Here is a 56,356-nt window from a genome sequence, read left to right as displayed (position 1 = left end):
GTCCGGGATCGGCAAAAGCGAAACGGCGCATACGCTCATCAGACGGGGCCACCGGTTCGTGGCCGATGATATTGTGGTGCTCAAGAAGCTGGGACCGGCGACGCTGCTCGGGACACATAATGAGACGACCCGTGAGTTCCTGGCGCTGCGCAGCATCGGCCTGATCAATGTCGTGCGCCAGTACGGGCGCAGGGCCTTTCAGGATGAGACGCGGATTGTACTGGATATCGAGCTGGCACCGTGGCAGGAGAATTCACTCAATAATGAGCTGGAGCTGGTTCCCCAGTTCACGGAATATCTCGGCGTTCAAATCCCGCATATCGAGGTTCAGCTTCAGCCGGGGCGTGATGTGGCCGGACTGATCGAAGCTGCGGCGAACAACTGGTATCTCAAGCAGCTCGGTTATAGCGCGGTGGAAGACTTCATGAAGCGGATTGAAGACGGGATGCAGTCTTAAGGCGGGATAATCACATACACTCCGGGGCAACTTAGAATAAAGACAGCAGAGGGAGTGTAGCGGAAATGGCGAGAAGAAACAGGAAATACGCGGTGCCCGGGTCAGCTCAGAGCATGCAGACCTTCAAAGCAGAGGTCATGAGACAAGAAGGATATCAAGTAGATCCGAATCATCCGGACGATGTGAAATACGAGGTGGCGAAGGAGCTCGGTATCCCGCTGCAGGCGGGGAACAACGGTAAGCTGACTACGGAATCGGCAGGGCAGATTGGCGGCAGAATCGGCGGCTCCATGGTCCGCGAGATGGTCCGTCTGGCACAGGAGCAGTTAGCGGACAAGGGGAAGTCCTAGAATACGCGATCAATCGAAATGGCCCAAGGCAGCGGCAGCTTTTGGGCTATTTGCAGTTCCTAACGCTGATAATATTCAGAAGCTGTAGACATACACCTTCGTGCGCAGCCGGTCCGGGCAGGTGATGATGCGGACAGGCTGCTTGTCCGGCAGCGCGAAGCAGACACTGATCACAGCTGCACCTGGCGGCAGCTCCTGCCTGAGCTTGGGAGCAAGCCGTTCCATGGCTCCGGGGAACAAGTAACAGAGCACAATATCGGCATCGCCGAAGCTGCTCTTATACATATCGCCCCGCCTGAAAATAATCTTGCCCCGCAGCCGCTCCCGTTCGCCCTTCACTGGCAGAAATCGTGTGCATACTACCGCAAATAGCTGTGAGAACCACAAGGGGATACTTGAGTTCTCTATGCCGGTCAGCCGTTTGCCGGGGCAGCGGCGGATGACTTCCAGGCCCAGCGTTCCCCAGCCCGACCCCGCCTCCAGAATATTGGCGTATCCCGGGATACGGTTCACCTCCCCGGCTACTGCCGCCCTTACTGTCCTGGAGGCGGGCATCGGCGATATTCCGTTCTTCCAGCTTACGAGCACAATCCAGACTGCCGACAGCAGAATGAGAAGGGCTATGGTCCAGGGAATACTCTCAGTAATGGGCATATACAGCTCCTTCTTAATCCGTGTTCACGCCAGGCTGCCGCTGTAATATTTATACTCTGAATTAATCTTAAATCCGGCGCCGAGGTAAAGATCCAAAGCCCGTTTATTCTCGGTGACAACCCCTAGACGGATAGAAGAATAGTTCTTCTGCAACAGGAAATCAACAGTCTGCCGGAGCACCTTCCCGCCGTATCCTTGGCCCTGACAGGCGGGCAGTATGCAGAAATTATGGATAAACGCTGTTGCCTCATTCACGTAATTCACCCGGATCAGGCCGATCCGCTGGCCGCCCGCCCAGGCAATATAGGTTATACGCTCCGGTTCATTCGTTTGCAGGAAATACTCGCGGGTGGAGTCTTCGGAGTCTCCGAAGGCCTGGGACGAGCAGGAGACCATGAATTCGAAGTCCTCCGGCAAGGAAGGGAGCAGATGTACATCTGCCGGAACCGGGCCTCTGGACTCCGTATGGGCGTACAACATCGAGTATTCTGACCGTTCAAAATCAGCACCGGTAGCCTGTGCCGCACGGAGTCCTGCCTGCGAGCTGCTGGGAACTCTGTAGCTGAGCCTGTGTACGGCGAGAGGTGCGATATCTTCCTTGGCGCGCTGCACAAGACTGCGGAATACACCCTCACGGCGGTAATCCGGATGGACCATGGCATTAATCTGTGCATAATCGCCTTCGGATGCAAACCAGCTTAGCAAACCTATGAGCTGATTTCCGCGATAGCAGAGCAGGGCATGGTCGCCATCTTCTTTGACGAGATGTTCAAGGTCCGCACTTAATTGGGCCGAATCGGCATCGCTGCACAGCTGCTCCAGTGCAGTAATGTCCGCCGCCTGCTGCCTGGAGTTGAAAGTCATTGGAATGATGTTATTTAACCGGAGAAGCTGCCGGAACTCATCAACACTCTCAAACACGCCATCCGGCGAAACATCGTAGGCCTGGCTTTGGAAGGTAGACAGCCAGCGGACACCGTAGGTCGGCAGTCCGGCAGCCTTGCCCGCGAGAATATCGGCATTACTGTCCCCTACGAATACAGCATGGGATGAATCAATGCCAAGTGTACGCAGCGCGGAGAGAATGCCTTCGGGATCAGGCTTGGGCTTAACGACATCATCTCCGGTAATGGAGATATCGAAGAAGCGATCCAGATCCAGCGCCCCGGCCGATATCTGATAGGCCCGTCTGCTTTTGCCGGTAATGACTCCAAGCTTCATGCCTTGCGACTTCAACGCTTGAAGTAATTCTACAATGTGCCCATCATTCTGAAATTCCTCGAAATGTCCCTGCTTATATAACGCATAATAATCTTCTATAGCTTGCGGAACCGAAGACGGGTCGGCGAAATTGCCCCCAATGATGTCTTCCTCGGTGGGGCCAAACATGGCGATAAGTTCATCGCGGGTGACTTCTCTATGATCGTATTGCTGAAATACGGCCTGGAACGCATGGAAGGATAACGGCAGCGTATCTGCGAGTGTTCCGTCGAAATCAAATAATACAGCTTGAATAGACATACGGATGGCCCGTCCTTTAGATGAATTTAGGTTGGATGGAGCATTGCCTCAAGTGGCGTCAGAATCAGGAGGTAGGTGCAGCCTGAAACAGGCTGTTCTTGTAATTCATGAGCGGTGCCAGCCAGACCATACCGGTTCCCCGGTATACATTGACCAGGCCTTCGCCGGAAACGGCAGAGCCCATGCGGGTTTTCCCGGATTTCTCTACGGTAAAATCAAGCGAGTTCGACCACATCAACGCGAAATTACCATCTACCTTAAGCACATCATTCTGCAGCTCGACCACCACGGCTTCCTCCGATGGAATCGGAGCTTCGAGGGCGATAATCCCTTTACCCCGTGCGCTCAGGTTAAACAGTCCTTCTCCGCCGAGTACGGCAGAGGATACATTCTTACGTGCAGCGACGGCAATTTCCAGCGTGGACTCGCAGGCCAGGAACATGCCGTCATCAATCACGATATGGTCATTGTCGACGTCAATCAGCCAGAGATACTTGTAGGTGGTTTCGAGCATAATCGTCCCGGTGCCTTTATAGAGCGGTTTGATAGCACTCGTGCCTGTTGCTGCACTGGATATAATATTGCGCATCAGGCCGCCGACACCTTTGACACCCGACGTCATTTCGATATTGCCGATCATATACTGCATAGCGCCTGCGCTCAGCATAACCTCGCTATTATGAAGCTCAATCATCAGCTGCTTGTTGCGCATATTGCTCTTGCTCATGAAGAAGTTGGCCTGGGCTTCCAGCATGGAGGTGCTGCTCAGATCCTCCTTATATTCAATGACCGAGAATCCGCCAAGCTGTTCTTTGATTACAACATTAGGGTTGTCCTTCAGATTATTAATGGTAAAAGCCATAATGATTCCTCCCCTGAAATGCGGTTATGTGGCATGTGAATTGATTATATCAGAGTTAATAACATGTGGTAATCTATTGGAAAAATTGCAGAAGCTTATTATAGTAATCCGGTTTAGCTTTACTTATAATATTAGTTTAGCGTAATGTTCTAAATATAGTGCACAGAGCACAAACGCGTAGACCATACTAGTATTAAAGCCGAAAGGAAGTTAACTTTGCTTGAGACGTTACTTCTCAATTTCCTGTTTATGCTGTTTCCGGTACTGATCTTCCTGATCTTCTTCGAGAATAGGCCGCATGCCTATAACCGGAAGATTCTTGTGCTGCTCACAGCTATAACTATGATCCTGTGTATCGCCAAGCCGATCACGCTGGAGACAGGATTCATCTTTGACCTGCGTTATGTTCCGTTTATAATCGCAGCTTTGTATGGAGGATACAAAAATGTTCTTCCGCTCTATCTCATACTAAACGTATACCGTTTCTACATAGGCGGAGAGGGAACGATCCACTCGTTTCTTTTTTCAACAGCTGTGCTGATCATTGTCCCATCATTAAGCGCAAGTTTTATCCGTTCGAAGCCCAAGACACGGATCAGCTGGGCAACCGTAATTGCCGTACTTACGATGGGCTGTTATCTGATTGTGCTGAGCGTGGTTATGGAGTCACTGGATATGCAGTTCTGGATGCTAACCTTCTATGCTTTAACCACTCATGCAGCCGTGATGGCCGTCTTAATGATTCTGCTGGAGCAGATCATTACCAATCTCAAGAATCGTGACCGGATTATGCAGTCGGAGCGGCTTAATGTGGTTAGCGAGCTGGCGGCCAGCGTCTCCCATGAGATGCGGAATCCGTTAACGGTGACGAGCGGGTTCCTCCAGCTGCTGAACAAATCGAAGACGCTTACGCCCGAAGAGAAGGGGTATATTGAACTGTCGCTGCTGGAGCTGAACCGGGCGGAGAAGATCATCAGCGATTATCTCTCTTTTGCCAAGCCGCAGGCGGAGAATATGGTCTATTCCAACCTGCAGGCCGAGTGTGAGTATACCAAGAATGTCATCATGCCGTATGCCACAATCCATAAGGTAGCGGTCGAGTTCAGCTTCAACAACTCACTCAGCACCCATTATGACCGGAATCTGATGCAGCAATGTCTGATTAATCTGTACAAAAACGGGATCGAAGCGATGAAGGGAATGGAAGACGGCGTTCTGTCCATTGATATCTCCGAAAGAAAGCAGAATATTATTATCAGCATCCGGGACACCGGCATCGGGATGACGAAGGATGAAATCTCACGGCTGGGCAAACCGTACTACTCCACCAAAGAAGAAGGCACAGGTCTGGGGATGCTTATGGCCTACAGCGCGATCAACAAAGTTAAGGGAGTTATCGAGGTCAGAAGTGAAAAAGGAAAGGGAACCACCTTCGAGATTGCCATCCCGACATGAAGCAGGCAGGGCAACAGTGGGAAACTCTCTGTGAAAATGATAAAGTAATTGTTAGAGGAATGGATATATTAACCGGGAGGCTATTTGTAATGAGACAAGAATTAATTGATCAACTGAACGCTTGGCATGAGGAAGACGAGTTCGAACAAATCGTATCCCGCATCAAAGAGGTGCCGACACCGCTGATTGATGATGAGTTGGCGGTTCATCTGGGCCGGGCGCTCAATAATCTGGGGCGTTATAAAGAAGCGCTTAAATGGTTCAACAAGACCGCCGATAAAGGCAAAAAAGATCCGCTGTGGCATTTCCGTGTCGGTTACGCCCATTATTATCTGGACCAGTACGATGAGGCGATCAAGGCCTTCGAGAAGGCTCATAAGCTGGACCCTGAAGATGAGGACATCATTGAGTTCCTGGAGTGGAGCCGGAATGAAGCGGGCGTGCAGGACGGTTCTGATGAGCCGGAGGATTCGGATGAAGAATCGGACTCTGAAGTTGAACCGGAGGATGCAGAGGATACTAAGCGCTAGGCTGAGAGGGGCTGGAGAGCTTGAAGCTGTCGGTTTTTTACAATCATATTGTGAAGGCAAGCGAGCAGAGCGGCGTGCCGCTTACGGATGTACTGGACAAAGTGCATGCCTATGGCATTGATGGGGTAGAGCTTGATCTGGAAGAGGCGCTGACCGGTACTGAGGCGATGAAAAAAAGGCTGGATGCAGCGGGGATCTCCGTGGCGTCGATGTATGCTTTTTTTGACTTCGGCAATCAGCCTGCCCCCGAGCCGGGGTATGCATTCATTGATACGGCGGCCTACTTGGAAGCCGGTAAAGTGCTGGTCATTCCGGGTTTCATCGAAGAAACGGCCAGCCCGGAGGCGCGGGGCCAGGCTCTTCAGAGCATGGCTGCGGCGCTGAATGCCATTTGTGATTACGCGGAGCGTAAGGGCATCCGTGTGACGATGGAGGACTTCGACGATATCCGGGCGCCGTTCTCGTCGGCGGACGAGCTGCTCTGGTTCCTGGAGCAGGTGCCTAAGCTGTCGATTACCTTCGACACCGGGAACTTCATCTACCGCGGCGAGGATGAACTGGAAGCGTTCGCGAAGCTGAAGGACCGGACAATCCATATCCACTGCAAGGACCGGTCGCTGGAGGACCGCGGCGGAGAGCCCAGAATCAGCGCAAGCGGAATTCCGCTGTATCCTTCCCCTGTAGGATCAGGCTGTATCAAGATTGCCGAGGTGCTCCGGCTGCTGAAGGCAGAGGGATACGCAGATACGCTGGCTATCGAGCATTTCGATGCTGTGGATCAGCTGGGGTATATGGAACAATCGGTGGCCTGGCTGCGCCGGGTGTTGGAGTAGAGGCTTCTCTGCGGGTTGACCGCAGGGCAGGCTGGAGCTTACAATAAAATACAATCTTACAATCGGGGTGAAATGGATGCCATACCGTACTGTCGCAAGGAAGTAGTTATCGGGCTGGGTTGAACGCGTACCAGCCATCAAGGGGGCAGTCTGCCTTTTTGATCACATGATAACTATAACCTTGGACGGTGCCTGGGCATTCATTTTTAGAGCCGGGACACTGCGTTATTCAACGTACAGACCACACCGCATATGCAGGTGGTTCATTCGCGTTGGGTGGCGAAGCGTGTCCCGGCTTTTTTTATACTCATTTCAAGATTGGGGATTGTAAATATGCTGCGGAAATGTCTTGTCCACCTCAAAGGGTGGGTTGCTCTGTATATCATTCTTGGCTTCGCCATTCAGTTCTTAAGCAGTCTGGGCATAGTGGTCTTTCAGAAGATTCTCGATCAGGCAGTGGACGGGACGGGAATCCGCGAAATCACACATTGGATTATCATCTACGGGGCGCTGCTGGGTGCGAATGTAATTCTGAATTATGCGGATGAATATCCGGGCGCCCATCTGTCGAACAGCATCACGGAAAGACTAAAGATCCTGGCCTTGTCCAAAATCTCCAGAATGGATTATACCGCCTATCAGAATATGGGCACAGGCCAGATGATCAAGGTAATTGAGAACGGCGCCGCGGCCGGGAACAGCATTCTGTTTACTTTTATTCTGGGGACACTGCACGAGCTGCTGCCTACCATCCTCTTCAGCTTGTTCTTCATCAGCTATTATGACCTCAGAATCATGCTGGTGATTGCGGGCGGGTATGTGGTGATCTTCGTGATCACGAATGTGCTGCTGAAATATCTCTACCGGATTAAAGCGTCTGTGCTCAAGGAGCAGGAGGCCATGTCCCGCTATTCGATCCGCGGATTCATGGAGCTGGTTGTGTTCCGGACCAATAAGAAGTATGCGCAGGAAATCAGCAGATTGAATGATACTGCACGGCAGATTATTCGCAAAAGCGCTCAGCTGCAGATGATCCATGAGGCTTTTTTTGCCTTATTCGAATTGTTCATTACGGTCATTAAAGTGATTGTCCTGCTCTATGGAGTGAAGAATGTGATCTCCGGGCAGGCCTCGGTCGGGGTTATGGTTGCCTTGTTCATGTTCATTGAGAAAATCTACGCGCCGATTGCCATCTTCAACGTGTTATTCGTCGGCTACAAGCTGAACAGGGTGACCTATCAGCGGTTTGAGGAATTCCTGAATGCCCGGGAGGACGCCAATCTGGAGAAGGGGAAGGCGGTGGCCCGGCTGCAGGGCGATCTTGAATTCAGGGAGGTGTCCTTCGGCTACGGGGAGGTTCAGGTGCTGGACCGGCTGTCCTTCTCTATCGCGCGCGGAACCTCGGTCGCACTGGTTGGCTTAAGCGGAAGCGGAAAATCGACGGTCATTAAGCTGATTACGGGCCTGCTGAAGAAAAGCGGCGGCAAGCTGCTGGTGGACGGCACGGATATCGATGAGCTGAGTCTGAACAGCTACTATGATCATATCTCTTATCTGTCGCAGGATAGTCCGATATTCGATACCACGATCAGGGGAAATATGGTGTTTGACCAGGAGGTGCCGGATGACGAGCTGTATGCGATTCTGGACAAGGTGAATCTGAAGGATAAGGTGCTGGAGCTGCCGGAGAAGCTGGAGACAATGGTGGGTGAGCGCGGCCTGAAGCTGTCAGGCGGTGAGCGGCAACGGCTGGCTTTTGCCCGGGCGGTCCTCCAGAAGCGGAATCTGATCATCCTCGATGAACCGGTCTCGGCGCTGGATAATATTACGGAGAAAAGCCTGATGGGAACGGTGTTTACGGAGTTCAGGAACAAGACGGTCATTATTATCGCGCACCGGCTGAATTTCATCAGCAGAGTAGACCACATTCTGGTGATGGAGCAGGGGAAGCTGGTAGGGGAGGGGGATTTCGATTCCCTGATCCAAGGCTGCGATGCCTTCAGAACGCTGTGGAATAGCGGCAGGGGGCAAACGGATTAAATTATCTTTTACCTTGTGAACCTTCTTCGGCCTGTACTATGCTGGGGTACATCCAGGAGTTGAAAGTGAGGCTAACCGTAATGAATCCGACGTTATCCAGGATGAGGCTCGAAACAGAGCGTTTAATCATCCGTCCCTATATTGAAACTGATCTGAGTGCTTCGTTCGCGCTGATGCAGAATCCTGAGGTGCTGACCTTCATGCATATGGAGGTCATGCCGCTGCATGAGTATGAGGGCTTGTTCCGCTGGCTGATGTTCAGCTATCATACGCCGTTTGAGCTGCCGTTCAAATATTCGTTCGCGGTTTGCAGCAAGGCAACCGGACAGCTGATCGGCTGGTGCGGCCTCGGTGTGCTGGATTTCAGCGCACCGGATACCGAGCTGTATTATCTGATCGGGCGTGAGCATTGGGGCCTGGGGTATGCTACCGAGGCCGCCCGGGCGCTCACGGCTTATGCCTTCAATGTAATCGGGCTGGACCGGTTATATGCCAAGGCAGATCCGCGGAACACAGCGTCACTCGGGGTGTTCCGGAAGCTGGACTTCCGGTTTGAACGTGAGCTGGCCGGGCTAACCGGCGATTATGAGGACTGCAACGGTGAGCTGCTGCATGTGCTGACTAAGGAGCGGTTTGCTGGGCGGCTTTGCAGTTGAAGATAACCCTAGGATGAGCGGGAGATGTACGGAAGACGAGTAGAAGATGAGCGGCCGTGCGGGGGAAGATGAGTGGAAGAAGTTAGGGTTCAAGAATAACGGCTTTGCCGTCCTGTAAAAGGACGGCAAAGCCGTTTCCACTTAATAGATAAGAATGTATATGCTTCGGACTAGAGAGAACGAACGGGACAAGCTCGGATGCTATAAGGACCGGAAATAGTTGGATATTGTCCACTTGCTGATGAACGATAGAACCCTGCTCAAATAACAGTTGGAAAAACAGCACTTAAATCCTCACTTTTCACCCAAAGTAGCTAAACCTAACAATAGTAGATGTTGTTTTTCCACTTGCTTCGGTCCATCCCTCAGAAATAGGTAAATTAAGATACCTTTTTCCACTTGCTTCAAAGCAATATTACGTACGCGGATTTACCCGCACCTGTGCGCCTTTGCCGCTGGTCTGAATTCCGGTGGTTTTGCTTCCGGCCTCCTTCAGATCTGCCAGCAGCCGCTCCAGGACTGCCTTCGCGGCCGCCGCTTCCTTCGCACCGGAGGACTTCACGACCAGCTGCACCGGCTTGCCGGAGCGCAGATGCTTGTCCGCCTGGCGCACCTTCGTGTCGTAGTCATGCTCTTCAATATGGGCGGTGAAGCGCAGCTCCTTCACCTTCTCATTGCCGCCTCCGCCGCTTTGCGGGCGGCTGGTATCACCCTTGCGGGCCGCTTGCGCAGCTGCTTTGCCTTTGCCCTTGGCGACCAGGCTGCAGGGCGGCGGGCTGCTCATCAGCGAGGTGCAGACCAGATCGGCTCCTGCGGATCTGGCCATAGCCAGTGCTTCGTTTCTGGATACGGTGCCGAGCTTCTGGCCCTTCAGCCCGGTGAGCTCGACCTCGGCGGCTTTGATCTGTTCATTAATAAGTACGGCCACGGAAATGAATCCTCCCTTTGCGGATATGATATAGCTATCATATATGGAAGCCGGGCCGGCTTCAATTCCGGAGTGCATGATCTTTCATTCAAAGTTGAGCCGCTTGTGCAAAGCGGTTATACTCAGTGAAACGCAGGAAGTCCAGCGCTGGAGCGCCGGGGTCCTGAATTTTTGTTGAATGGGGGATGGCAATTGAATGACACAGCTGACGATAAGCAGTTAATTCTGCTTATTGCACAGAAAGACTCGAATGCCCTCGAACTGCTCTATGACCGATATGAACGGGTAATCTATAGTTTTGCTTACCAGATCGTGAAGGATTCGATGGCCGCCGAAGAAGTAATGCAGGAACTGTTCCTGAGGGTATGGAAGAATGCGGATCAGATTGATTTCGGCAGGGGCAAGCTGCTCACCTGGATGTTCGCGGTTACCCGCAACCTGGCGATTGATCATCTCCGCAAACGCAGCTCCAGGCTGCCGCAGCACTCCGCAGACTCCGGGAATCTGGATATGATTCAGGACCATACAGCGCTCACCGAGGATCTCGTTGAGCTGCAGATGGCCGGGGAACAGATCCGGGACGCGCTGCTGGGGCTCAGTCGGGATCAGCAGCAGGTGATGGATATGATTTATTATCAGGGCTATACCCAGCAGGAAGTAGCGAACCTTGCGGCAATTCCGCTGGGGACGGTCAAAGGAAGGGTCCGATTGGCAATGAAGCAGCTGCACAAATCATTACGGCACTGGGGAAGGAGGGATCATGCGCATGAGTGAACATAAGGATGATCTCTGTGAACTGGCCGAATTATATGTTCTGGGCGCACTGACGGCAGAAGAGACAGCGCAGTTCGCTGCCCATGCAGAAGCCTGCAGTGAATGCAGGGAGCTGGTAAGTGAATACCGGCAGGTACTGGACCATCTTCCTCTCGCTTCAGAGCCTGCAGAGCCGCCTTCCGGAATGAAGGAACGCATATTATCACGGGTATTAGAGTCGGAAAAGTTGAGTACACCGGCTGCTCCGCCGAAGGCCAGCCCTTATATTCAGCCTGCGGCAGAACGCACCATTGAGCGCGAGTCCGTTAAGGTGGCACCTATAGAACAGGGCCTGCCCAAGGCGAGAATTCCTAAGCCTAGAAAAACCCGCTTCTGGGGTTACTTAAGCCTCGGGCTGGCTGTGGCCGTGCTGCTGCTGATTGTCTATACCGGCCAGCTGCGCGGGGATGTAGACCAGCTGCAGCGGCAGATTGCCTCCGGCACCGGGCCCCTGCAGGGGCTTAAGGTGAATGAGACGGTGGCGCTTAGCCCGGCGGGAGAGGCTGTTTCGGCCAAGGGTGTAGCGACCATTGTCACTGACACATCCGGGACCCACCTCGTAATCCAGGCAGAGGATCTGCCGGAGCTTACAGGCACAGAGGTCTATCAGGTATGGCTGATCAAAGGGGATACGCCGCAGAATGCGGGCACCTTCATCTCACAGGACGGAAACGGGGCACTGTATTATTCGTTTGATCCGAAGGCCTACGATACCGTGGCAATTACGCTGGAGCCGGATGACGGGGGAGATGCCCCGCGGGGACAGATCATTCTGGCAGCGCCGATTAAGCAGGGGTAGCAGCTGAATTCCGCAATGCCGATATTGGCGGGAACCTAATGTATTTCGAAGAACAGCCGGGAGGGTTCCCGGCTGTTTTTTTCTCATCAAACTCTAATCTCCCTGCAAAGTCTTTCTCATCAAGGATGGTTTACCCTAAGGGTAATCACATGAACTGGAGGAGAGAGATTATGAGAATGACGTGGAAACAGGCAATCACAAGCGCTTCACTGGCGGCGGTATTAGTGTACACAGGCATAGCAAATGAAGGGACTGCCGGTGCGCGGCCGTTGTCCGAGGCGGACTTTGAATCTGCGCCAGCACAGGCTTCGGTGTCAGCTCCGGCGGCTGCAGTCTCTCTGCAGACAGCGGGGAAGAAGACGGGGGCGGGATATTCTTTTGACAAAGGCATTACCCGCGTCAGCTTGCCGGCCGGCACGCAAAGTGTCTCTATTGCCAACACGAACGGAACCATCGAAATTAAGCAGGGCAATGTCAAGGAGATTGAGGTCCATATGACCGTGACCGTCCATCAGGCAACCGCGGATGAGGCGAAGGCCGTAGCAGACAAGGCGGGGATGAAGGTAAGCAAAGGGGCTGATCTGGAGATTAGAACCTACAGCGAGTCTTATGGCAATTGGCGATATCCAAGCCTTGAGCTGACGGTTACACTGCCGCAGGGCATGAAGGCCGGGCTTCAGGCAGAGACGGAGAACGGCAATCTTTCTTTGTCAAAAGTTTCTAGTACAGGTAGAATTGAGTTAGCGGCTGTGAACGGAAATATATCTGCTTCCGGCATAGGCAATGCGCTCAAATTACATACGGTGAATGGCAATGTGCAGGTCTCTGAAGCGAAGGACCGCGTAGAGGTCACACTTACCAACGGCAACGTGAAGGCAGAGCAGATTGCGGGAGCCTTGACCCTGAAGGCCACAAACGGAAATTTGTCGGTGAAGGATGCGCTCGCTGCTGTAGAAGCGGTTACCGTAGCCGGGAACATTCATGTGAAGAGCCGGAAGGTCGGCGGAGACTGGAAGGTAACTACAGCGGTAGGGAACGTAGAGCTGGCCTGGCCGGGGAATGCGGGAGTCGTGGTCGATGCGGAATCCGCTTTTGAAGAGATCGAAACGGACTTCCCGCTGACAGTGAAGAATCACCGGGCCAGCGGGAAGCTGGGCGCAGGTACGTATCAGATCCGTGCCAAATCTATGGCCGGGTTATCGCTAATGCAGAACTGATCTTGTGAAGAGGTGGACGAGAGGTTGAAGGAACGCGTATTGGTGATTGAGGATGAGCCTGCCATGATCCGCCTGCTGGAGCTGGAGCTGTCCTATGAAGGTTATGACATTACGGTTGCGTGCGATGGCCTTACGGGTGCCGAGCAAGCGCTGGGGGAGCATTTTGACATCATTCTGCTTGATTTGAATCTGCCGGGCATGAGCGGAATTGAAGTATGCAAGCGGGTACGGGCGGTCAAGCAGACCCCGATAATTATGCTGACTGCCAGAGATACGGTGAGTGACCGGGTCCGGGGACTGGACACCGGGGCGGATGATTATGTGCCGAAGCCCTTCGCCATCGAAGAGCTGCTGGCCCGCATGCGTTCCCTGCAGCGCAGGCTGCATGCCGCAGAAGCCGGGGATGAAGTCCTGCACGCTAAGGATTTGATACTGGACAGGGCTGCGCACCGGGTCAGCCGCGCCGGGCGCGAGATTGAATGCTCACAGCGTGAATTCGAGCTGCTGCACTGCCTGCTGGTCCATAAGAACCGGCTGATGAACCGTGAGGCACTGCTGAACCTGGTCTGGGGCTACTCGTATGAAGGGGAGACGAATGTGGTGGATGTCTATATCCGGTATGTGCGCATGAAGGTGGATGAAGGCTACTGCGAAAAGCTGATCCATACGGTCCGTGGCAGCGGCTATATTCTGAGAGACTGAGGTGAGCGAATGAAGCCATGGACGTTCTCCCGTAAAGTCAGTGCTTCGATTGCGCTCACTGCCTTGGCCGTTGCGGCGGTAGTCAGCGGATTTGTCTATATTACCTTCAAACATTGGACCGACAGCCAGGAGACCCGGCTGCTGGATGCCAAGCTTAGACAGTTTGAGCTGCGGGTCGGTGAGGTGGAATTCCTGCCGTCCCTGCTTCAGCCTGGTTTGGGCAAAGGAAGCGGTGCAGCTGCTTTTTTGAAGCCGGATTTCTCAGTGTTTGCCCCTGAGCTGGATAAAGGCCAGGTTCTGCAAATGCTGGATGCACGCGGGCGTGTGCTCGCAGAAGCGGGCGAAGGCGAACCGGCGCCCGGCTCTGATGTCTACAGCGCAGAGAAGGAGCTGTCCTTGCCCGTATATGGCCTTGTCCGGCTGCAGCTTACGGACAGCGGGCAATCACGCAGCGCCACCGCCGAGAAGGAGGTGGGCAGACTGCTGCTGCTGGGGCTGCTGCTGGCTGCCGGAATGGCTGTGCTTGCAGGGGGAATCGTCTCCCGTTCGGCGCTGAAGCCGATCCGCAGCATGATTGGCGAGGTGCGCAGCATCGGAACGAACAGCTTGTCCCGGCGGCTGCATGTCCCTGCCGCCCAGGATGAGCTGCAGCAGTTGGGAGAGACCTTCAACGGATTCCTTCATAAGCTGGAGGTTTCCTTCGACCAGCAGCGCCGCTTCATTGCCGATGCCTCCCATGAGCTCAAGACACCGCTGGCCATTATTGAAGGCCACACGCATATGATCCAGCGCTGGGGCAAGCAGTCACCTGAGGTGCTGGATGAGTCGCTGGCGTTCATGATGGATGAGACGCGGAGGATGAAGCAGCTGATCTCCCAGCTGCTTCTGCTTGCGGAAGCAGAGGCAGAGGCGCTGGCCCAGGAGGGCGGAGAAGAAGCCTGCAATCTGAAGTCTGTGCTGAACGAACTGCTGCCTCAGACTATTCATGTCAATCCGGGAGTGGAGCTTGTTTATGACGGCGGCTCCGGTGAACAGGCGCTGCCCATCCGGATGCCTGGCAGCGCCTGCTATCAGGTGCTCCGCAACATCGTAGAGAATGCACTGAAGTATACGCCTGAAGGCGGAGCGGTAACGATCGGGCATTCCCGTTCGGATGACGGTAAGGTGATCCTGACCGTAGCCGATACTGGAATCGGAATATCCGCTGAGCAGCTGCCGCATATCTTCGAGCGCTTCTACCGTACGGAGGCTTCACGCAACCGCTCGCAGGGGGGATCGGGCCTGGGACTGGCCATTGCCAAGGCAATCATGGAGCGTTATGGCGGCACCATCTCCATCCACAGCGCGCCGGGACAAGGTACAACTGTGACACTGGGATTCATAGGGTCATAAGCTGACTTTAACCGGCGTAACTTACGGTATCGGTATGGATTGAAGAGCTGAGGGGGAAGTTATGTATGAAGAGGAAAGTGCTGATTTTCACCATACTGCTGCTAATCGGAGGCATTCTTTTTTGCGCTATGTATAGCTTCCCCAAAGTGATTGACACCAGCTATCCGGCGGTTGAATTCAGAACCGGCGACGCATCATCCGCGCAAAGAACTACGGTACATATTAAAGGCAGCCTTCACCGGCCTTTATTCCGCAATCAGGTGTTCCATGGGCGTATCACAGTTGAGAAATATGATTACAGCAAGTATGAGATGTCCGATATCGTGTTCTATCCTGAGATAAGAAATGGCTGGGGAAACATTACCTATTATGATTGGAAGCCCAGCGGGTTTGCTTTCGGCTCCATTTGGAAAAAAGGCAGCTTTGACAGTGTTAAGATTCTTCTCTACGAGCCCACCGGTCCGGAAGCGGGCGGCGGTATGAGTAAGAATCTGCAAATTATTGCGCCGGCGGAGGATTATGAATCTGCAGCAGAGCTGAGTGCTAAGGTCTATTCAACGAATCAATAAAACTGATTTAGCAGAATGAATTATAATATTCCTTGACGAGAATATTCCTTTTCGGGTATATTGTAAGTGTACAACACCAATAAATAATACAAGCTTTACTAAAGGAACATCGGAATGATGGACACAACGACATTTAGCGCACTTGCCGAGCCCACCCGCCTGCGGATGGTAGAGATTCTGAAGGACGGGCCGCTGAGCGTAGGCGATATTGCTGAGCGTCTGGAGCTGCGGCAGCCTCAGGCTTCGAAGCATTTGCGCGTACTGCTGGAAGCCGGACTGGTTGAGGTAGAGGCGGCGGCGAACCGCCGGAATTACAGGCTGCGTACAGAGCCGCTGGAGGCATTGGATACTTGGCTGGAAGCCTACCGTAAGCTGTGGAGTGAACGCTTCGACAATCTGGATGACTATCTCCAGAAGCTGCAATCCAAAGACAATTCATGATTATCGGGAGGGATTAGCAATGTCCAGCAAAATGATTTCGAGAGTAGAAGGTCTTGAACTGGTTCTTGAACGTGTATTCGATGCACCGCGTGAGCTTGTATTCAAAGTATTCTCCGAGGCTGAGCATCTGAAGCAGTGGTGGGGCCCGCGCGGCTGGATTGTTCCCTTCTGCAGCGTTGATTTTCGTCCGGGCGGCGTCTGGCATTACTGTATGAAATGTGTGGATGAGAAGCAGGGCGATTTCTTCGGCATGGAATCCTGGGGCAAAGCGGTCTACCATGAGATCACCGACGGTGAGAGTTTTGTCTATACCGATTACTTCTCGGATGCCGAAGGTAATGAAACCGAAGGCATGCCGTCCACGCTGGTTACGATGCTCTTCGAAGATTACGATGGTGGCCGTACGAAGCTGGTAAGCCGGTCGAAATACGATTCCGCAGAAGCGCTCAAGACGGTCATGGATATGGGGATGGAGCAGGGAATTACCGAAACCTGGGACCGTCTCGAGGAGCATCTGCAAGCGATTCAGTAACCGGACAGGCAGCGGAGCAGATAAGTGTACTGAGAGTGATAATACGAAGAGGCTGTTCCTTGCCGGATGTTGGCGGGGGATGGCCTCTTTTTTGAAAATACGCATTTATATATTTGGGGTATATCCCAAACCTATGTTTAGACCTGTCCATTCAGGGTGAATGGGTAATAGCGATTTAACTGACTGCAAGCAGTCCGGCAGCGATCGGGTACGGGCTTATTTGCAGTGTCACAATGGGGAGGCAGAGGCATGGATGAGGAGTTGCTGGCACAGCTGAAACGCTGGCATGAAGAAAATGAGTATCAGCAGATTGTGGACCGCATTCAGGAGATTCCGCCGGATGAAAGAGATTATGAGACTATTAGCCAGTTGGCCAGAGCCTACAACAACCTGGAACATTACGGGGAGGCATTGGAGCAGCTGCTCAGTATTGCGGGGGATGGCGGGAATGATCCGCTGTGGCATTTTCGCATAGGGTATTCCTATTACTATTTGAAGCAGTATCAACAGGCAATCCATGCGTTTGAGCGTGCTGATGAATTAGAGCCCGGAGACGGGGATACCGTAATGCTGCTGAAGTGGAGCCGGAGCGGCGCGCACCGGGAGAAGCGGGAGCAGGCAAGGCGCGCCGCAGCTCTGCGTGCCTCTACTGCACAGGGGGATGCGGGCGGAAGAGATCTTGGCGCTTTTATCGAATATTGTTCGGATTTCTGGGAGGACAGCGACTATGCCCGGAAGGAGTATGTATCGGCGCCGCCCGATGACGATTTGATTGCTTCTGTGGAGCAGGAGCTGGGCTATAAGCTGCCGTCCTCTTACATCGCAATGATGAAGCAGCAGAACGGCGGGATTCCCCGCAATACCTGCTTCCCGGTGGAGGAATCCACCTCCTGGGCTGAAGATCATATCGCAATCTCGGGAATTGCCGGTATCGGCCGGGACAAAAGCTACGCCCTCTGCGGTGATCTGGGCAGCCCGTTCATGATCGAGGAGTGGGGGTATCCGGATATTGGAGTGGTCATTGGGGACTGTCCTTCTGCAGGCCACGATGTGGTGATGCTGGATTACCGCTACTGCGGCCCGGAGGGAGAACCCGAGGTTATTCATGTGGACCAGGAGAACAACTATGAGATCACATTCCTGGCCAAGGATTATGAGGCCTTCATCCGCGGTCTGGTGAGCGAGGAGGTCTATGATACATCTGAGGAAGATAAGCAGGACGATCTGCGGAAGGTGGCCACCGGAGAGTTCTCTCCGCTGCTTCAGGAGCTGTGCGATAAGGCTGCCGGAGTGAATAACATAGAGGGGATCATCCGCAGCATCTGCACCGCCATTGTTGAGGAGAAGGGCCACTTCTCTCTTCATGCGGACGAACGCTCGACCCTGATGTATGATCTGGAGTTCTGGCTGTACACCAGCGCCTATCCGCAGACCAGCCGTGACCAATATCTTGAGGACTATTCGAAAATAATCGCGTTCGGCGGAGAATTCAGCACAGGCGGATACGCCTCGGGCTTCATCTCCGACTGGCTGGATGAACGGTTGCGGCAGGGAATGATCGTGGAGAGTGAGGGAGCGCTGCGGTTCACGGATATAGCAGAGGAACAATTGCTTGAGAAGCTGAGAGAGGCGGAAGCCACGGAAGCTGTGGATGTTAAGCCTTTTATTATAGTAGAGCAGGATAATGGCGGGAAATCCGTGATTCTGAACGCGGGCAGCTACAAGGCCGAAGTGTTTGCTGCGCGGGAAGAAGAGGGATTCGAAGGCAATGGATATGACTGGGGCTCTCTGGCTGCGGTGTTCCTTGAGGAACAGATGCCTGAACTGGCCGGAATTATCCGGTTTGACCCGGAGGCCGGTATGTTCTGCGCGTATTCCTCCGATGGAGCTGCGGTCGTAGCCTTCGCCTCCGCATTCAAGCGGGCTTGCGAGGACGACGTATTGATCCGGGATCTATTCTCGCGTGCGGAGCTGGATTAGCCGGGGCGCTTGACCGGCATATAGAAACGGGGACTGCCGATTTATAGGACAGTCCCAGTTTTATTTTACCGCAGGCAAGGAAGTATTAAGCGAGTCCCGCCAGCCAAGGCGACAGTAGGATAGAATCGCTCGTATTGATAGACTGGCCTGTTGTAAATCCCGTGAGGTTCTGTGATCTGAAATTGATCGGCGGTGCTGCCAGCCCGGAGGTGCCTGTGCTCCGGCCTCCGAGGTTGGAGCCGTTAACCTGGTTGTAGACAGCAAGCTGATACGTAATATTCCCCGATAACGTCAGAGGTGCCGTCAGCGGCAGAATGAATATTCCAGCTTGTAAAGTGGTTGCTACTGTGGTTACTCCAATAACAGTAGACTGGGAAGAGCTGGTGGGCTGCAGGACAGCCATCTGGAACACACCTGTAGAGCCTAATTGTGTAACATATGCTGCAAGTCTGTTAATCGTTATTTGTGATCCGCTGAATGCGAGCGCTCCGATGGCCTGATTGTTGCCGCCCCCGGCATTAAATGGGATCTGGGTGTTGAGATCCCCGATTTTCAGCGTCTCGATGAATCCTGAGCCTGCACCCGTTATACCCGTTGAACCCGTTGCACCTGCCGGTCCGGTCGCACCAGTGGATCCGGTCGCACCAGTGGCTCCGGCCGCACCAGTATCCCCGGTAGCGCCAGTAGCTCCGGGCGGTCCGGCATTTCCCGGCAAGCCCATAAGGCCCATCGCCCCGGTCGCACCGGTCGCACCGGTCGCACCGGTCGCACCGGTAGCCCCGGGTGGCCCGGCAGCTCCCGGTAAACCCATAAGACCCATCGCCCCAGTAGCCCCAGTAGCTCCGGTCACTCCGGTTACACCCATCAAGCCCATTAAGCCCATAGCCCCCATGAGGCCCATCTCACCCATAGCCCCCATCGAGCCCATAAGTCCCATCGAGCCCATGAGTCCCATTGTCCCTGTAGCTCCGGTCGCCCCGGTTGCTCCGGTTACGCCCATGAGGCCCATCGAGCCCATAAGCCCGATGCTGCCCATCGGACCGGTCGCTCCGGTCGCCCCCATGAGGCCAATCGAGCCCATGAGCCCGATGCTGCCCATCGAACCGGTCGCTCCGGTCGCCCCCATGAGCCCGATGCTGCCCATCGCGCCCGTCGCTCCGGTTGCGCCCATGGCGCCAATATTGCCCATGAGCCCGATGCTGCCCATCGCGCCCGTCGCTCCGGTTGCGCCCATGGCGCCAATATTGCCCATGAGCCCGATGCTGCCCATAGCTCCAATCGAGCCCATGAGCCCGATGCTGCCCATGGCGCCGGTCGCCCCGGTTGCGCCCATGGCTCCAATGCTGCCACTAAGTCCGATGCTGCCCATTGCGCCCGTTGCGCCCATAACGCCTATACTGCCCATGAGTCCTACAGCGCCAGTGGCTCCCTGCATCCCCATTGCAGCCATGTTTTGCATGAGTTCCATCATACTCATTACGCCCGGTGAAGCGGCTGTCACGCTTGGCGGGCACTTAGCGTTTTGGGAGGCAGAATCTCCTTTAGCACTTCGTTTCCCTCTTAGCATCCTACTTTTTTTCAGATATCTTTTGTATTTGTAGGTTGTAGTGCTGTAGAGCGGAAGCTTGATCCGTTTTCGTTTGAATTGCTGCAGCTTCAGCTTTCTGTGCTTATTTGCATCCGACTTATTCACGTTATCCCACCTTCTGCCGGTCAGGTTTATACATAACCACTCGGGCTTCTGTATAACGTATGAGGGCTAGTGTGGAATGGACTAGACGTATGCCTCGGTGATTCCGGATTCTTTTGGCCGATGTGCAATTGCCCTGAATTTCTCCTGCTTGCCTCTGCAGCTACTCCCATACGTCTTAATGGAGCGCATACATCATAGAGTGAACGATGGAAGGTGAGGCAACCACTTCTCTTCTGTCTCAGTTGCAAGTTCATTTTACAATGGAGGTAATTACATGCTAAAAAGGTTCAAGCTTCACAAGCTCGCGGCTTACTTGCTTATTCTGGCTTTACTGGCGGTTCCAGTTCCGCTGGTCAATGTCGCATCTGCTGCGGCACAGATCTATGAGGCAGAAGCGGCAACGCTGACCGGCGGTGCAGTTACAGCTGCGGATCACACGGGCTATACCGGAACCGGTTTCGTCGGCGGATACACAGATAACAATAGAGGCAATGTATCCGTTCAATTTAGTGTAAACGTTTCCTCGTCGGGCAACTATACAACCCTGCTAAGATATGCTAATGGTTCAGGTGCGCCTCAAACCTTGAGCCTGTATATTAACGGCACGAAGCTCAGACAGATTTCACTTCCGGCCACCTCTGACTGGAATACGTGGGCTACGGAAACAGAGAACGTATCACTGAATTCCGGCGGCAACACGATAAGCTATAAATTTGATGCAGCGGATACGGGCAATGTGAACCTGGATAATGTCAGTATAGATGCTGCCTTAGGCACGAATCTGGCACTCGGGCAATCCATTACAGCCAATAATACCTTCTCCGGCTTCCCTGCGGCGGGTGCAGTAGATGGCAACAGTTTAAGCTATTACGAAGGTGCGGCAGGCTCCTACCCCAATACATTGACGGTAGATCTTGGCAGCGCACAGAATGTGGGGGCAGTAGTTCTGAAGCTTCCGGCATCCTGGGGGAGCAGAACGCAGACGTTGTCCATTGCAGGAAGCACGAATAACACGGCTTACAATACGCTTGCTGCTTCACAGACCTATACCTTCAATCCGGTCTCGAACAACACGGTCAGTATTGCATTCGCCGCAGCTTCGGCAAGATATGTACGGGTCAGCTTCACTGCTAATTCGGGCGCATCGGCAGGGCAGGCGGCGGAATTCGAGGTCTATGGATCGGGAGCGGCACCAACAGCATCACCAGTCCCTACCGCAACGCCAACCGTTGCGCCGACAGCTACCCCAACAGCATCGCCAGCACCAACTGCGACACCGACACCGGTACCGACAGCATCGCCAACTGCATCGCCGACAGCAACCGTGACACCAACTGCGGCACCAGCAGGAACCTATGAAGCGGAGGCAGCTGCTCTGGCCGGCGGAGCAGTAATAGCGGCTGACCATGCCGGGTATAGCGGCAGCGGCTTCGTGGGCGGCTTCATCGATATCAACAAGGGCAATGCCTCTGTGAAATTCACAGTGACCGCACCAAGTGCCGCGAGCTATGACGTAACTGTGCGATATGCCAATGGCTCGGCAGCAGCCCAGACCTTAAGCATCTATGTAAATGGAACCAAGATCCGCCAGACTTCACTCGCGGCTACAGCGGATTGGAACACCTGGTCCACTAAGCTGGATACGCTGGTTTTGAATGCGGGCAGCAATACCATCATGTACAAATACGACACCACCGACACCGGTAATGTGAATCTGGATAAAATCAATCTGGCGGCAACACCGCCTCCAACTCCGACACCGGTGCCTACGCCAACGCCTTCTCCGGGTTCATATGGCGCAACTATGCCGTACGACACTTACGAGGCTGAGAATGCCGCCTATACCGGGGCGCTTATTGGGTCATCCACAGTGCAGGGCAATCTGGCTTCCGAAGCTTCAGGCCGCAAAGCAGTCAAACTGACATCTGCCGGGCAGTATGTGCAGATTACACTCGCGAAGCCAGCCCAAGGCGTAACGTTGCGCTATTCCATTCCGGATAATGCTGCCGGCACAGGGATTGATTCAGCAATCAGCATGTACATCGGCGGCACCTTGTTCAAGGACGTTAATCTCACTTCCAAATATAGCTGGAACTATGGGGAATGGGGCACGGAGGGCGGAAGCACTATCTGGTCCAACAACCCGAATACGGTCTCCACAACCCCGGCCCATATGTATGACGAGGTTTCAGTCATGCTGGATAAGTCTTATCCGGCAGGAACCGTTATCAGGCTGCAGCGGAATGCTTCTAACCTGAACTACAGCTCTACCGCAAGTGTAACCGTAGACTTGATTGAAACTGAAGCGATCCCGGCGGCATTAACGATGCCAACCGGCTATGTATCGATTGCGAACTATGGAGCAGTAGCGAATGACGGAGCGGATGATACTACAGCTATCAACAGTGCCATTACTGCGGTGAAGAACTCCGGCGGAACCTATAAGGGCGTATGGATTCCGGCGGGCACCTTCACCCTCAACAACGGCACCAGAGGTGCCGCTTATGACTCTACAGGCACAAGACTGTATCTGGACAGCGGAGTTTCCATGAAAGGCGCAGGCATCTGGTATTCTACGCTCTCCGGTAACTACGCGGGTATCTATCTGAAGGGCGGCAATGTCACGCTCACCGATTTCAAGATCAGTGCGAACGACATCATCCGCGATGACTATTACGGTGTAACCGGAGTGGAGGGCATTGCCACCAACTCGGCGCTCACCAATCTCTGGATCGAGCACGCCAAAGTCGGCTTCTGGTTGACCAACCAGACGACAGGTGCTGCTATTTCAAACTCCCGGGTACGGAATGTGTGGGCAGACGGTGTCAATCTCCACCGAGGCACCTCGAACACCATCGTTACCAACAACTCCATCCGCAACAGCGGCGACGACGGCATGGCCATGTGGTCAGATACGTATCTCGATACCAACAATACCTTCAGCTACAACACTGTCCAGATTCCTACCCTGGCGAACAATATCGCCATTTACGGCGGTAAAGACAACAAGGTCATTGGCAACCTGCTCACCGATACCGTTCGCACGGGCGGAGGCATCTCCTTCGGAACCAACTTCAATCCTCCGTCGATGACCGGAACCCTGACTATTCAGAACAATATGCTGCTACGTACAGGATCGGCTCACCGTGATTACGGCTACCAGATCGGCGCGATCTGGGCCTACTGGCTGAACAACAGCGGCAAAGCCCAGAATCTCAATGTCACAGTATCCGGCAACACCATCCAGGACAGCACCTACTCCGGGATCTTCATCGAAGAACCGGCACCGAACATCTCCGTGACCTATGCTTCGAACAACATTATCAACGCCGGGACTTATGGCGTGTATATCCAAGGCTCCGCTACCGGGGCGTCTGTGTTCAACAGTAATACGATTACGGGTGCGCCTTCCGGCAAGTTCCTGAATACTTCGTCGGGCTTTACGGTATCGGGGGCGGGGAATAACTGGTAGGAAAAAATGCAAAAAAGTTACCTCTGAATGCGGTCAGGTTCGTTCAGAGGTAACTGAACTGGGGGGAGAGGATAAACTGCATTAAACACTGGTGTATGCTTCTGATCAATGGACGCATGCGGGATTAAGATTTCAATGGAGGGAATTAGGACAGAAGCCTGAGAGGCTTATGAAGTACAAGGACGGTGTTGACTATGCGGTAATAATTGCCTACTAGATTCGGCTGAAAGGCTTTATTGTTTATAACATACATTCCAAAATATAGTATAATGTTGAGCATATAGTCAGTAGGAGGAATCTAAGGTGCAATATATTATCTATATGGATGAATCAAATGATGAAGGACCTAGATTTGGAAATTTTTATGGAGGCGCCTTAGTTCGATCTCAAGATTACCAATGGGTGACTGAAATCTTAGAAACAAGGAAACGTGAATTGGGCTTTAATGGAGAAGTTAAGTGGCAAAAGGTCACATTGCAGTATTTAGAAAAGTACATTGCTTTAATGGATACATTATTCGATCTTATAAAAGACGACTTTGTTAAAATTAGAATAATGTTTACACAGAACTATTTTGAGGCAATAAATCTTTCAGTTGAGCAGAGGGCCAAAGAATATCAAATGTTATACTACCAATTTTTCAAGCATGCATTTGGATTAAGGTATTCTAATCCGACTAGTTTAGAGGAATTGTCACTACGTATTTACTTTGACGAACTGCCTGTCTCTCCGAAAGATGCTTCTGAATTCAAAGACTATATTGAAAAAATCCAATTGATGAAGGAGTTTACAGAGGCAAAAATAAAAATAAAAAAAGAGGATATCACAGAAGTCAAGTCACATAATCATGTTTTAATGCAGTATATGGATGTGGTTCTTGGTTCTATGTACTTTAGATTGAATGACTTCCATAAAGTTATTCCAGAAGGGGAAAAAAGGAGGGGGAAAAGAACCGTCGCGAAAGAGAAAGTATACAAACATATAAACAATAGAATACGTCAGATATACCCTAATTTTAATATTGGTATTTCAACTGGATACAAGAATATTGAAGACAGGTGGAACCATCCATATAGACATTGGTTATTTATTCCTAATGAACACAGAATTGCTCCTGAATATAAAAAATAAACCCCATCTCTCCTACATAATTGGCCTAAGTGGAACTTAAGCGTTCGGAGAAGACAGGGCTTCTGATACATTAAATATATACCCAAAAATGCCTCAAGGCAATACTCTATAATGAAAATTTTTGAATTTAAGACACTTTATAAACAACTTATCCACAGGTTATCCATTTAACCAGCCCCACTTATGCTTGATGGTTTTTTTTGTTGCTATAGGACACTGACTTCTGCAGTAGGTTGTAATTGTCCTTGCGTTGAAATGCAGTTGGTAGTTTTTTTCTTAAGGAAATTGACTGTTGTGTAGAAGAGGACCGGACGTATCATGAGGTACTGGCAGAGTGTCTGGGACAGGTTGTTGTGGAGCTTCTTAAGCTACCGTATGCGTATGTCTAGATTCAGACCGTTCTCTTCTTCTGCACAAGAAAGATCAGCCCGCCAATCAAAAATCCGCTTATTAACCCTGCTAATATTGACTTAAAGATACTCCATACAGTATCTGTAGCGGTGCTGTCAGGAGTTGCAGTCAGATTCACAATGAACAGTAGGCTGAACAGAATTGATGTGATCAGAAAAGATTTGGATCTAAGAAATCGCTTCATGGTTCTCCTCCATTTCAGGAACAATCTTTTTTCGTTCATTCTAATATTACCATAATTATCCTACTAAACCACGACACACAGCTGTCCGGTTTCCCCCGTTATACTGATCTTATCTCAACCGGTAAGGAGACTTGGACAAGGATGGGCGAAATCATCAGACATGATGTGAACACGGAATACGCGTACTCGGGTTTTGTGGAAGCCGGGGATTTTATTTTCCTCAGCTTCTGTGTGGGCAATGTGGGCGGAACGGTGGAAGAGCAGGTGGAAGGTGCACTGAATGATATGAGCAACCGTCTGGGACAGGCGGGGCTTACGCTGGCGGATGTGGTGAAGGTGGATATTCTGCTGCGGGATGTATGGGATATTCCGGTTATGGAAGAAGTGTTCAAGCGCAGATTCCAAGGCAAATATCCGGCACGCAAAACCATCTCCACCGAGTTCGCGCATGTTGGCGGCCCGGATGGACTCAAGGTCCAGATCGACGGTATCGCTTATCATTCGCGCATGTAGCGTTCGGTGGTAAAAGAGAAGATGCCTCCAATCCCAATAGCTGCCCCTCCTGCCGGAGTGGGCGGCTGTTTGGGATGCCTGCAGGTGGCAGCGGACAGTATAAAACACCCTTATTGTTTATGGGGGCGAAGCATGTTCCCAACCAGCCGCAGGCCTTGTCTGCGGGTCATGAAACGGGAGATTTGCGCACCCAGATAATTCCGGAATCCGGGAACAACGTACTGTTTCCCTTTTTTCATAGCGCGCAGTGTAATTGCCACTACACGTTCCGGCGAATCCTTCGCGCCGACAGAGGCATCCTCGGTACCAACGACATTGAAGAAATTCGTCTCCGTCGAGCCCGGGCACAGGGTGAAGAATTGAACGCCCCGGTCCCGATTCTCCCACCAAAGGGCATCGGTAAAGGATAAGACAAATGCTTTGGTCGCCCCGTAGACGGCCATATAAGGGAGCGGCTGAAAGCCTGCGGTAGAGGAAACATTGATAACTGCGCCAGCCCGCCGGTTAAGCATCCCCGGAAGGAATAAATGAGTCATATCCACTACAGCGGCGACATTGAGCATGATTTCTTCATGCTGGCGCTCACCAGAGACTTGCTCAAACAGACCGTGAGTGGCAAAACCCGCATTGTTAACCAGCAGATCAATGTTCAGGCCCAGCTGCCGGCACTTCTGATACAGCTCTCCGGCAGCACCCGGGGCGGATAGGTCCTGGGGAATAACCTGGCACTGAATTCCATAGCCTTGCGTCAATTCGGCTGCGAGCGTATCGAGTCTGCCTTGAGACCTGGCTACCAGCACCAAATGACTGCCTTCCTTTGCCAATTGTCTGGCGAATTGCTCGCCGATTCCCGAAGAGGCGCCAGTGATTAGCGACCATTTCCCTTTAATATTCATGAGTTTTGCTCCTTTCAATACAATGTTTTTGTTTGGGAACAATGTTACCAATCATCCAAAAAAATCACAAATGCCATCAAGGCATGTGTCATTCCGGTAACAGTGTTTCCGATATGAATCATAGTATCCCTTTGGATACATATGTGTCAAATCTTTTTTTCAGCCTAATGGATCAATTGACAACCTTTCTGCAAATGATTAGAATTCCTGTTAGAAGCCCAGTAACCTTGTTGCTGGTTAATAACATGATAACCGAATGAAGGTGATCCTTATCAGTAACGAAGACAAGTCCGCACCATCCACGGGGCGGGCATTAAAAACATATCAGGAAGCCCGTCTGCAAAATACGGAAAATCTCCGCAAGCTTGTGGTTGATGCGGCCGCAGCCATTCTGCAGGAAGAAGGTCCAGAGGCTGTTACTGTGCGCAGAGTATCGCAAAAGATGGGCTGTTCAACCAAGATCATCTACAGCTTGTTTGTCAATAAAGAAGGTCTGGCCCAGCAATTGTATCTGGAGGGCTGCAAACTGCTCGCCCGGCGTTTTGAAGAAGTGCCGCCGTCCTCTGATCTTTTGCAGCATTTGCTGGACTTGGGCGAAGCCTTCTGGCAGTTCGGGCAGGACAATACCAGCTATTATAAGCTGATGTTTGGTGGAGCTTTTGCCGAGTTCAAGCCGGATGCGGAGAGTATGCAGGGAACGATGACAGCCATAAGTCGTTTGTTGATTCTAATCAGCACTGCCCAGCAGCAGGGACAGATTTCGAACCAGATAGAGACGGGGACCCTTGTCGGCAGCATATGGTCATCCCTGCACGGCGTAATCCACCTGTATATGGGCGGGTTCCTTGGTGATGTCGAAGCAGCCCATAGCGTATACAAGCAAACAATGGTTTTATTGGCCCAATCCTTGTTTGCAGCGTCCAGACCATAGTAGAGGAACCTATTCACCGGGCAGAGGAGCGAACAGGGATGATAGCATTAATCTTGGCTGCGGGGTATGCGACCCGCCTGTATCCGTTAACCAAAGACACACCGAAGCCGCTGCTGCCGGTTCAAGGAAGCCGAACGATTCTGGATCTGCTGATTGACCGCCTGGAGGTGCTGGAGGACATCACGGAGATTCTGATTGTGACGAATGACCGTTTCTTTCATGCTTTTGGGCAGTGGCATCAGCAGTATCAGGGGGAGAAGCCGATCCGTATTCTGAACGATGGTACATCCTCTCCGGAGGGACGTTTAGGGGCGATTGGCGATATCCAATATGTGCTGGAGCGGGAACAGCTGCAGGATGATCTGCTGGTTCTGGCAGGGGACAATGTGCTCGGATTCGGCCTTGAAGGGTATTTGAACTATTTTTATAAAATGGACAGGGACTGCATTCTGGTCCGTACGGTGGACGATCCCGCAGAGCTTCGCAGTGTTGGCGTTGCGGAGCTGGACGCAGAGATGCGGGTTCTGTCGCTGGAAGAGAAGCCGCAGGAGCCGCGTTCGAACATCGGCGTGTTTGCCCTCTATATTTATAAGCGGTCTACGCTGCCGCTGATTTCCCGCTATCTTGCCGAGGGAGGCAACCCGGATGCACCGAGTTATTTCCCGGAGTGGCTGCATTCCCGCCAGGAGATGCGGGCCTATTATACGGAGGGGACGATCGATGATGTCGGCACCCCGGAGGCGTATGCGGAGATGCGGGTTAGACTGGGCGCTGGCGAGGATAAGGCATCACACTGAACTAAATAGCAGAAGAAATGGCTGTCCAGGACGCGAGCAATCGGTCCCGGACAGCCGTTTCTGTGTTCAGCGGCTCACCCCGTCCATCATCACTTTCGCGATGACTCCGGGATGGCCTTTTTAATTAAAACGTAGGAACGCTCCTCTTAGCTAGTTATACAAATTCACTTCCCGTATAGACCACCAGCTTGTTGCATTACCCGTCTGAACCACTTTGATATATCTCGCGCTCTGAACCGCAAACGTTGCCGTTACGACCGGACCACTGCCGCTGCCGGTCACTACTGCGCTTCCCCAATTGCTTCCATCATTCGAGACGTACACCTCGTATCCGCGTGGATAGTCCCCGTCACTGCCTGTAGAATCCATCACAATCTTCTTAAAGCTCTTCACCGCTTTCATATCCACGGTGAATGACTGCCCCGGCACCATCGCCGTTCCGGTGCTCCAGCGCGTAGACATGCTTCCATCCAGCAGGTTGGCCGGCACATCTCCGCTGGTAGGCGAAGAAGTTGCTGTCCAGCCTGAGCGGTCCAGCGCCGCTGCTGCTCCTGCCTGCGTTGTGGCCGTAGCCGTATTACTCGCGGCAGACAGATTGCCGGCCGCATCCTTCGCTTTTACCGTATAGCTGTAGGCTGTTGCGGCTGTCAATCCAGTGTCACTATACGAAGTCGTTGCTGTAGTTCCCGCAAGCGCGCCCCCGCGGTAAATCTCATAGCCTATGACGCCGACATTATCGGTTGCTGCAGTCCAGTTCAGGTTAATGCTGCTGCTGGAGGCCGCTGCCGCCGTCAAATTCGCCGGCGTGCTTGGCGCCTGGGTATCGGCAGTTCCGGTCCCAGCAAATTCCGGGAGGGTCTGCCTCATCGCTGTGGCCGGAGAATTGGCGTAGACTCTACCGCCCGTGTTATTGATGATATGAGTGATTTCGCTGCCAGCCGTACCCGACAGCCATATGGTTGTAGCATGATGAATCTTCACACCGGGAACGTTGGGAACCTCGATCGCACTTTCGAGCTTGACGGCTGCATCCCTGAAATAGGAATATACACCGAGCCCCCATGCCTCATGGCTGGTTACATTGTCCGCCACTTTATAAGAGGCATAGCCATTTACGCTGCCATTCTTGCTCATCCAGGCTGCTTGATTCGGAACATCATAAGGGATTTCCGATTGATAGAAATACACACGGCCGCCGTTGCCGTTCCATAAAGTCTGGTATTCATTATGGTGTTCATTAAATAAACCATAGATGGTCACATTGTTACCGTTTACAATAAGACCGTTCTTGGAGACGTTAGATGTCCAGCCTGCACCTGCCCCGTGATCTGCGCGCCAGATCCAGAGCTGATCTGCGATGACGTCATTACTGTTGATCTTAAGACCGGTATCATTTCTGCCTGCCGATGCTCCACCGGTTCTAAGGGTGATATCATGAAGCGATGTCGGATTACCTGCATGACTCAAGGTACTTGCGCCTGCTCCAACTTCGAGCAGAGAAGGAGAATTAACCGGTCCGGCATCAATCGTAAGGCCTGCTATTTTCACTCCATCCACGTCATTGACTGAGATTGCCGTTTTTCCGTTGTCCGGTACTAATGTGGGGATACCGATACCAAGTACGACGGTATTGGCATTCGTTATCCTGATCGTATCGCTTAAATGGTAGATTCCTGGCGTGAACAGCAGGTGCTTGCCTTGACTAAGAGCGGTATTTATATCCGCTGCGCTCGAAGTTTCCGGCCGGGCAATATAGAATTGATCGATGGAAATCGGCTGTCCCGGGGTTTGGCCGTTTGCCCAGCTGACACCCTGCGTATTGCTTTGCAGTGAAGGCACAAATACCTGATATTGCCCTGCACCGTTAATATACAGATACGGCTTCTCGCGTATGACGGGAGTTCTGTCTACTACAGTATAAGGCGGATCTGGAAACTGACCGGCCGGAGGAGTGGTGACTCCCACAAATACCATGTTCCACACGCCGTTCGCCCAGCTTCCCCACTGGCTGTTCCGTGAGAACCACTGCTGCTGTGAAGCGGGAACAACGGTGTTATCCACGATGGAATCGGCAAGAAATCCTCCGCTGGCCCAGCCCGCATTCCAGTTTGCATCAAAATCGAACAAATCCAGATTGCCTTTGATATGCAGTCTGCGGAGCGGGGCTGCCTGAGAAACGGCGATTTGGGTGGTGCCCCCGGAAGGCGTGATGGACAGGTTCTCGATACTCCGCCAGAAATTTCTTGTCGCATTCCCGTTATCCCAATCCGCATTAATATTGAGTCCGCCGTTAATGTTAACATCGTTTGGATTTTGGCCGAGACCGGACACTTGAGTATAGAAGCCTACGTTGAAATTTAAGTTATACGACCCCGGCTTGAACAGAAACGCCTTTCTGTCGCTGCTGAATTCACTCGATTCCAGAGAGCTGAACACGGATGAGGTGATATTCTGGATATCCGCGGCGGCCATCGTGGGGTCAAATACGTACACATTTGGTCCAAAAATGGTTGAATTCGCCTCACTTATCGGGGCTGCTTCGGTGACGGCAGGGTTAACCGCAGAAATACTTAATGCAATCGCAAGGACGGAGACGGCAGAGACAACTTTTTTCAGCATAAAAAGTGAATTCCTCCTCGGGTTGAGCACCTGATTTATTGGTAATTAGCCATGCGCATTACAGTTCATCACCTTCACACAATCATATTTATCTGTTCCTCCTAATTTTTATTAAAGCGCTTACCAAGCGCTCACACTCACTGTATTCACCGTTCCCGCTCCAGAGAATGCCAGAAAATTTATCAAGATGCCAAATTTTCAACATCTTGAGAATACCTAGGTCCTGCTAAACAATAAGGGGTGTCTCAAACACCCGTTATCCGGCTGTTGAGACACCCCTTGGTGGCTTACGATTCTATTTCATGAGTTACCAGTGCCGGGAATCCGGGAGCTTCACGCCCTTCAGACCTCCCCCTCAAGACTTCTGATCCGCTCCGGATCACTGCTGCATAGCACCTCAAGATTCGCCGTGATCTTCTCCGGGCTCCAGTCCCACCACTTCAGCTCCAGCAGCCGCCGGATCAGTTCATCGCTGAAGCGCTGCCGCAGAATCCGGGCCGGATTGCCCCCGGCGATATGGTACGCGGGAACATCCTTGGTGACAGTAGCATTAGCGGCGATGATCGCCCCGTCGCCAATCGTCACGCCCGGCATGATCGTAGCATTCTGGCCGATCCAGACATCGCTTCCGATGACGGTATCGCCTTTGTAGGGCAGATCCGCCAGCTCAGGCGTCGCCTGCTCCCAGCCGCCGCCCATAATATTGAAGGGGTAGGTGGTCACTGAGCCCATCCGGTGGTTGGCCCCATTCATAATGAATTCGGTGCCGCAGGCGATGGCGCAGAATTTGCCGATGATCAGCTTGTCCCCGATGAACTCATAATGATGGGTAACCCGGCTCTCGAAGGATACCGATTCGTCAGGATCATCATAGTAGGAGAAATCTCCCGCAATAATGTTGGGGCGTGTGATTGTATTTTTGATGAAACGGATCTGCCTGATATGGGGATTGGGATGGACCTCGTTTGGGTTAGGGCCAATAGAATGCATAGGATCACACCTTTCCTGGATAAATGGGCAGTCGAGCCATAATTTAATTCTAGCTATAGTATAGTCCAATCCGGACTCCAGTTCTTACATATCTTATGAGAGACTGGTAGTTTTTTAAATCTCTGATTAAAAGGAGGAATCGCTAGAATGGCTATTCTGTCAACAGGGCCTATTGAAAATAATGAAGTGAGCGGTGTCAGGCCTACTATGCAGGTGACGGTAAAGATCGATAACCGGGACGCGGTGAATCAGTCCGCTATTCTGATCCAAGGGTACAATCTAACCCTCACAAGGACGCTGTATGTAAGCGAGCTTATTACGGTTTCCCCAGACGAAGTGATCACAAGAAATTATTTTGCCAATCTGGATGCCTATGAGTTTGTATTTACAACGGAAGGTCTTGCTGAATTGCAGACGGAAACCTCCGTGTGGGGTAAGAATTCAGCCGGGCAGCTGGTTACCGCCCACCGTCTTGTCTCAGCCGAGCTGCTGGGTGCTGAAGAGGGGGGAGTCACAGGCTCCGTCAACCGTATCTATGTTGCCAATTTCAACAGCAATGATGTTTCTGTCATCAACGGTGTTACAGGTGCGGTGATTGCAGTCATCCCTGTAGGTGTGAATCCTGCAGGTGTAGCGGTGAACCCGTTAACCAACCGCATCTATGTTGCTAATTTGAACAGCGATAATGTATCCGTTATCGACGGAGTGACCAATACGGTGCTGGCCACCGTTCCTGCGGGGGATGGAGCAGGCGGAGTCGCGGTCAATACGGCTACCAATGCCATCTATGTGGCGAATTTTAATGATAATACAGTCACTGTCATTGACGGATTAACCAACACTGTGGTGACTACCATTATTCCCGCCGGGGGTTCTCCTTTTCCCACGGGAATCGGCGTGAATTCATTAACCAATACTATTTATGTAGCTGAATTCAACTCGGATATTGTTACCGTCATTGATGGGGCTACGAATACGGTTATTACACAGATTCCCGTGCAGGTGAACCCGTTCCGTTTGGCTGTTGATCCCTTGACGAACCGGATTTATGTCTCGAACTTCACCAGCAACACCGTTTCCGTCATTGATGGAGCGACCAATACGGTGATCACCAACGTGCCTGTCGGCACGACTCCGGCTGAGCCGGGAGTGAACATCTCTACCAATGCCATCTATGTACCAAACCGGGATGACGACAATGTATCGGTGATTGGCGGATTAACCAATACGGTGATTACTACCATTCCGGTGGGGAATAACCCTAATGGTGCAGGCGCCAATCCATTGACGAACCGCATCTATATTACTAATCAGGATGATAACACGGTATCGGTTATTGATGGGGTCACCCAGGCTGTAATTAGCGTTATTCCGGTTGGTGCGCGTCCGTTCTCCGTCGGTATCAATCCGTAGGCGTTCATCATCTTACCGCAGGGGGTGAAGGATAGGATGGAAATAAACTCGGCAGAAGACCTCATGAGCCAGTTGTCTGGTATGGACCAAGTGAATTCTGAAGCCCGGATCTACGTTCCCGGATTAGGTGAATTCACGATTGTATTGCAGAAGAAAGAGGAACGCATGACTGAAGAACCGGGCCGCAGCAATGGGGCTGAAGCAGCAGATGAACGTATAATGCCGGCAGCGGGATTAACAAGAAACCCTTATCTTTAGAGATAGTCAGTAATTCAGCCTCTTCCGGTAAGGGAGAGGCTGAATTATTGGGAATATAAGATGGGTATGCTTTACGCAACCCTCAAGGCAGCTGCACATAGAACGTCGTTGACTCTCCGGCCACACTCTTCGCGTAAATCTTCCCTTTATGCTGATCCACAATCGACTTGGCGATAGCCAGACCCAGGCCGTAGCCGCCCTGCTTGCGCGCTCTGGAAGTGTCCGTACGGTAAAAGCGGTCAAAGATCCGCGTCAGATGCTCGGCAGCGATGCCTTCCCCGGTATTCGAGACGGAGAGGAGGACATCGTTATTTTGCTTTTTGAGTGAGATGGTTACAGCGCCCTTAGGATTCGTATATTTCACTGCGTTGTCCAGCAGAATCATCACCACTTGCTTAATCTGTTCGCTGTTCCCCAGCACGGTAAGCTCCGGTTCGATGTTGTAGTCGAAGGAGATATTCTTCTCGAAGATAACAGCCTCCATGGTCAGAATAATATTCTCTACCGCATCGCTCATATTGAACTTGCTGTGGATCATTCCAGTCCGGGAATCGTCCATCTCTGTCAGGTACAGCAGGTCGTTGGTCAGCCGGGTCATGCGCTCGGTCTCCGACTTGATATACTGCAGCCACTTCGCCTGATTGCGGATCGTATCGTCACTGTTGGACAGGAGTACATCCGCGTTGGTGTTGATGATCGTCAGCGGCGTCTTCAGCTCATGCGAGGCATCGGCGATGAACTGCTTTTGCTTGTCGAAGGCCTCCCGGACTGGCGCAATCGAACGGTTGGCGAAAAACCGGCTGGTGAAGTAGAGAATGATCAGCATCAGCAGGCCGACGGCCGTGAAGGTGTAGATGAGGTTGGTCAGGATCTTCTGCTGGGAAGAGATGTCCATGAAGACGACCTGTTCCTTATCCCCCGTATGCTTAACCATGAAGATCCAGCGGCTGCCGTCAAGGGTGAACCTGCCAATGTCCTTGCCGTTGCTAAGGGCTTCCTTAAGCGCAGCAGTATAGAAGTCATCATCCATCGTGAATTTGGAGTCCTTGCTGATCAGCGTACCGTTTGCATCGGTCTGTATGGTGAACGAGACGGAACGGTCAGGCTGGTAAGCATCAATTGGCCCTTTATCCATGGGCATACTGCCGCCGTCTGCTGCACCGCGGGGCCCTCCTTGTGCGCCGCCGGGTCCCTTCTGCTCATTGTCCGCAATCCGGTGCAGCGCCATATTAATATCATTCTGCACATTGACGTACATGATGATATAGATCGTGGCGAAGGCGAGCAGCATCATGATGGAGATGGTAGCCAGATTAACAATCAGGAACCGGTTTCTGAGTTTATTGAACATTAAGCATTCACCTCTAATACATAACCCACGCCTCTAATCGTGCTGATGCGCACCTCGGAATTCAGGAAGGTAAGCTTTTTGCGCAAAAAAGAAATATAGACCTCCACGTTATTATGCTCCGCTTCGGAATCGAACCCCCACAGCTTCTCAATAATCTGCTCCTTGGAGGTTACGGCCTGCTTCCTTAGGATCAGCAGCTCCAGCAGCTCGGTTTCCTTAAGGTTCAGCTTGATTTCCTTGCCCTTGACCGTCAGCTTCGGATTCGCCGTATTCAGCTCAATATCTCCGAACTTCAAGCCATCCTCAGGAATCACTTCCCCTTTGCGCCGCAGGGCGGCCCGTATTCTGGCCAGCAGCTCCTCCGAGGAGAACGGCTTCGCAATATAATCATCCGCTCCGTAGTCCAGTCCCGTCACCATATCGGTAATCTCGCCTTTGGCCGTCAGCATGATCACCGGCGTGGAGATTCCTTCTTTCCGCAGCTCCTTCAGCACGCTGATTCCATCCATCTCCGGCATCATAATATCGAGCAGCAGCAGGTCATAGATCCCGCTCTGTGCATAATCGAGACCTGATCTGCCGTCATGGACGGCGTCCACCGAGTAATTGTGCTTCTTCAATATTTGGGTCAAGGCTTCCGCCAGATGGATCTCGTCTTCTACGATTAATATTCTCATGGGATGGTTCATCCTCTTCATAAGTAATGTACTTGCTGCTTAAGTCATTATAGCAAGATTACCTTTAATCAACCTTAACTGTACTGCTGATCAGGTGCTGCCGGAGGTATTCAGACGAGCGAAATCATCGGATGAAATTCCAATCGTTCCAGGGCACTTATATAGAAGATAAATTCAGAAGTGTTATCCCTGTGTAAAAAAGTCAGCGCAGTGTAAAGCCATTTAAGATTCATTAAAGGTTCGGGGGCTAAGATACATTCATAAGCAAGCGAGGCACACGAAACAACAGATAAAGGCAGTCTCCATTACACCACCCGAAAGGATCTGAACCCATATGGCTATTGAAGTATTCAACCGTTACGAGAACAAATACCTGTTCGACACTGAATCCTACCTGAAGCTCTATAACGAACTGCTCGAATACATGGAACCCGATGAGTACAACAAACAGCATGAGTACTATTCCATCACCAACCTGTATTATGACACACCACATGATTCCCTGATCCGCAGCAGCCTGGCCAAGCCGAAATACAAGGAGAAGCTTCGCATCAGAGCATATGGCATTCCTACCGGCGACACCAAGGTCTATCTGGAAATTAAGAAAAAGGTGTTCGGCCTGGTGAACAAGAGAAGAACCTCGCTCAAGCTGAATGAAGCCTATGATTTCGTCGCCAGCGGCATCGAGCCTGAATTCAAGAGCTACATGAACAAGCAGGTGATTGAAGAAATCAAGTACATGCTGACCCGCTATGATCTGCAGCCGAAGCTGTACCTGTCCTATGACCGCAAAGCGATGTTCTGCAAAAACAACCGCGATCTGCGCATCACCTTCGATACGAATATCCGCTGCCGGCGGTACGATCTGAAGATGGAGCACGGCGTATACGGCGAGGAGCTGCTGGAGCCGGGTCAATGGCTGATGGAAGTGAAGGCGGAGAAGACGATACCGGTCTGGCTGGCCAAAATGCTCTCCGAACACCAGATGTACCGCACCAGCTTCTCCAAATACGGCAATGAATATAAAAAAATGCTGAAGAACAGCAAAGCAGAAAGAGAGAGTGTCCTATATGCTTGATTCGATTTTCTCCGCAGCCCTGACTACAACGGAGCTAACCTTCACTAATGCTATTTTAACCATATTGATCTCGATTGTACTTGGCGGGCTCATCAGCTACACCTACATGAAGACGAACCCTGCCGGATATTCACAGAGCTTCACGCTCACGATGGTCCTGCTGCCAGTCATTGTGGCTATCATTATCCTGCTCATCGGCAGCAACGTGGCCCGGGCCTTCAGCCTTGCCGGCGCCTTCTCCATCATCCGCTTCAGAAGCGCACCCGGCGATCCGAAGGATATCACCTTCGTCCTGTTCACCATGGCCTCCGGCCTGGCCTGCGGGGTAGGATCATTCGGATATGCGGTGCTCTTCACCATTATCCTCTGCGTACTGATGGTCGTGCTTAACCGTACAGGCTTCGGTCTCAGAAAGTCGGTGCAAAAGACACTGAAAGTGACCATTCCCGAGAATCTGGGTTATGAGGAAGCTTTCGCGGAAGTTTTCAATAAATTCAATGTGGCTTACGAGCTTAAGAAAATCAGAACCACTGAACTTGGCAGCCTGTATGAACTGGTCTATGCCGTAACGATTGATGAGCACACGAGCCAGAAGGAATTGCTTGACGCGATCCGCACACGCAACGGTAACCTTGACCTCTCACTGACCATGGCTCCGGTCATGAATGACTATTAATGCTAGACCAGAAGGGAACGATGACATATGAAGAACTTAATCTTAGGCAGTAAAATAGGACTGGTACTGTTATGCGCCGCAGTCATGTCGGCTTGCAGCACAAACGCCGCTACGCAAAACGCTGCAAGTAACAACGCAGATACAGCGGTAACAGCAGAGCAGAGCAGTACGTCTGCCGCAGTACAGCTGGCAAGTGTGAAGCTGGCGGATCTGGTATCATTTGATGAAGATGATGCTGAGACGGCCTGGACGGAGGCGGATTCGACTGCGGTTACACTAGCCGGAACGAGCGCTACTGTGGATGGCGCCGGTGCCACAGCTGCGGACGGAACGGTAACGATTACGGAAGCAGGGACTTATGTACTCAGCGGCACGCTCAGTGACGGCCAGATTATTGTAGACGAGCAGGCGAAAGGAACCGTACGGCTGGTGCTGAACGGCGCTCAGCTGACGGATAGTGACAGTGCTCCGGTCTACATCAAGGAAGCCGGCAAAGTTGTGATCACCCTGCAGGAAGGCACTGAGAACAGTGTGACTGACGGAGCTGCTTATGTGTTCGCAGATGCGGCTACCGATGAACCAGGCGCGGCCATCTTCAGTAAAGCCGATCTGACCATTAACGGTACCGGCAAGCTGACGGTAACCGGCAACTACAACGATGGTATTTCAAGCAAAGACGATCTGAAGATCATGTCCGGTACGATTGAAGTGAAGGCAGCGGATGATGGTATCGTCGGCAAAGACCTGATCGCTGTACAGGACGGCACAATTACGATCAACGCAGAGGGCGATGGCATTAAATCGACCAACGACGAGGATACGGACAAAGGCTTCATCGCTATAGCAGCGGGAACCTTCGATATTACCGCAGGCAATGACGGCATTCAAGCCGAGACGGCGGCTGTAATCGACGGCGGAACCTACACGCTGGTAACCGGCGGCGGCAGTGTAAATGCTGAAGTGAAGGCCGGCGAAGGCGGCATGGGCATGGATATGGGCGGCGGTGGCTTCGGCGGCCAACGTCCGGGAACAGAGACTTCTGGGGATCAGGCAGCCGCAGGAGGTACCCCGCCGGCAATGGATGCAGCGGCAGCAACTGACCAGCCTGCAGCTGCCAGCACAGATGCCACTGCCACCACTGAGACTGAATCGACCAGCGCCAAGGGGCTGAAAGCAGGCGGAGACCTCACCTTGAACGGCGGAAGCTTCACGATTGATTCCGCAGATGACGCGGTGCACAGCAACAGCAATGTCTCCATCACAGACGGACAATTCGAAATTGCCGCAGGCGATGACGGGATCCATGCGGATTCCCTGACCTCCCTGTCCGGCGGAACGATCAATATTACCAAGAGCTATGAAGGGATTGAAGGAGGAAACATTACCGTATCCGGCGGTGAGATTCATGTAGTCGCGACGGATGACGGCGTGAATGTGGCCGGAGGCAACGATGACAATGCGGCTGCTGGGGGAACGCAGGCACAGGATCAATTCACTGCCGGCACCGGAAGCAATATGCTGACCATCAGCGGCGGAACCCTGACCGTGGATGCAGCAGGCGACGGTCTGGATTCGAACGGGTCCATCACCATGACCGGCGGAACCGCAATTGTGAATGGACCTGAGAACTCGGGCAACGGCGCACTGGATTATGACGGAACCTTCAACATGACGGGCGGATATCTGGTGGCAGCAGGCGCTTCCGGTATGGCACAGGCTCCTGGTGAAGAATCCAGCCAGTATTCGGTAGGCATGAGCTTCACAGAAACTCAGCAGGCTGGTACCATGGTTCACCTGGAAGACGCTGATGGCAATACCATCCTGACCTTCACTCCATCGAAGAGCTTCCAGACCGTAGTTGTTAGCTCCCCTGAGCTGAAAGAGGGCTCGTACACCGTCTATACCGGAGGCAGCGCTACCGGAACAGCCGTAGACGGATTATATACGGATGGCGAATACAGCGGAGGCACCGAATTCGTGACCTTTGATATCACCAGCAGTGTAACCTGGGTCAATGAATCCGGTATAACCACCGCCCCAAGCAGCATGGGTGGCCCTGGCGGCGGTGGAGGCGGATTCGGCGGCGGAGGCGGCAGAGGCAACGGTCAAGGCGGTACACCGCCAGCTGACGCCGGCACCACGAGACCTGCGGATGCGGGCACCACGAAGCCAGCAGACGCAGGAACTACCAAGCCAGCGGATGCAGGCACAACAGCTCCTGCGGATGCGGGCACCACGAGACCTGCCGATGCGGGAACCACGAAGCCGGCAGATGCAGGTACGACGAAGCCAGCTGACGCAGGTACAACGAAGCCGGCGGATGCGGGTACAACAGCTCCTGCTGATGCGGGCACAAGCACGAATTAAGCCGGGCAGCACAACAGAGACTATCCATTAGCGGATAGTCTCTGTTTTTGTGTCTGGGCGACTACATGAAGTCGAAAAAGTACCGGATGACATGAAAGAACACGGGGGCGGTATAGGTAAGGCTGTCTATGCGGCTGAGGTAGCTTTTCTTCAGCGCAGCGAATTTATCATCATCGCCGATCAGCAGATCGCGCTTGAGCACAGATACGGTCAGGCTGCCGAAGAAGCCGCTGAGGCTGATCAGCATGCCGGAGAGATACCCGAAGGCCGGGTTCAGCGGTGTGAGGTGCGGATAGATCAGATAGGAGACCGCTGTAGTCACAACGAACGCGCAGGCGAATCCTTCCCAGGTCAGGTAGGGGTTGGAGGTGGGAACGATTTTGTGTTTGCCGAAATAGATCGAGGCCAGATAGTGAACGGCATCATTGAGCTGGGTCAGCACGACCAGGAACAGGACAAGACCGGCCCCATACTCCGGTGACGCAAATTGGAAGTAGGCCAGGTGGCTTAGCCCGAAGACCATGAGCATGAGTCCCCACTGGGTGGCGCTGACACTGCGCAGGAAGCCGAGGGTGCCTTTGTTGATCAGCCGCGGAAGCGGCAGCAGCAGGAACACATAGACCGGAATGAAGACAATGAACATCCCGTACCACTCGATATAGACCCAGTAGAACTGCAGCGGAATGGACAGGTACGCCCACAGGAACAGCCTGCGGTCCGCTTTTCTTGTCCGGATCATGGAGAAATACTCTTTGAGGGCGAAGAAGGCCAGCACCATCAAAGACAGCAGGGAGACGACGGAATTGGACAGGGTAGCCAGGCAGAAGATGAACAGCATGCCCCACCAGGTTTTGATCCGGAAGCCGATTCCGGTATAGTCCTTGTCCTTCTGCAGTCTGCTGACAGCAAGATACAATAAGTGTATGACCGATAAAGCTGCAAAAATAAGCACGAGCGTAAATAACGAGCGGTTCATCAGCAATCACCAACTTATCTCGGGGTGGAATTTCAATAAAGGAATTTTATGTTAGAATAAACAGAGTGTCCAGCTTATTTTGAAGCTTACACTTGATTCGTTGTGCTGTTTGGAGACTTCTTAGTAGGCACTGCAGATATAAATGTTGTACGTTCTACAACTCTGAATCATGGATAGCCGGGTGTACGGGAAGATTGTTGTATGAAATACAAGAATATTCCCGCTAAGCCGCTTGGAGAAGGCGAAATGCTGCCTTTTGTACAACATTTTCCGATTTGATCCCATTTATTGAGGATAATGTTGTATTATGTGCAGGATTCCACAGAGTTACCGGATCACTGCCACAGAAGGCCTATATAACAGACTATAAGGGGAAATTTGCAATGTCAGCTGATTCTTCGGTCTATATCCTGCTCACCAATACAGGTACGCTTTTTACGAGGCTGATCCAGGGCTACACCAAGGCTCCGTATAATCATGCCTCCATCTCGTTTAACCGGGAGCTGTCAGAGCTGTACAGCTTCGGGCGGAAGCATCCGGCCAACCCGCTGAACGGCGGGTTCGTGAAGGAGGATATCCGTACAGGTACATACAGCAAGTATCCGGGTACAACCTGCGTCATCTACGAGCTTCAGGTCACAGACCGCGAGGTGGAGAAAATGAAGCGGGTTCTGCAGGTCTTCATCCGCAGCCGCCAGAAGTATCTCTATAATATCCTCGGTGTAATCGGCATCGCCCTGAAGGAGCCGGTTGAATTCAGCAACTCCTACTTCTGCTCGCAGTTTGTGGCCGAGATTCTGGAGCGCTCGGGAATTAAGCTGTGGAACAAGCTGCCTGCACTCGTGACCCCGGATGATTTCCGGCAGAGTGACCGGCTGGAACTGATCTATTATGGCAAATTAAGCGATTACCATCCATCAGGGATGTAGAGAAAGTCCTCGTTCCCATTAAGGGAAGAGGACTTTAATTATAGTTGAACCCTACCTGGCTTATATTGTCCGGAATGTGGTACTTTCAGTAAGAAAAGGAGAGTGGAAGCATGGTTCATGCCAAGGATGTGCTTGCCAGTCAATTATTGGCTAATGCCAATGATCCCAGCTGGCATCTTCCGTTCATTCAGGCGGTAGAGGCGGTTACAGAGGAAGAAGCTTTCTGGAAGCCGGGAGCGGACGTGAGCAGTATTGCTGAGCTCACCCGTCATTTGCTGTACTGGAATGAGACCTGGCAGATCAGGTACCGGGAAGGGCGGGTGGATGTCCCTCCGATTGGTGATAACAACCGCAGCTTTGTGGTCCCGGAGGGTATTGCATTCAGCGAACTGCGGGGAAGCCTGCTGCAGACCCTGCTCCAATGGCAGACCCTGCTGTCTGAAGAGAAACTTGAGGAACAGGTGAAGGGATTCCCCGAACCGGCTGCATGGTGGGAAATCATCAGCAATGCGGCAACTCATAATGCCTATCATATCGGCCAGATGGTCGTGATTCACAAACTCTACAGCACGCTTCAGCAGTAACAAATCTGCGGCAGCACTGCCGAGGCGATAAGAAGCATCCCGAACAGACCCGTAAGGTTACTTGCAGGTCTGTTTCTGCTGCAAATATATGGGGTGATCTGCATACTGGCCCAGAATCCCCTGCCTATGGGGGCCATCTTGTGCAGAACACCTTAATCTGTAATAAACTGGAGCATGTGATATTCTTGGATTAATGTCTACTGAAGGGAAAAGAGAGGGATTTCATATCATGAATGCTAATATCATCAGAGCGCTGGAAGCAAGATATGCCTGCCGGTTGGAGCGGCTTACAGGAGGGTATACAAATTTCGCCTATCTGATGGCGGGGGCGGAGCCTCCGCTTGTAGCCAAAGTAACGAATCTGTCCAATGAAGACACGCTCAATGAGATTCAGGTCATGAAGCTGGTGCAGGGAAGCTGTGATACACCGTCCATCCATGAGGTGTCAGAGATGGAAGGGATGCGGATTATAGTGATGGACTGCATGCCTGGCATAAGCGCACAGTCCGTTCTTGATGCAGGAGACTGGGCAAGAGCGGAACAAATATACAGCAGAATGGGCCACTTACTGGCTTCCCAGATTCATTCGCAGCCGTATAATCAGCAGGAGCAAGGGATACGGCGGAGCAACAGATCCGCACTTAGCCAGATGATTAAGAAATTAGAATTCGTACCCGGCTCCTTGAGCAGGTATTCGCTCCAGCTTCTATCTGCTGCCGATGCCCAAGACCAGCCGTGGGTGCTGACACATGGGGATTTCGGGGTACATAACATACTCTGTGAAGAGGAAGGTGCACTTCATGTGCTGGACTGGGAATGGGCCGAATGGGGCGGTCCGCTGAGTGATGTGGCCTGGGTCTGCTGGTTCACGAAGCTGCATTATCCCGGGCAGGCCCTGAAGCTGAATGCAGCCTTCGTCCGGGGCTACCTGTCAAGCAATCCGCTGGTATTCTCACCGCAGCAATTAAAGGCAGCCAGCTTATATAAAGTGTGGAATGTGCTGCACCGTCTGCGGATTGCCCCCAAAGAGGTGCAGCGTGAATGGGTGCGGCGTCTGGAGTGGACGCTGAATGAGGATTTCAGTGATCTGCACGGGATTAGCTGAGAATTGGAACAGAGCAGTTTCCGGAACCGGCTGACCCGTCACTGCTCCGTCACTGCTCCGGCACAATGACCCGGATGTGACGCGGAATCGTGCGTAGCCGGATCGGCAGCGGAGGTCCTTCTTCACCGTCGGCATTGGTCTTCACCGGCTCGGCAGAGTGGACCGAAACCTCTCTGGCCGTGAAATAAATAACATCTTTATGATTTCTCAGGTTGCCGAGCAATAAAGAGATACTGACCGTAACGGTGTTCAGCAGATGGAGATCTTTGACGATGAAGCAGTGGATCAGCCCGTCATCTACAGCAGCACCGGGTGCAAGCTTCTCGAATCCGCCTACTGAATTCGTGAGTGCCGCGATAAAAAGCGGCGAGGAGCCCTCCCAGACCTCCCCGTCATGCGTAATGGTCAGAGCGTGCGCGCTGTTGCTGGCCAGCTCTTTGATGCCTTCTTTCAGATAGGCCAGGAAACCGAGCCTGGTCTTGTCTTCGGAGGTAACGGAAGAGAGCGAGCCGGCGAGTGAACCTGCAGCCACCACATTGACGAACAGCCGGTCGTTCAGCCGGCCCATATCGACTCTTTGGGTACGCGAGGAAGAGAGCGTCCGGATGGCATCTGCAGGATTTAGCGGAATCTGCAAGGCACGGGCGAAGTCATTGACCGTTCCCATGGGCACGATCCCCAGCGCAGGGCGGTGCTCCTGATCGGCAAGTCCATTCATGGTCTCGTGAAGGGTGCCGTCTCCGCCGATGGCCACCACCAGATCATAGCCTTCACTGCATGCCTGCAGGCAGAACGCAGTTGCATCCCCCTCCCCGGCGGTTTCATGGGTCTTAACCTGATAGCCTGCGCTTTGCAGAACTTCTTCCGCGCTGCGGATATAGTCCCGCGCGTCTGCTTTGCCGGACGCAGGGTTAATGATAATCATAGCCTGCTGCATACTGCACTCCTCTCTGTATATCTGGATTAATATCCATTACCCATTCAAGCCTAACCCTTGAATCAAAAGCGCCAAAGGGCAGCAAAATGTCCCTTTGGCGCTTTTTTTTGAACCCGGATATCCGCTGCCGGGGCTTCCGGCCGGGATCATCTTCCTTGACTTCGTCTATGATGGGAATCGGCATAGACTGCACTGCGGAAATTAAGAATCGGATCGTCCGACAGCAGTATCCCGGGCGTGATGGCGGTGGGGTCCATTACCAGCCCCTCCGGTTCCGGGATAATCTCCGAAATATGCAGCCGCCCGAGATCGATTCTCCGGCGGTCCTCAGGCCAAGCGCGGGTGGGGTCATCCGTGGGGTCCCCTTCCTCACCGAGAACAGCAGCAAGCTGGAAGATGGCCGACTCATCCTTGAAGCGCAGCTCCAGCTCATCCTCCAGATAATTGTCCGGCTGCTGCGCCGCATCCTCGGCCGATAGCGTACGCACTCCCGTTTCGGGAATCCACTCGAACTTCACAGGCAGCTTCCGTCCCTCTGAATCCACCATAAGATAAGCATGAATGCAGAAATAATAGCTCTCCGCGTAGCTGGCAGGCGGCTTGAGCCGTTTCACGGCCAGCAGGCTCGTCTTGCTCTCGCTGAAATGGGCCATGATCTCCTTGATCAGCTCCAGGGTCCCGAGCGTGCCAGCCTGTGCGCGGTGTGCCGTACGGACAATATCTATGAATGACTCGGGGGTGCGGGCAAAGAAGACAGGTATCGTCACTCCGACCAGATTCGTGACACCGCCATCCGGCAGGATGAACTGGACAGCCATACCTTTGGCCGGAGAGAGAAGATCCGCCAGCGCCGGATCGGTGGAGCTGCCCGAGAAACGGACCACTGCGTCCACCTGCTGCTCCTGAAGATGCGCAGCGGTAGTGAATTCCATGCCCAGGCCGCTTGGCCGGAAGAAAGCGCGGCAGCAGGTTCCCCTGGCATGCGCGCAGCGGTATCCCGGATGAACCCCGGACAGATCCTCGATCGCGTCTACGGCTTCAGCGGCCAGGCTGGAATATTCGTCATCGCTTGCGGGGCGATCACTGATCCGATCAGATTCTTTCATGCCCATACCCACTCCTCTTAAGATCATTTGTACCGGAACAAGCTACATCTTAGTTATTACCACATCCGCTTTTTAATTAAACTGCTTCCCGTAGACATCAACTTCATTATTGTGGTTATCTATGGCGCTTCTGATCCGGACATAGCCGTTCCCAGTCCAGAATGCTTCCCCTGCCTTATTCTCCAGCTGAACAGCCAGCCTGACCGTATGTAAGCCCTGCTGCTTAAACATCCGCTCCAGTTCATGGACTGCAGTCTTCCCGATACCCTGCCGGCTATATTGCTTGTGAATAACGAGGAGTCCGATCCAGGGATGATGATCCAGGCTGTAATCGGGAAGGTAGGTGATCAGCCCGGCGTATTCGTTATGGAGCTTGATGTACAGCATCTTTTCTCCCATATCGAGGTTCTTCCTATTGTCTTCAAGGATCTCCAGCGGATCGAGGTAAGCTTTATGCTCCACCATGAGGTTGAAGGCAGGCTGGGAGTTAAGGATCGAGGCTTGAATCTGAAGGCTTTCCGGAGACAAGGGATCCGAAACTGCTTCTAACTGGATAATAATAATCACCGGCTCTATATTAGATAAATATCTAATTAGATAATGATATAATTGTCGCTGACTATCAAGCGGTGTGCTAAAATTAAGCAGGATTATCCCAAAAAAGTGCTCAAGCAGAAATGGAGAAAAGAAATAATGAATGAATTACCAAACTGCCCGCAGTGCAGTTCCGTGTACACCTATGAGGACGGAGTGCTTCTGGTATGCCCGGAATGCGGACATGAGTGGTCTCTGAACGCAGAGAATGCAAGCAACGGGGACCAGAAGGTGGTTAAGGATTCGAACGGCAATGTTCTGGCTGACGGGGACACCATAACGGTGATTAAAGACCTCAAGGTAAAAGGCAGCTCATCCGTTCTGAAGATAGGCACTAAGGTGAAGAACATCCGGCTGGTGGAAGGCGACCATGATATCGATTGTAAAATTGACGGGTTTGGCGCAATGAAGCTGAAGTCGGAGTTTGTCCGCAAAGCATAGAACAGAAAGGACCGGTACCTGAACCCCAGCGGGCAGCAGATTCCGGTCCTTTATTTCTTGCTGACAATGGATTATCGCCCCCCATTTCTTCCAAGCCCATGGCTGTTCCCGCTCCGGGCAGCAGATACAGGATTCATTCCTCTATCGAAAGGGGAAGGAAGTAGTACAGACGTCCGGAGCAGGCGGGCCCCCATTGTCCAAAAACTGATGCGCACAAAATTTGTAGGAGGGATCTTATCCAATGATAAGATACATCGGTTGTGCTGCCCTAATGGCGGCTATGTTATGTCTCACCGCCTGCAGCGGGACACCGGAGGCATCACCAGCGCCTTCGCAGGAACCACAGCAGACCCAGGAAACACCGCAGTCCACTCCAGAGGCCTCCCCCGCAGAGCTGCCGCAGCAGACTCCGCTACAGACACCCATTCAAACACCGGTCCAATCGCAAGTGCAGCAAGAAGAAGCGGAGGGCCCAGCACCATCAGCACCATCCGAAGAAGGACAGTCGCCCGACATTCTGGAGGCCGCGGCAGCTGTAATGACCGCACTTAAGGAGAAGGATATGGATCAGCTTGCCGTGTGGGCACATCCCGGCCGGGGAATCAGGTTTTCACCCTTCGCCTACGTGGATACAGAGAATGACCTTGTATTCACCAGAGATGAGGTGGAGAAACTAATGGAAGATCCTGCGAAACAGGTGTGGCGGGTGTTCGAAGGTTCGGGTGAGGTCATTGAGCTGACTTTTGCAGATTACTACAAGTGGTATATCTATGATGCTGACTTTGAGCAGGATGCCGGAATTGCGGTGAATAAGGAGCTGGGTAAGGAGCAGAACTCCGGAAATCTCAAAGAAGTGTATCCGGAAGCGAACCATGATATCGTCGAATATTACATCGGCGGGCTGGACTTGGCTGAGGAAGGGATGGACTGGCGCAGCCTCTATCTTGTTTTTGAGACAAACGGTGATAATCATAAGCTGGTAGGGATTGTTCATGATCAATGGACACCTTGAGAAGTGGAGTCACATAATGATTGCTTGATCTTTGCATAGGCGCCCCTCAGAATGGAGGGAACGTGTTAAATAAGAGGAGCAAGTGAGCATGAAAGAGGTTATTGTACGCAACAAGGTAAAAGTTATCGGTGAAGGGGAGCAGACCCTCGTTTTGGCCCATGGGTTCGGCTGTGACCAGAGCATGTGGCAATTTATAACGCCTGCTTTTGAGAAGAAGTACCGCCTGGTGCTTTTTGATTATGTAGGTTCGGGCAATTCGGATCTTTCAGCGTACAGCGGAGAGAAGTATAGCAGCTTCGGCGGCTATGTGCAGGACGTGCTTGATGTTATGGATTCACTGCAGCTGACCGATGTTATATTTGTAGGCCACTCTGTCAGCTCGATGATCGGAATGCTTGCTGCGATTGAACGGCCGGAACATTTCCGCAAAATGATTATGATCGGCCCTTCCCCCTGTTATCTGAACGACGGTGAGGGGTATGTCGGCGGATTTGAGCGGAGCGATATCACCGAGCTGCTGGAAATGATGGAGATGAATTTCTCCGGCTGGGCCAGCTTCATGGCACCGCTGGCGATGAAGAATCCTGAGCTGCCTGAGCTTACGAAGGATCTGGAGCGGACTTTTATTTCCGGGGACCCGGTCATTGCCAGGGAATTTGCCGAGGTTACATTCTTGTCTGATCACCGGGCCGAGCTGGCGAAGTCAACCGTTCCCACACTGATTCTGCAATGCTCGGATGACAGTATTGTCCCGATAGAGGTTGGGGAATACCTCCATAAGCATTTAAGCAACAGTACCTTCCGGCTGCTGGAAGCCAAGGGTCATTATCCGCATATCAGCCACCCGGAAGAGACCATTACGATGATTAACGAATACCTGCAAATGGATTGAAGTCATTACAAGGTATGGAGAGGGTACAGGAACATGGATAAACGGCTGGAATATGCCCCTTGCGGGTATATTTCCATTACACATGAGGGTATGATCACGGAGATGAACCAGACCTTCCTCGATATGACGGGCTATCAGCGGGAGGAGCTGGAGCACAAGCATTTGGAATCGATTATGTCGAAAGCCAACCAGCTTGTTTTCCATTCGTATTTTTATCCTAATATTAATTTGCACGGGCATGTGGATGAGCTGTTCATCAGTCTGAAGGACAGAAGCGGCCAGTCCATTCCGTACATCCTGAACGGCAGGCGTTATGAGAATGAGGGCGTAGAGGTTATTGACTGTGCACTGGTTCAGATGAGCAAGCGCATGGACTATGAGCGGGAGCTGCGGTCAGCCAAGAAGCAGATAGAGGAAGCATACTGGGAGAAAGAGCAGACGCTAGCCGAGCTGAAGCAGCTTCATGCCGAGATTGGGCAGAAGCAGGCGGAACTGCTGGAGCTGAATGCCATTCTGGTTGAACGCTCCACTACAGACAAGCTTACCGGACTGAAGAATAGGCGGTATTTCCAGGAAACCCTGGAGGAGCATATCAGAGGGTATAGGGAACAGGGACGTTTATTTTCGCTGCTGATCCTCGATATAGACCACTTCAAGAAGGTAAACGATACGCTGGGACATCAGGCAGGGGATGATGTGCTGGAGCAAATGGGGAGTATCCTCAGCCATCATTGCCGGGAGCAGGATATTGCGGCCAGATATGGCGGTGAAGAGTTCGTGCTCATTCTTCCGGATATTAATACCCAGGAGTCCATACTGATTGCGGACAACCTGCGTCATGAAATTGCCCAAGCGGCATGGGGATCGCGTATTCCCGGCGGCATTACGGCAAGTGTGGGTATTGCTACATTTGCAGGAACGGATAATGAGGCAACTCTGCTGAGAAAAGCGGATCAGGCGCTCTACACCTCCAAAGAGCAGGGCCGGAACCGTGTCACGCATAGCATGGATTCCAGCGCACTGCCCTGGTAGAGGAGTAAGAACGTGCTTAACGTTATAACATTCTGCGGGCGGTCACGAAACGTTTCTTCCACTGGCTGTCGAACGCCTCGATATGTACACCCAGCTCTTTGGAATAGGTATGCAGCATCTGATTATTTCCGGCATAGATAGCCACATGTCCAATATCAATCCCCCGGGCGCTGAAGAACAGCAGATCTCCTGTGCGGAGCTCGTCCACTCCAACCTCTGTGCCTTCCAGCGCCTGATCATAAGAGACACGGGGAAGCTCAACCGACAGCGTGTCCGCAAATACCCGTTTCACAAAAGACGAGCAGTCGAACGTATCCGTCTGATCCGGTGAAGCCCCGAATACATAAGGTGCATTCAGGTATTTCTTCCCGTAGGCAATCAGCGCCTCCCCCTGCTTCTGCAGCAGTGAGCCGCTTTTGTAATCCGTATATTTCGGCTTGGAGGACAGATATCCGGTTACATGATCCTCCGTCTGCACTTCCAGCCAGAGGGCATTCACTTCGCGGATAACTTGGACTTTGCTGCCTGCGGGCAGCAGGGCCAGCGTGTTGGCTTCGCTGTCCGAATCCGGGGAGCTGCGCAGATTCACGCCCCAAGTGACCGAGGTATTATAGGCTGCGGCCGAAGAGATGAAGACGGAACCGGTTGCTGCATCCCAGGTAACGGTGCTGCCCAGTGCTTCACTTACGAAGCGCAGGGGGATCATGCTGTAGCCCTGCGACAGCTGGCCCGGTACGCTCAGGGCAATCGGTTGCCCGTTCAGCCGGGCAGTGGCCGAACCTAGAGTGTAGGTCAGCGTGGTGCCGCCTTTGGTGGCCGTCACAGTCTTGCTCGTATTATTCCAGGATAGCCCGGCTCCCTGGGCTTCAAACAGATTGCGCATGGGTACCAGCACTGTACCGCTGATGTTAAGCGGCCGGGCTTCGGGCTGAAGCTGCTGGCCGTCAAGATAGATGGAGATAGGTTTAGGGGTAGCGGCTGCTTCTGCATGGACTGAGGCTGAGGCTAACAGGGTCAGCCCGAGCAGGGAGAGCAGCGCAGTTCTTCTTGCTGTCATGGATTCATCACCTTATGGATAGATTTAACTCTATACATTGGACGTTGCCAGGGCGAAATGGTTCTGTGCCAATTGTTGGAAGGAAGGACGAGCCAAGAAGATTGGACCAGGCCCCAATGATTCGCGCTTGACTTCCGCCGGGATTCATCATAAAATCTAACCAGTTAGTTATAAATGGAGGTGGCAAGTATAGCATCCGCAGAAAGTAAACGAAGTCCCAAAATTTACGATGCTGTCCGGACCAGAGGGATTATTCTTGATGCGGCCGAGAAGATCTTTGCCGAGCTTGGTTATTCAGCGGCACGGATTGATGTCATTGCGAAGGCGTCCGGGTACAATAAAAGCCTGATTTATCAGTATTATGGCGACAAATTGGGACTATATACAGAAGTGGTCAAACGTGCGGACCAGATCGGCGAACAGATTACAGGCTCGTTCATTAATGAATTACTGAAGAATGAGAAGCTTGTAACAGACCCTGCGGCGTTTAGGAGCTTCCTGGAATCGATGACCCGGGAGACGGTATCCTTCCTTCTGGAGCACCGGAGTTACCTGAGAATTCTGTTCTGGGAGGCCGCTGAAGACTGGAAGACCTGGAATCAGATCACCTATCGTCCGGACGATGCTACTCAGATGCATGAGTTAGCCTTAGCAGCGCAGAAGAACGGAATTCTCCGTCAGGATTTGGACCCGGCGTTGTTCCCTATTCTGATTATAAATGTGACTACAGCTACCCTGCAGTCGTCTTCACGGTTTGAGCAGCTGCTCGGTAAGCTGGATTCCCCGCAGATGCGAGAGCGGACCACCCGGCAGATCTCGCAGTTTATCATCCATGGCGTAATGGAGCCGTCTTTGCTGTAAGAGGCGGCTGTTTTTTTGGACAAAATATAAACAACTAGTTAGTTTTAAATAAAAAGCAGGAGTGATGGTTATGAGCGCAATGATTCAGACTGAACAATTAACCAAGCATTTTGGCAGCAATCATGCTGTGAATGGACTGTCGCTGGAGGTGAACCAGGGTGAAATTTACGGATTCCTGGGACTGAACGGTGCCGGTAAAACGACAACCATCCGTATGCTGCTGGGCATGATCCGCCCCGATTCCGGGTCCTCCTATGTGTTCGGACAGCGGGTGGATGCCGGCAGCCATAAGCTGTGGGCCAATATAGGCTACATGGTCGAGATGCCCTACTCCTATCCAGAGCTTACCGTCCGCGAGAATCTGGAGATTATCCGCAGGCTGCGGGGTATCGCAGACCGCAGGGCAATTGACAGCATCATCGATAAGCTCCAGCTTACCGCTTACCGCGACCGCAAGGCCGGGACGCTCTCCCTCGGCAACGGGCAGCGGCTGGGTCTTGCCAAGGCCATGCTGCATCATCCGCAGGTGCTGATTCTGGATGAGCCGACGAATGGGCTTGATCCGGCCGGGATTGTAGAGGTGCGTGAGCTGCTCCGGGAGCTTGCACTCAACCACGGCGTAACGATTTTTATCTCCAGCCATATTCTCGGCGAGGTCTCCAGGCTGACGACACGGATTGGCATCGTGCATCAGGGCCGGCTGCTGCAGGAGACGGATGTGAAGGATCTGCAGCATCTGCTCCGAAGACGTCTGCTGGTTCAGACCCGCGACTCTGCAAGCGCCCGGAGCAGGCTGCTCCAGGCCGGCTATGCTGTTCAGCAGGCGGGAGAGGAAACGCTGCTGCTTCGGGATGAACGCGCCATAGCAAACCCTGATCACGTCTCCAAGCTGCTGGTGTATGCGGATATGCCGCCCACGCTGATTCAGGTGGAGGAAGAGGATTTGGAGGCTTATTTTCTTAGAATGATTGAGTCTGAAGGAGGAGGAATGAAAGGATGAATCGATGGAAATCGGCCCTGTGGGTGGAAGTCTTGAAGCTTCGCCGCTCCAGGCTGTTCTGGATTTCACTGGTGTCCAGCATAATGGTGCCGGTAATGATCGGGCTGGTCTTCTCAGGAACGATTGGCTCCCAGAGCAGCTTTGAGGGTGAGATCAATATGGCAGGACTCCTGAAAGAGCTGGGTGTTGTGATATCCATGGGGGGGCTTATCGGATTCGGGTTTGTGTTCAGCTGGATCTTCGGCCGGGAATATTCCGACCGCACTGTTAAGGATCTGTTGGCCCTGCCGCTGTCCCGGTACGGGGTGGCGGCTGCCAAGCTGATCGTTGCGGCCGTCCTGTGCGCAGTGCTGGCGCTGCTTGTGTTTATGGCCGGCTGCCTGACCGCCTGGCTTGTCCGCTTGGACGGCTGGAGCCTGGACGCCATTGTTCAGGGCTTCAGCGGATACGCACGGATCTGTCTGATGGTGATCTGCCTCAGTATTCCTGTAGCGTGGATGGCTTGTGTCGGCCGCGGCTATCTGACTCCGCTGGGCGTGGTCCTGCTGACCATTGTGGTTGCCCAGTTTGGCGGGGCCCTGGGCATTGTGGAATATATTCCATGGGCCGTTCCCGGATTACTCAGCGGCGCTTCGGGGGAGGAGAAGTCACATTTAGAGCTGCTGAGCCGGATGCTTCCTTATCTCACCGGCGCTGTTGGCATCATAGGCACGCTCGCCTGGTGGCGGTATGCCGACCAAACTTAAATCAGGCGGATTCTTATATTTTTAACAATGGAGGGAAACAGACATGGAGAAAGTGCCAAAGGGAACCATTCTAGTCATGGCTATCTTAATTATCGGGGCAATGGTGGGGCTGCTGAATCAATCTTCACTGAATACAGCATTGCCTAACATTATGGGGGATTTCCGCCTCTCAACAAGTACGGCGCAATGGCTGACAACAGCATTTGCCCTGGTTACAGGCATTGTGGTTCCGGTCACGGCTTTTCTGATTCAGAGGTTTACAACCAAGCAGGTCTTTGTCTTTGCCATGGGCATGCTGACGGCGGGAACGCTTCTGTGTGCGGTCTCACCGAACTTCGGCCTGCTGCTCACCGGAAGAATAGTGCAGGCAGTCGGAGTGGGCATCATGGCTCCGCTGGTGCAGACGTTGACCTTCATCCTGATTCCGGTGGCCAAACGGGGGTTCACGATGGGGATGATCGGACTTGCGGTTAATTTCGCTCCGGCCATCGGACCTGTACTGAACGGATGGCTTGTAGAGGATCATTCCTGGCGATTGTTGTTCTATATTCTGTTTCCTTGCTCGCTGCTGCTTACCCTTGTTGGGGTATTCCTCGTTAAGAACGTTACCCCGCAGGTCAAAAGCAAGGTGGATGCGCTATCCATGACGCTATCCTCGCTTGGATTCGGCGGCATATTATATGGATTCAGCGTCTCCGGGAGCAGAGGATGGGATAGCACAGAGGTTCTGATATCCCTGGCGATCGGATTCATTGCGCTTGGCCTGTTCGTCTGGCGGCAATTGACTATGGAGAATCCTTTGCTGGAGCTGCGGGTATTCACCAGCCCTGCTTTCACTATGGCTACAGTAATCAGTATGATCCTGATGATTATCATGCTGAGCGCCCAGCTGCTGCTGCCTATCTATATGCAGACCATGCTTGGCTATACCGCGCTGAAATCGGGTCTCATGCTGCTGCCCGGTGCGGTTCTCATTTGTATAATGTCACCTATAGCCGGCAAGCTTTTCGATAAAATGGGTGCCCGGATGCTGGTCATCACCGGACTTAGCCTGACGGTAATCTCGGCTGTACTGTTCTCTAATTTAACCGAGCATACCTCGTATACGTTTTTGATGATCGGCTACTCTCTGCGGATGGTCGGCGTCAGCCTAACCCTGCTGCCGGTCATTACCAGCGGGATGAATTCATTGCCGCCTGCCCTGATCCGGCACGGGATTCCGGTTAACACCACACTGCGGACCGTCGCCGGATCCATCGGAACAGCATTGCTTGTAACTATAATGACTTATAGCGGGGGCGGGCTGAAGCAAACCAGTGATGTCCACAGTTTAATTCACGGGATGAATGTGGCCTCCATGGTAACCACAGGTGCTGCAGTTGCCGCGCTGATCCTGGCCTTCTTCATCAAACGCAAGGAAGCCCCCGCAGAGATTCCGGCGAAGGGCGTTGCTGTGAAATAAGGAATGGTGAAATGGAGACAGACTTTGTAACAGCTTAATAAAATACCTTCTGCTGCAAAAGATCGAGCGCCCGCTCGATCTCTTTGCGTTCTTCAGCTGTTGTATCCTGAATGCGCTGCTCGAACCGGACGGCGATCTGCTGAAACGATTCATTCATCAGCGCTTCGCCTGCCGCAGAGAGCGTGATGCCCTGCTTACGGCGGTCATCCGGGTCGGTAATGCGGGCACAGACGCCCTTTTCGCTGAGCTTCTTCAGCTCACGGCTCGTGTTGGGCATCGACATCTGCATGCAGTCGCTGATTTCGCTGAGTGTGACTGGCTGGCTGACGGCGATGTATTCGAGAATTTTATATTGCAGCGGGGTTAAGCCCTCTGATTTCACATCTTTGGTTATATCATTCGTTATTTGATGGACGGCAGCACTGAAGGCTACGAATTTCTGGAACAGATGGTTATTATCCATAAGATCACCTCAGATGAAACCATAGCAAATAGATTATCAAAAAACAATTGTCATTTGACAACTAAATTACTTACGTGTTATCTTTTTGTTATCAAATGATAACAAAAGGGGAATACGACTGATGAATACACTCATTATCTATACACATCCGAACCACCGCAGTCTCAGCTATGCATTTCTGCAGGAGGTGCTGCGCGGCAGCAAGGAGAATGCGAAGGTTACGGAAGTCAAAGTCCTTGATTTGTATGAGGCCGGATTTGATCCGGTGCTGGTGTTTAATGAGAATAAACGCAGACGGGATATGTACCGTGAACCGGAGCTTGAGGAATACAGGCAGCAGCTGCTGTGGGCCGATCAGATTGTGCTGGTCTATCCGATCTGGTGGGGAAGACCGCCGGCGATGCTGATGGGCTACATTGACCGGATGTTTGCTTCGGGCTTCGCGTACCGCGATAAGGGCGGACTTCTGCCGGAGGGGCTGCTTAAGGGGAAGAGCGTCATCTGCATCTCCAGCATGAAGGGGCCGGCCCATTATCCGCTGCTGTGGCTGAATAACTCACACAAGGCGCTGATGCGCAAAGCCCTGTTCAATTTCGTTGGCATCCGCAAGGTGAAGTTCTTCGAGTTCGGCAGTATGGAGAGCCCGAAGGGCAAGCACAGCCGCAAGCTGGAGCAGATTTACCGCTATTTCAAGACGGTAGGCTGAATCTGGTCCTTCTATACTTCCTTCTCTGTATCTGCACCTGACTCAGATTGCTGCTCTAAGACCCAGTCGATGATTTTGCGGGCGATGCTGACCGGCGGCGGAATAACGGGTAATTGATCCATAGGGAACCATGCGGCATGGTCAAGCTCTTCGCCGTCCACTGTTATTTCTCCGCTCTCATATTCTGCAAGGAAGCCAACCATCAGGGAATTGGGAAAAGGCCACTGCTGGCTGCCGAAATAGGTTATATTCTTGACCTTAAGAC

General features: G+C 52.5%; 56 protein-coding genes (2 of these 56 only partly in view). 38 read left to right on the top strand and 18 right to left on the bottom strand.

Annotation, left to right across the window (positions count from 1 at the left end):
* Together hprK and PBOR_RS34080 are read left to right on the top strand one after the other, a co-directional pair.
* Positions 1 to 457, top strand: the final stretch of a protein-coding gene (gene hprK, locus PBOR_RS34085) for an HPr(Ser) kinase/phosphatase (protein WP_042218518.1). It extends 461 nt beyond the left edge of the window; the window shows 457 of its 918 coding nt (coding positions 462-918); its start codon lies beyond the left edge, outside the window; its stop codon occupies positions 455 to 457.
* A gap of 65 nt (positions 458 to 522) precedes the next feature.
* A complete protein-coding gene (locus PBOR_RS34080) occupies positions 523 to 807 on the top strand; it encodes an alpha/beta-type small acid-soluble spore protein (protein ID WP_042218515.1) in 285 nt (94 codons plus the stop codon).
* A gap of 75 nt (positions 808 to 882) precedes the next feature.
* On the opposite strand, the gene PBOR_RS34075 is transcribed toward PBOR_RS34080, so the two are convergent.
* The 3 genes from PBOR_RS34075 to PBOR_RS34065 all read right to left on the bottom strand — a co-directional run bounded on the left by PBOR_RS34075 (position 883) and on the right by PBOR_RS34065 (position 3,844).
* Positions 883 to 1,461, bottom strand: a complete 579-nt coding sequence (locus tag PBOR_RS34075) for a class I SAM-dependent methyltransferase (protein ID WP_042218513.1) — start codon at positions 1,459 to 1,461, stop codon at positions 883 to 885.
* Between the two features lie 24 nt (positions 1,462 to 1,485).
* On the bottom strand, positions 1,486 to 2,982 hold the full coding sequence (locus PBOR_RS36560; RefSeq protein WP_081972303.1) for a GNAT family N-acetyltransferase: 1,497 nt from the start codon (positions 2,980 to 2,982) through the stop codon (positions 1,486 to 1,488).
* A 64-nt stretch (positions 2,983 to 3,046) separates the two neighbouring features.
* Complete coding sequence (locus tag PBOR_RS34065) at positions 3,047 to 3,844, bottom strand: AIM24 family protein (protein WP_042218512.1); 798 nt, start codon at positions 3,842 to 3,844, stop codon at positions 3,047 to 3,049.
* Between the two features lie 216 nt (positions 3,845 to 4,060).
* Here PBOR_RS34065 and PBOR_RS34060 point away from each other — a divergent pair, with 216 nt between their 5' ends.
* The 5 genes from PBOR_RS34060 to PBOR_RS34040 all read left to right on the top strand — a co-directional run bounded on the left by PBOR_RS34060 (position 4,061) and on the right by PBOR_RS34040 (position 9,358).
* Positions 4,061 to 5,299, top strand: a complete 1,239-nt coding sequence (locus PBOR_RS34060; RefSeq protein WP_042218510.1) for an ATP-binding protein — start codon at positions 4,061 to 4,063, stop codon at positions 5,297 to 5,299.
* 89 nt (positions 5,300 to 5,388) lie between these two features.
* A complete protein-coding gene (locus PBOR_RS34055) occupies positions 5,389 to 5,829 on the top strand; it encodes a tetratricopeptide repeat protein (RefSeq protein ID WP_052429770.1) in 441 nt (146 codons plus the stop codon).
* A 20-nt stretch (positions 5,830 to 5,849) separates the two neighbouring features.
* Complete coding sequence (locus tag PBOR_RS34050) at positions 5,850 to 6,662, top strand: sugar phosphate isomerase/epimerase family protein (protein ID WP_042218509.1); 813 nt, start codon at positions 5,850 to 5,852, stop codon at positions 6,660 to 6,662.
* Between the two features lie 333 nt (positions 6,663 to 6,995).
* A complete protein-coding gene (locus tag PBOR_RS34045; protein ID WP_042218507.1) occupies positions 6,996 to 8,702 on the top strand; it encodes an ABC transporter ATP-binding protein in 1,707 nt (568 codons plus the stop codon).
* Between the two features lie 80 nt (positions 8,703 to 8,782).
* The gene (locus PBOR_RS34040; RefSeq protein WP_042218506.1) at positions 8,783 to 9,358 is read left to right on the top strand and encodes a GNAT family N-acetyltransferase; all 576 of its coding nucleotides are present in this window, start codon (positions 8,783 to 8,785) and stop codon (positions 9,356 to 9,358) included.
* Between the two features lie 415 nt (positions 9,359 to 9,773).
* Here PBOR_RS34040 and infC read toward each other — a convergent pair whose 3' ends face one another.
* Positions 9,774 to 10,286 carry a translation initiation factor IF-3 gene (gene infC / locus PBOR_RS34030; RefSeq protein ID WP_042220243.1) on the bottom strand — a complete coding sequence of 171 codons (513 nt, stop codon included), beginning with the start codon at positions 10,284 to 10,286 and terminating at the stop codon, positions 9,774 to 9,776.
* Between the two features lie 192 nt (positions 10,287 to 10,478).
* Between infC and PBOR_RS34025 the strand changes: the two genes are divergently transcribed.
* The 9 genes from PBOR_RS34025 to PBOR_RS33985 all read left to right on the top strand — a co-directional run bounded on the left by PBOR_RS34025 (position 10,479) and on the right by PBOR_RS33985 (position 18,731).
* Positions 10,479 to 11,060: an RNA polymerase sigma factor gene (locus PBOR_RS34025; RefSeq protein WP_042218502.1), complete on the top strand. Its 582-nt coding sequence runs from the start codon at positions 10,479 to 10,481 to the stop codon at positions 11,058 to 11,060.
* Positions 11,053 to 11,898 carry an anti-sigma factor gene (locus PBOR_RS34020; RefSeq protein ID WP_042218501.1) on the top strand — a complete coding sequence of 282 codons (846 nt, stop codon included), beginning with the start codon at positions 11,053 to 11,055 and terminating at the stop codon, positions 11,896 to 11,898. Before PBOR_RS34025 ends, PBOR_RS34020 begins: the two co-directional genes overlap by 8 nt.
* A 170-nt stretch (positions 11,899 to 12,068) precedes the next feature.
* The gene (locus PBOR_RS34015; protein ID WP_042218499.1) at positions 12,069 to 13,115 is read left to right on the top strand and encodes a DUF4097 family beta strand repeat-containing protein; all 1,047 of its coding nucleotides are present in this window, start codon (positions 12,069 to 12,071) and stop codon (positions 13,113 to 13,115) included.
* Positions 13,116 to 13,139: 24 nt separating this feature from the next.
* Complete coding sequence (locus PBOR_RS34010) at positions 13,140 to 13,817, top strand: response regulator transcription factor (protein WP_081972299.1); 678 nt, start codon at positions 13,140 to 13,142, stop codon at positions 13,815 to 13,817.
* A 9-nt stretch (positions 13,818 to 13,826) separates the two neighbouring features.
* Entirely contained in the window at positions 13,827 to 15,209 is a 1,383-nt protein-coding gene (locus PBOR_RS34005) for a sensor histidine kinase (protein ID WP_052429769.1), read from the top strand.
* 65 nt (positions 15,210 to 15,274) lie between these two features.
* Complete coding sequence (locus PBOR_RS34000) at positions 15,275 to 15,778, top strand: hypothetical protein (RefSeq protein WP_042218497.1); 504 nt, start codon at positions 15,275 to 15,277, stop codon at positions 15,776 to 15,778.
* A 117-nt stretch (positions 15,779 to 15,895) separates the two neighbouring features.
* Positions 15,896 to 16,219 carry an ArsR/SmtB family transcription factor gene (locus tag PBOR_RS33995; RefSeq protein ID WP_042220240.1) on the top strand — a complete coding sequence of 108 codons (324 nt, stop codon included), beginning with the start codon at positions 15,896 to 15,898 and terminating at the stop codon, positions 16,217 to 16,219.
* Between the two features lie 19 nt (positions 16,220 to 16,238).
* A complete protein-coding gene (locus tag PBOR_RS33990) occupies positions 16,239 to 16,751 on the top strand; it encodes an SRPBCC domain-containing protein (RefSeq protein ID WP_042218495.1) in 513 nt (170 codons plus the stop codon).
* Between the two features lie 249 nt (positions 16,752 to 17,000).
* Entirely contained in the window at positions 17,001 to 18,731 is a 1,731-nt protein-coding gene (locus PBOR_RS33985; RefSeq protein WP_042218493.1) for an Imm51 family immunity protein, read from the top strand.
* A gap of 85 nt (positions 18,732 to 18,816) precedes the next feature.
* On the opposite strand, the gene PBOR_RS35930 is transcribed toward PBOR_RS33985, so the two are convergent.
* Positions 18,817 to 20,181, bottom strand: a complete 1,365-nt coding sequence (locus PBOR_RS35930) for a collagen-like domain-containing protein (RefSeq protein ID WP_218918874.1) — start codon at positions 20,179 to 20,181, stop codon at positions 18,817 to 18,819.
* Between the two features lie 517 nt (positions 20,182 to 20,698).
* Here PBOR_RS35930 and PBOR_RS33975 point away from each other — a divergent pair.
* Both PBOR_RS33975 and PBOR_RS33970 read left to right on the top strand, forming a co-directional pair.
* Positions 20,699 to 23,896 carry a discoidin domain-containing protein gene (locus PBOR_RS33975; RefSeq protein WP_081972298.1) on the top strand — a complete coding sequence of 1,066 codons (3,198 nt, stop codon included), beginning with the start codon at positions 20,699 to 20,701 and terminating at the stop codon, positions 23,894 to 23,896.
* A 303-nt stretch (positions 23,897 to 24,199) separates the two neighbouring features.
* Positions 24,200 to 25,027, top strand: coding sequence for a DUF3800 domain-containing protein (locus PBOR_RS33970; protein WP_099052509.1), 828 nt, complete (start codon positions 24,200 to 24,202; stop codon positions 25,025 to 25,027).
* Positions 25,028 to 25,418: 391 nt separating this feature from the next.
* On the opposite strand, the gene PBOR_RS33965 is transcribed toward PBOR_RS33970, so the two are convergent.
* Positions 25,419 to 25,622 (bottom strand): hypothetical protein, encoded by a 204-nt coding sequence (locus tag PBOR_RS33965; protein WP_042218492.1) that lies wholly within the window; start codon positions 25,620 to 25,622, stop codon positions 25,419 to 25,421.
* 141 nt (positions 25,623 to 25,763) lie between these two features.
* On the opposite strand from PBOR_RS33965, the gene PBOR_RS33960 reads away from it, so the two are divergent.
* Entirely contained in the window at positions 25,764 to 26,135 is a 372-nt protein-coding gene (locus tag PBOR_RS33960) for a RidA family protein (protein WP_042218490.1), read from the top strand.
* A 110-nt stretch (positions 26,136 to 26,245) separates the two neighbouring features.
* Here PBOR_RS33960 and PBOR_RS33955 read toward each other — a convergent pair whose 3' ends face one another.
* Positions 26,246 to 27,031, bottom strand: a complete 786-nt coding sequence (locus PBOR_RS33955; RefSeq protein WP_042218488.1) for an SDR family NAD(P)-dependent oxidoreductase — start codon at positions 27,029 to 27,031, stop codon at positions 26,246 to 26,248.
* A gap of 256 nt (positions 27,032 to 27,287) precedes the next feature.
* Here PBOR_RS33955 and PBOR_RS33950 point away from each other — a divergent pair, with 256 nt between their 5' ends.
* Complete coding sequence (locus PBOR_RS33950; RefSeq protein ID WP_174479841.1) at positions 27,288 to 27,962, top strand: TetR/AcrR family transcriptional regulator; 675 nt, start codon at positions 27,288 to 27,290, stop codon at positions 27,960 to 27,962.
* Between the two features lie 38 nt (positions 27,963 to 28,000).
* Positions 28,001 to 28,759, top strand: a complete 759-nt coding sequence (locus PBOR_RS33945; protein ID WP_042218487.1) for a nucleotidyltransferase family protein — start codon at positions 28,001 to 28,003, stop codon at positions 28,757 to 28,759.
* A gap of 150 nt (positions 28,760 to 28,909) precedes the next feature.
* Here PBOR_RS33945 and PBOR_RS33940 read toward each other — a convergent pair whose 3' ends face one another.
* Positions 28,910 to 31,378 carry a discoidin domain-containing protein gene (locus PBOR_RS33940; protein WP_042218485.1) on the bottom strand — a complete coding sequence of 823 codons (2,469 nt, stop codon included), beginning with the start codon at positions 31,376 to 31,378 and terminating at the stop codon, positions 28,910 to 28,912.
* Between the two features lie 342 nt (positions 31,379 to 31,720).
* Entirely contained in the window at positions 31,721 to 32,368 is a 648-nt protein-coding gene (locus PBOR_RS33935; protein WP_042218483.1) for a Vat family streptogramin A O-acetyltransferase, read from the bottom strand.
* 147 nt (positions 32,369 to 32,515) lie between these two features.
* On the opposite strand from PBOR_RS33935, the gene PBOR_RS33930 reads away from it, so the two are divergent.
* Both PBOR_RS33930 and PBOR_RS33925 read left to right on the top strand, forming a co-directional pair.
* Positions 32,516 to 33,781, top strand: a complete 1,266-nt coding sequence (locus PBOR_RS33930; protein WP_042218481.1) for a beta-propeller fold lactonase family protein — start codon at positions 32,516 to 32,518, stop codon at positions 33,779 to 33,781.
* A 36-nt stretch (positions 33,782 to 33,817) separates the two neighbouring features.
* Complete coding sequence (locus PBOR_RS33925) at positions 33,818 to 34,039, top strand: hypothetical protein (RefSeq protein WP_042218479.1); 222 nt, start codon at positions 33,818 to 33,820, stop codon at positions 34,037 to 34,039.
* 82 nt (positions 34,040 to 34,121) lie between these two features.
* On the opposite strand, the gene PBOR_RS33920 is transcribed toward PBOR_RS33925, so the two are convergent.
* Entirely contained in the window at positions 34,122 to 35,390 is a 1,269-nt protein-coding gene (locus PBOR_RS33920; protein ID WP_042218477.1) for a sensor histidine kinase, read from the bottom strand.
* The gene (locus PBOR_RS33915) at positions 35,390 to 36,067 is read right to left on the bottom strand and encodes a response regulator transcription factor (RefSeq protein WP_042218475.1); all 678 of its coding nucleotides are present in this window, start codon (positions 36,065 to 36,067) and stop codon (positions 35,390 to 35,392) included. The genes PBOR_RS33920 and PBOR_RS33915 overlap by 1 nt, the downstream gene beginning before the upstream one ends.
* Positions 36,068 to 36,401: 334 nt before the next feature.
* Between PBOR_RS33915 and PBOR_RS33910 the strand changes: the two genes are divergently transcribed.
* Genes PBOR_RS33910 through PBOR_RS33900 form a run of 3 tightly spaced genes read left to right on the top strand, consistent with a single transcriptional unit; the run spans position 36,402 to position 40,188 of the window.
* Positions 36,402 to 37,145 (top strand): polyphosphate polymerase domain-containing protein, encoded by a 744-nt coding sequence (locus tag PBOR_RS33910; protein WP_042218473.1) that lies wholly within the window; start codon positions 36,402 to 36,404, stop codon positions 37,143 to 37,145.
* Complete coding sequence (locus tag PBOR_RS33905) at positions 37,138 to 37,821, top strand: DUF4956 domain-containing protein (RefSeq protein WP_042218472.1); 684 nt, start codon at positions 37,138 to 37,140, stop codon at positions 37,819 to 37,821. The genes PBOR_RS33910 and PBOR_RS33905 overlap by 8 nt, the downstream gene beginning before the upstream one ends.
* Positions 37,822 to 37,848: 27 nt before the next feature.
* Positions 37,849 to 40,188, top strand: a complete 2,340-nt coding sequence (locus tag PBOR_RS33900; protein WP_042218470.1) for a carbohydrate-binding domain-containing protein — start codon at positions 37,849 to 37,851, stop codon at positions 40,186 to 40,188.
* Positions 40,189 to 40,249: 61 nt separating this feature from the next.
* On the opposite strand, the gene PBOR_RS33895 is transcribed toward PBOR_RS33900, so the two are convergent.
* Positions 40,250 to 41,164, bottom strand: coding sequence for a phosphatidate cytidylyltransferase (locus PBOR_RS33895; protein WP_042140464.1), 915 nt, complete (start codon positions 41,162 to 41,164; stop codon positions 40,250 to 40,252).
* A 383-nt stretch (positions 41,165 to 41,547) separates the two neighbouring features.
* On the opposite strand from PBOR_RS33895, the gene PBOR_RS33890 reads away from it, so the two are divergent.
* The 3 genes from PBOR_RS33890 to PBOR_RS33880 all read left to right on the top strand — a co-directional run bounded on the left by PBOR_RS33890 (position 41,548) and on the right by PBOR_RS33880 (position 43,782).
* Entirely contained in the window at positions 41,548 to 42,093 is a 546-nt protein-coding gene (locus PBOR_RS33890; RefSeq protein WP_042218467.1) for a hypothetical protein, read from the top strand.
* A 110-nt stretch (positions 42,094 to 42,203) separates the two neighbouring features.
* The gene (locus PBOR_RS33885) at positions 42,204 to 42,677 is read left to right on the top strand and encodes a DinB family protein (protein WP_042218465.1); all 474 of its coding nucleotides are present in this window, start codon (positions 42,204 to 42,206) and stop codon (positions 42,675 to 42,677) included.
* Positions 42,678 to 42,906: 229 nt separating this feature from the next.
* On the top strand, positions 42,907 to 43,782 hold the full coding sequence (locus tag PBOR_RS33880; protein ID WP_042218463.1) for a phosphotransferase family protein: 876 nt from the start codon (positions 42,907 to 42,909) through the stop codon (positions 43,780 to 43,782).
* A 49-nt stretch (positions 43,783 to 43,831) separates the two neighbouring features.
* Here the strand turns inward: PBOR_RS33880 and PBOR_RS33875 are convergent, their stop codons facing one another.
* From PBOR_RS33875 to PBOR_RS33865, 3 genes are all read right to left on the bottom strand, one after another.
* Positions 43,832 to 44,719, bottom strand: coding sequence for a diacylglycerol/lipid kinase family protein (locus tag PBOR_RS33875; RefSeq protein WP_042218461.1), 888 nt, complete (start codon positions 44,717 to 44,719; stop codon positions 43,832 to 43,834).
* Between the two features lie 146 nt (positions 44,720 to 44,865).
* Positions 44,866 to 45,825 carry a catalase gene (locus tag PBOR_RS33870; RefSeq protein WP_042220233.1) on the bottom strand — a complete coding sequence of 320 codons (960 nt, stop codon included), beginning with the start codon at positions 45,823 to 45,825 and terminating at the stop codon, positions 44,866 to 44,868.
* A 72-nt stretch (positions 45,826 to 45,897) separates the two neighbouring features.
* Positions 45,898 to 46,353 (bottom strand): GNAT family N-acetyltransferase, encoded by a 456-nt coding sequence (locus PBOR_RS33865; RefSeq protein ID WP_042218460.1) that lies wholly within the window; start codon positions 46,351 to 46,353, stop codon positions 45,898 to 45,900.
* Positions 46,354 to 46,518: 165 nt separating this feature from the next.
* On the opposite strand from PBOR_RS33865, the gene PBOR_RS33860 reads away from it, so the two are divergent.
* From PBOR_RS33860 to PBOR_RS33845, 4 genes are all read left to right on the top strand, one after another.
* The gene (locus PBOR_RS33860) at positions 46,519 to 46,860 is read left to right on the top strand and encodes a zinc ribbon domain-containing protein YjdM (RefSeq protein ID WP_042218458.1); all 342 of its coding nucleotides are present in this window, start codon (positions 46,519 to 46,521) and stop codon (positions 46,858 to 46,860) included.
* A gap of 241 nt (positions 46,861 to 47,101) precedes the next feature.
* On the top strand, positions 47,102 to 47,872 hold the full coding sequence (locus tag PBOR_RS33855; RefSeq protein ID WP_042218456.1) for a hypothetical protein: 771 nt from the start codon (positions 47,102 to 47,104) through the stop codon (positions 47,870 to 47,872).
* A gap of 88 nt (positions 47,873 to 47,960) precedes the next feature.
* Positions 47,961 to 48,764 (top strand): alpha/beta fold hydrolase, encoded by an 804-nt coding sequence (locus tag PBOR_RS33850; RefSeq protein WP_042218455.1) that lies wholly within the window; start codon positions 47,961 to 47,963, stop codon positions 48,762 to 48,764.
* A gap of 33 nt (positions 48,765 to 48,797) precedes the next feature.
* A complete protein-coding gene (locus PBOR_RS33845; RefSeq protein WP_042218453.1) occupies positions 48,798 to 49,796 on the top strand; it encodes a sensor domain-containing diguanylate cyclase in 999 nt (332 codons plus the stop codon).
* Positions 49,797 to 49,818: 22 nt separating this feature from the next.
* Here the strand turns inward: PBOR_RS33845 and PBOR_RS33840 are convergent, their stop codons facing one another.
* Positions 49,819 to 50,853 carry a C40 family peptidase gene (locus PBOR_RS33840; RefSeq protein ID WP_042218451.1) on the bottom strand — a complete coding sequence of 345 codons (1,035 nt, stop codon included), beginning with the start codon at positions 50,851 to 50,853 and terminating at the stop codon, positions 49,819 to 49,821.
* 174 nt (positions 50,854 to 51,027) lie between these two features.
* Between PBOR_RS33840 and PBOR_RS35925 the strand changes: the two genes are divergently transcribed.
* From PBOR_RS35925 to PBOR_RS33820, 4 genes are all read left to right on the top strand, one after another.
* Positions 51,028 to 51,714 carry a TetR/AcrR family transcriptional regulator gene (locus PBOR_RS35925; protein WP_052429767.1) on the top strand — a complete coding sequence of 229 codons (687 nt, stop codon included), beginning with the start codon at positions 51,028 to 51,030 and terminating at the stop codon, positions 51,712 to 51,714.
* 70 nt (positions 51,715 to 51,784) lie between these two features.
* Complete coding sequence (locus PBOR_RS33830) at positions 51,785 to 52,714, top strand: ABC transporter ATP-binding protein (RefSeq protein ID WP_042218449.1); 930 nt, start codon at positions 51,785 to 51,787, stop codon at positions 52,712 to 52,714.
* Positions 52,711 to 53,460 (top strand): ABC transporter permease, encoded by a 750-nt coding sequence (locus PBOR_RS33825; protein WP_042218447.1) that lies wholly within the window; start codon positions 52,711 to 52,713, stop codon positions 53,458 to 53,460. The genes PBOR_RS33830 and PBOR_RS33825 overlap by 4 nt, the downstream gene beginning before the upstream one ends.
* 43 nt (positions 53,461 to 53,503) lie before the next feature.
* Entirely contained in the window at positions 53,504 to 54,922 is a 1,419-nt protein-coding gene (locus tag PBOR_RS33820) for a DHA2 family efflux MFS transporter permease subunit (RefSeq protein WP_042218445.1), read from the top strand.
* Between the two features lie 34 nt (positions 54,923 to 54,956).
* On the opposite strand, the gene PBOR_RS33815 is transcribed toward PBOR_RS33820, so the two are convergent.
* Positions 54,957 to 55,385, bottom strand: coding sequence for a MarR family winged helix-turn-helix transcriptional regulator (locus tag PBOR_RS33815; protein WP_042218444.1), 429 nt, complete (start codon positions 55,383 to 55,385; stop codon positions 54,957 to 54,959).
* A 121-nt stretch (positions 55,386 to 55,506) separates the two neighbouring features.
* Here PBOR_RS33815 and PBOR_RS33810 point away from each other — a divergent pair, with 121 nt between their 5' ends.
* A complete protein-coding gene (locus PBOR_RS33810; RefSeq protein ID WP_042218443.1) occupies positions 55,507 to 56,091 on the top strand; it encodes an NAD(P)H-dependent oxidoreductase in 585 nt (194 codons plus the stop codon).
* An 11-nt stretch (positions 56,092 to 56,102) separates the two neighbouring features.
* On the opposite strand, the gene nudC is transcribed toward PBOR_RS33810, so the two are convergent.
* Positions 56,103 to 56,356, bottom strand: the final stretch of a protein-coding gene (gene nudC, locus PBOR_RS33805) for an NAD(+) diphosphatase (RefSeq protein WP_042218442.1). It continues 619 nt past the right edge of the window; 254 of the gene's 873 nt are visible here — the last part of the coding sequence; its start codon lies off the right edge, out of view; its stop codon occupies positions 56,103 to 56,105.

The organism is Paenibacillus borealis (assembly GCF_000758665.1).
Lineage (GTDB): Bacteria > Bacillota > Bacilli > Paenibacillales > Paenibacillaceae > Paenibacillus_AQ > Paenibacillus_AQ borealis.
This window is presented reverse-complemented; position numbering and strand designations above follow the sequence as displayed.

What these genes read in the sequence shown, in the direction of transcription:
- PBOR_RS34055 (WP_052429770.1), top strand. Translation starts at nt 5,389, where the DNA reads ATGAGACAAGAATTAATTGATCAACTGAACGCTTGGCATGAGGAAGAC.
- PBOR_RS33825 (WP_042218447.1), top strand. Translation starts at nt 52,711, where the DNA reads ATGAATCGATGGAAATCGGCCCTGTGGGTGGAAGTCTTGAAGCTTCGC.
- PBOR_RS33875 (WP_042218461.1), bottom strand. Translation starts at nt 44,719, where the DNA reads ATGCAGCAGGCTATGATTATCATTAACCCTGCGTCCGGCAAAGCAGAC.
- PBOR_RS33910 (WP_042218473.1), top strand. Translation starts at nt 36,402, where the DNA reads ATGGCTATTGAAGTATTCAACCGTTACGAGAACAAATACCTGTTCGAC.
- PBOR_RS33965 (WP_042218492.1), bottom strand. Translation starts at nt 25,622, where the DNA reads ATGAAGCGATTTCTTAGATCCAAATCTTTTCTGATCACATCAATTCTG.
- PBOR_RS33905 (WP_042218472.1), top strand. Translation starts at nt 37,138, where the DNA reads ATGCTTGATTCGATTTTCTCCGCAGCCCTGACTACAACGGAGCTAACC.
- PBOR_RS33985 (WP_042218493.1), top strand. Translation starts at nt 17,001, where the DNA reads ATGGATGAGGAGTTGCTGGCACAGCTGAAACGCTGGCATGAAGAAAAT.
- PBOR_RS33945 (WP_042218487.1), top strand. Translation starts at nt 28,001, where the DNA reads ATGATAGCATTAATCTTGGCTGCGGGGTATGCGACCCGCCTGTATCCG.
- PBOR_RS33840 (WP_042218451.1), bottom strand. Translation starts at nt 50,853, where the DNA reads ATGACAGCAAGAAGAACTGCGCTGCTCTCCCTGCTCGGGCTGACCCTG.
- PBOR_RS33845 (WP_042218453.1), top strand. Translation starts at nt 48,798, where the DNA reads ATGGATAAACGGCTGGAATATGCCCCTTGCGGGTATATTTCCATTACA.
- PBOR_RS34065 (WP_042218512.1), bottom strand. Translation starts at nt 3,844, where the DNA reads ATGGCTTTTACCATTAATAATCTGAAGGACAACCCTAATGTTGTAATC.
- PBOR_RS33920 (WP_042218477.1), bottom strand. Translation starts at nt 35,390, where the DNA reads ATGTTCAATAAACTCAGAAACCGGTTCCTGATTGTTAATCTGGCTACC.
- PBOR_RS33895 (WP_042140464.1), bottom strand. Translation starts at nt 41,164, where the DNA reads ATGAACCGCTCGTTATTTACGCTCGTGCTTATTTTTGCAGCTTTATCG.
- PBOR_RS34005 (WP_052429769.1), top strand. Translation starts at nt 13,827, where the DNA reads ATGAAGCCATGGACGTTCTCCCGTAAAGTCAGTGCTTCGATTGCGCTC.
- PBOR_RS33815 (WP_042218444.1), bottom strand. Translation starts at nt 55,385, where the DNA reads ATGGATAATAACCATCTGTTCCAGAAATTCGTAGCCTTCAGTGCTGCC.
- PBOR_RS33850 (WP_042218455.1), top strand. Translation starts at nt 47,961, where the DNA reads ATGAAAGAGGTTATTGTACGCAACAAGGTAAAAGTTATCGGTGAAGGG.
- PBOR_RS33990 (WP_042218495.1), top strand. Translation starts at nt 16,239, where the DNA reads ATGTCCAGCAAAATGATTTCGAGAGTAGAAGGTCTTGAACTGGTTCTT.
- PBOR_RS33890 (WP_042218467.1), top strand. Translation starts at nt 41,548, where the DNA reads ATGTCAGCTGATTCTTCGGTCTATATCCTGCTCACCAATACAGGTACG.
- PBOR_RS33935 (WP_042218483.1), bottom strand. Translation starts at nt 32,368, where the DNA reads ATGCATTCTATTGGCCCTAACCCAAACGAGGTCCATCCCAATCCCCAT.
- PBOR_RS33925 (WP_042218479.1), top strand. Translation starts at nt 33,818, where the DNA reads ATGGAAATAAACTCGGCAGAAGACCTCATGAGCCAGTTGTCTGGTATG.
- PBOR_RS33960 (WP_042218490.1), top strand. Translation starts at nt 25,764, where the DNA reads ATGGGCGAAATCATCAGACATGATGTGAACACGGAATACGCGTACTCG.
- PBOR_RS33885 (WP_042218465.1), top strand. Translation starts at nt 42,204, where the DNA reads ATGGTTCATGCCAAGGATGTGCTTGCCAGTCAATTATTGGCTAATGCC.
- PBOR_RS33855 (WP_042218456.1), top strand. Translation starts at nt 47,102, where the DNA reads ATGATAAGATACATCGGTTGTGCTGCCCTAATGGCGGCTATGTTATGT.
- PBOR_RS33995 (WP_042220240.1), top strand. Translation starts at nt 15,896, where the DNA reads ATGGACACAACGACATTTAGCGCACTTGCCGAGCCCACCCGCCTGCGG.
- PBOR_RS33820 (WP_042218445.1), top strand. Translation starts at nt 53,504, where the DNA reads ATGGAGAAAGTGCCAAAGGGAACCATTCTAGTCATGGCTATCTTAATT.
- PBOR_RS33975 (WP_081972298.1), top strand. Translation starts at nt 20,699, where the DNA reads ATGCTAAAAAGGTTCAAGCTTCACAAGCTCGCGGCTTACTTGCTTATT.
- PBOR_RS33870 (WP_042220233.1), bottom strand. Translation starts at nt 45,825, where the DNA reads ATGAAAGAATCTGATCGGATCAGTGATCGCCCCGCAAGCGATGACGAA.
- PBOR_RS34000 (WP_042218497.1), top strand. Translation starts at nt 15,275, where the DNA reads ATGAAGAGGAAAGTGCTGATTTTCACCATACTGCTGCTAATCGGAGGC.
- PBOR_RS35930 (WP_218918874.1), bottom strand. Translation starts at nt 20,181, where the DNA reads ATGGCTGCAATGGGGATGCAGGGAGCCACTGGCGCTGTAGGACTCATG.
- PBOR_RS34080 (WP_042218515.1), top strand. Translation starts at nt 523, where the DNA reads ATGGCGAGAAGAAACAGGAAATACGCGGTGCCCGGGTCAGCTCAGAGC.
- PBOR_RS34015 (WP_042218499.1), top strand. Translation starts at nt 12,069, where the DNA reads ATGAGAATGACGTGGAAACAGGCAATCACAAGCGCTTCACTGGCGGCG.
- PBOR_RS33940 (WP_042218485.1), bottom strand. Translation starts at nt 31,378, where the DNA reads ATGCTGAAAAAAGTTGTCTCTGCCGTCTCCGTCCTTGCGATTGCATTA.
- PBOR_RS35925 (WP_052429767.1), top strand. Translation starts at nt 51,028, where the DNA reads ATGGAGGTGGCAAGTATAGCATCCGCAGAAAGTAAACGAAGTCCCAAA.
- PBOR_RS33880 (WP_042218463.1), top strand. Translation starts at nt 42,907, where the DNA reads ATGAATGCTAATATCATCAGAGCGCTGGAAGCAAGATATGCCTGCCGG.
- PBOR_RS33930 (WP_042218481.1), top strand. Translation starts at nt 32,516, where the DNA reads ATGGCTATTCTGTCAACAGGGCCTATTGAAAATAATGAAGTGAGCGGT.
- PBOR_RS34040 (WP_042218506.1), top strand. Translation starts at nt 8,783, where the DNA reads ATGAATCCGACGTTATCCAGGATGAGGCTCGAAACAGAGCGTTTAATC.
- PBOR_RS34075 (WP_042218513.1), bottom strand. Translation starts at nt 1,461, where the DNA reads ATGCCCATTACTGAGAGTATTCCCTGGACCATAGCCCTTCTCATTCTG.
- PBOR_RS34045 (WP_042218507.1), top strand. Translation starts at nt 6,996, where the DNA reads ATGCTGCGGAAATGTCTTGTCCACCTCAAAGGGTGGGTTGCTCTGTAT.
- PBOR_RS33810 (WP_042218443.1), top strand. Translation starts at nt 55,507, where the DNA reads ATGAATACACTCATTATCTATACACATCCGAACCACCGCAGTCTCAGC.
- PBOR_RS33830 (WP_042218449.1), top strand. Translation starts at nt 51,785, where the DNA reads ATGAGCGCAATGATTCAGACTGAACAATTAACCAAGCATTTTGGCAGC.
- PBOR_RS33915 (WP_042218475.1), bottom strand. Translation starts at nt 36,067, where the DNA reads ATGAGAATATTAATCGTAGAAGACGAGATCCATCTGGCGGAAGCCTTG.
- PBOR_RS36560 (WP_081972303.1), bottom strand. Translation starts at nt 2,982, where the DNA reads ATGTCTATTCAAGCTGTATTATTTGATTTCGACGGAACACTCGCAGAT.
- PBOR_RS33860 (WP_042218458.1), top strand. Translation starts at nt 46,519, where the DNA reads ATGAATGAATTACCAAACTGCCCGCAGTGCAGTTCCGTGTACACCTAT.
- PBOR_RS34020 (WP_042218501.1), top strand. Translation starts at nt 11,053, where the DNA reads ATGAGTGAACATAAGGATGATCTCTGTGAACTGGCCGAATTATATGTT.
- PBOR_RS33950 (WP_174479841.1), top strand. Translation starts at nt 27,288, where the DNA reads ATGAAGGTGATCCTTATCAGTAACGAAGACAAGTCCGCACCATCCACG.
- PBOR_RS33900 (WP_042218470.1), top strand. Translation starts at nt 37,849, where the DNA reads ATGAAGAACTTAATCTTAGGCAGTAAAATAGGACTGGTACTGTTATGC.
- PBOR_RS33955 (WP_042218488.1), bottom strand. Translation starts at nt 27,031, where the DNA reads ATGAATATTAAAGGGAAATGGTCGCTAATCACTGGCGCCTCTTCGGGA.